Genomic DNA, 57671 nt, shown 5'->3' on the forward strand with positions numbered 1-57671 from the left:
CTATACCACATTTGCAACGTCGGACTGCAACCCGTGGGATTTCCAATCTGGATTTATGCCAACTGCTAACCGCCACCCGAAACTTCCGTTTCCATCTTGCTGGCAATACGCTTCCGCCTCCGAAAGACGACTACGGGCCAGCGCTGGTGAACAAATATCTCTTTAAAACCTAGGGTTGAAACCCTAGGCTATTAAAAAGGCCGTGGGCATGAACGATATTGGAAAAGTGGCTACAAATAACCTACCTGCCAAAGGCATCATCACTGCAACTCCTCCCATTTTAAATTTCTAATCAAGCTCTTCCTTCGGTCGTATTCTGTCATCCAGAGGCTGAAGATGAACTGTTTACCCAACCACGCCATCAATTAATGGAGACAGCAATGGCCAGAAGGGAAGGAAATTACATTATCAGAATTTATAGAATTATTTAGTTTACCTAGCATATACAGCACATTTAGTGCAGACCGCACATTCAATTGATAGCCAATGTGATAAACCTGAATTTTCCTGCATGTTTAACCTAAAACCCATATACATATGGCAAAACAAACAGGAATAATTACACTGAAAGGTCCAGTAGGAAGATTGTCTTTTTACAAGACCAGAGATGGCTATCTGGCCCGGGAAAAGGGCGGGGTAGAAAAATCCAGGATTATGAATGATCCTCGGTATGCGAGAACCCGCGAGAATATCCGGGAGTTCACCGACAATGCCAACTCCTCCAAATTACTCAGGGATGCCCTGCGTCCTGTGATCTCGAAAATTGGGGATACCCGATTGAATCTCCGAATCACTAGAGCTATGATGAAAGTGCTGAAAGCAGATCTCGTGAATGTGAGAGGAGATAGAAAGGTGAGAGAAGGGGATTGGAATCTGATGAAGGATATGGAGATGAACGCTGCATCCTCCCTCGGAAGTACCCTTTTCTTTGATATCAGTCAGAGCGATACAGCAGCAGCCTTCGAAATTGGTTTACCGGCTTATACTCCTCAGGATTTAATAGCCATTCCGGAAGGGGCAACCCACTACCGGATCACCGCAACGGGTGTGGGGCTGGATTTTGAGCAGGGAACACGGTCTTTGGTAAGTGCTTCCACTGGCTCAATTACAGTTTTGAATCCGGCATTGCCACAGACCCTCACAGTGGATAAAACCCAGTTGAGCGGAACCCACTTTGTTTTTGTGCTAAGTGTGGAATTTATCCAGCAGGTCAACAGCGTTGAGTACTCCCTGAATAATGGGGCTCATAATGCTGCCAAAATTCTGGGCGTAGCTACGGTCTAAAATGAGACTGGTACTTCACAGAAAGTACAAAGCAACAGTTACCCTTGGGAGATTATTTCTCGGGCAGAAGCAGCTCTGCTTCACCCGGGAGCCTCCCAAGGCCTGCTTTGATACTGGGAAAACCTGTCTGGAAGAAGGGGTTTATGAGTTGGAACACGGCCTAGGTCTGTGTCTTCACAGACCGAAAAGTGCAATAATAGAAGGACTCAACCGCCTCGGTTCTTGTCTCCACGAACCGATAAGTTGCATGGAAGAAGGAGTCTATGAGCTAGAAGCTATTCATTCTGAGGCAAAAGGATGGGAGGTAGGAGTTGAAGAAAAAGGAAAGATCTCCAGTTACCCAGGAGATGAAAAGCTGGAATCCTACTCCATCTATCCAGTCACCAGCTATAGAGCTGATGGTACTCCTCTGTTCACCAAACTGGCCTTCCTGCAATTGATGGAAAGGCTAGAGCTTGAATGGGAGCGGGGGGAAGTGGTAGAGTTACAGATTGTATCGGAAGGAATTCCTTATCTATTGGAATCATGTCTGGAGCAGAGCTACTCTTAAGTCTGGCCGGGGTGGTGACGATGATGCTGCTTTCGGTGATCGCTTACTTTCTAAAGCTGCTGATCGAGGATACCCGGCAGCTGAGGGATGAGTTGGCCAAGCTGAAGGAGCTCTTTATCCGATTGGAAGCCGAGCAGGCTTTGATGAAAACGGTCATGCAGCGAAGCCGCAGTCCGCCTAAGAGGAAAAGCATTTGAATAATGCGTCATTGCGAGAAGGCTGAAAGCCGACGTGGCAATCTCATTGTATTTGGCACTTCAAAGGTTGAGACTGCCGCGGCTCGTACCTCACCTCGCAGTGACGGTGCTTTGATCCAACACCCGTCATCGGTCATCGGTCATCCGACATCCGACACCGGTCTCCATAACACTTAACACTTAACATTTTAACACTTAACATTCCAACCATGAACATACTCACAGAAGTAAAACAACGCGCCACAGCGCCCACACCGCCCTTTTTTCAAAAGGTAAAAAAGGCAGGATTGATCATCGCCGCCATCGGCACTGCTGTACTCACAGCACCCGGTACGGTTCCGGCTATATTGCTGACTTATGCAGGTTATGCAATTACAGCTGGTACTGTCCTGGTCAGCATCTCCCAGCTCACTGTGGATGAGCAGAGGTTGGAAGAGAAGTTGATGGCTACGGTTCAGTAAAGTGTATTGATTTTATAATGCAAAACCCGGACAGAAATTCTGTTCGGGTTTTTTATCCTTAGGTTTTAAATGTCTATAAATATTTGATATTCATGCTTTTAAGTTTTTATTTTTAAAAAAAATATGTATATCCGCTTTCTTACTAGTAAAGAGATAATAGCAGTATAGAATTTGGTTAACTCTAGAATTGAGGCCGCTTTGGTCTTCGGTCATTGGTCTTCCGACCAGATTAGCGAAGGATCTAAGGTGACTGGCATCATTGCGGATAATCATATAAACAAAATACTCAAGTTTATCTAAGTGTCAAACAAACAGAAGCGCGTCTCAATTAAAAAGTAAAATTAACGCAAGTACTATACTTAGCACGTTGGTTTTTTGCAAAGCATCTCTGAAGGTATGTAAAGCTAAGTTGAGGTGGTTTTCTACGGTCTTTGTAGATATCCCTAATTCATCCGAAATTTCCTTATGTGAAAGACCTTTGATCCTTGAGAGTTCAAATACTTCCCTTCTGCGTTCGGGTAGGTCAAGAAGAGTCTCATCCAGCATATTTTTTAGATCCTTGTAATCCATGTCCTCTTGGACATTATTGCATGGCACGATCAAACTCATCTGATATTCCTGAGTAGCCCGGAGTTTGATCTTCTTTTTGAATTCATCAATAATTATATTTTTGCTTATCTTATAAATATAGGAGTTGAGATTTTTTTCTGAATCCAACATAGTTCTACTCAACCATAATTTGACAAATACCTCTTGGGTGATCTCTTCCGCATCTGACTCAGCTAGCCCGTACTTTCTGCAGAATAGGAAAATTTTCTTATGAAATAATTCATATATCCCGTCAAACGCTCCTTTGTCGCCTTGCTTCAAACTACATACAAGGTTCTTGATGTGCTGATCCATAAAACTTGGAATTGTCTAAAAACTTTGAAAATGAAAGGCGATATGATTGAAATTATTTTTTGAATATAAGAAAAGTAAGCTAAAAATTTTACTGAACATGATATTTAAACACTATTTTATTGCAATATGGGGGTTAGACAAGGGTAAGCATGTTTTTTTTTAAAACCCTTTGGGGGCATGCTATCTTTTTTCAGTACTACTAAAAACAAGTAAAATGAACCCGGAATTAGTAAAAAAATTCTTTGAAGGGAAATGCAGCCCAGAAGAAGTACATCAGGTGTTGATCTGGATCAATTCAGAGGATGGAGCTATGGATCTAGAGGATGAGTTAGAAAAATTCGAGGGTACAGAAAATGCAAATTCGATCAGAAGTAAAGCAATGCTGGAAAAGATCCATCAACGTATTATGGATTCTGAAAATGAATTATCTCCTAAGAGAAAAGCCAAGGTAAGAAGTCTGAAGGATCAGACTAAACCAACAACTACTTTTTTTCATAAATGGAAATTAGGAGTAGCTGCATCAATTATACTCACTATGGTTGCTTCTGCGGTTTGGTTGTTTTCGAGTCGAAGAGAAGTTCATTCAGAAGCAAATGTTCCAGCTCAAATTGAATACCTGACTAGGGTGACCCAGGCAGGGGAGAAGTTAACTCTTAAACTGAATGATGGAAGTGTGATTCAGATGAATTCAAATAGTAAAGTACGGTTTCCGAAGTCATTTTCAGAAAATAGCAGAGATGTGTACATGCAAGGGCAGGTTTTCTTTGATGTGCAGCGTGATGAAAGCAAACCATTTCTTGTGCATTCTAAAGGGCTGGTCACTAGTGTATTGGGCACTTCCTTTTCCATTCAGGAAGATTCGATTTCCCAGTTTAGTCAGGTGGCAGTGCTTATAGGAAAAGTAAAAGTTTCAAAGTCTGAAGAGGAAGGTAGGTCTGGGGAAAGCCTTGGGCTATTTCTAGAGCCTATGGATGCCGCTAGGTTTGATGGAACACAAGGGTCCTTAGAGCAGATCAAGGTAGATTATGACCAAGCATTTGCTTGGAAAGATAATGTGATAGTTTTCCGCGATGCATCATTTGATGAAGTCATCAGAAGATTGGAGAATTGGTATGGAGTGAGTTTCCAACAGAATCGAGAGTTTAAAAACCAAAAAGAATACACGGGGAACTTTGATAACCAATCTCTTGAAGACGTATTGATTGGACTTTCCTTCACGTATGATTTCCAATTTGAGATAAATAAATCAACAATAATCATTCATTAAAAAAAGTGCCTATGCAGATATGAAAAAGCTTACAAACAAAAAGACCATCGATCAAAGCTGGATTTTGCCGTGCAGCGATGACCAATGATCTAATTGATTACAGACAACAAATTATTATCTATAAACAGGATTATTATGAAGTCAAAGTTACTGAAAAAAATTGTAACCATGGGAAAATATGCCTTTCTCGGAATGGTACTTCAGTGCTTCTTTTTAAGCACTCTCTTGGCTAGCGAAAGCAGTGGTCAGACAAAAATGGAAGAAGTTTTTGTCACCATTCATCAAAAGCAATTGCCTATAAATGAAGTCTTCCAAAAAATAGAAAGTGAAACGGATTTCTTGTTTTCCTTCAGGAAACAGGATATCAAAGGTTCACACTATGCTAATGAGAAAATTGGAGAGAAAATTTCTGTTGAAAGCCTCTTACAGGAAATTTCAAAGGAATCCAACTTAAAATTTAAACAAGTCAATAATACCATTCATGTAGGTGTTAAGACCACTGAACCCCTAGTCCAAGAGCTGGTGGAAGCTGTATTGGTCACAGGTACTGTGGTAGATGAAAATCAGCTTCCTATGCCTGGAGTTACCGTCACTGTACGTGGAACTACTACTGGAACGGTCACAGATGTAGATGGTAATTTTTCCATAGACGCCCCTGCTGATGGTTCATTGATCTTTTCATTTATCGGTTATGCTAGCCAGACTATAGAGATCGGAAGTCAAAGCATCATCAATGTGACCTTAGCAGAAGACACCCAGGCGCTAGATGAGATCATAGTCGTGGGATATGGTACCCAGAAAAAAGTGAATCTAACCGGTGCTATTACAGCTGTAAAAACAGATGAAATAAATGATATTCCCGCCACGAATCTTTCCAATACTCTTGCAGGTAGAGCTCCCGGTGTAAATGTCACAGGAACTTCCGGTTTGTCAGGGGCGTCTTCTTCCATCCGTATTAGAGGGAGCTTTGGTGATCCTTTGTATGTGATAGATGGAATAGTTAGGGATAAGGATGCATTTGATGCGCTGAACGCGAATGAAGTAGATAATCTTAGTTTCTTAAAAGATGCTGCTTCAGCTTCTATTTATGGTTCACGTGCAGGAAATGGAGTTGTACTGGTCACTACCAAAAAAGGTACTGAACAAAAGATGACAGTTGGATTGCAGACTTCTTATACGATGTACAATCCTACCCAAGAGCTCCTTTCTGATAAAACTACTGCCACCGACGAATTGATCTATCAGAATAGAGTCGCGGAATTTTTAGGAACAACGCTTCCAAATGGACCTGAAGAATTCGCCTATTTTGAAAATAGAAGTTATAATGTGAATGACTTTATCTGGCAAAACCCTTCCAGTCAAAATTATATTCTAAGTGTAACAGGAGGAAATGACAAACTCACCTACTATTCTATGTTGGGCTTTCTAGGTGAAGAAGGTGCTTATAAAAGTGTGGACCATGGGAAGTTTAACCTGAGAACCAATGTCTCCGCAAAAATCACGGACAGGATCACTTTGGATCTGAATGTTGCAGCTACACAGCAGAATCATGACCGGTTTTACTGGCCTTTTACTGGCGATGATGATTATGATGTCTCAGATTTATACAGGGTAAGTTTCAACTGGCCAAAGGTATATCCTTTCTATACTGAAGCTGACGGTACACCTGCAGATTATGTAACCGACTTTCCTCTGCAGACTCCTATGGGCAGCTGGCAGGCCTGGAGTGTTATTGATCAGATCGTAGGAGACCGCTACATCAAAACCAGAAAGCGTCAGGTAAACTCAATTTTATCATTAAATATAGATTTGAGTGATGCGATAGAGGGACTTTCCACCCGAGTGGTAGGAAGTTATCTGGCAGAGGACTACATGAGAAAAAAGTATCTGACCTATCAGAAAAATTATGTGTTTACCCAGGCAGATCCTGATGGAAATAGATTTATTCCGGCTGCGCCTGATCCTAATAATATCAACATCTTTAATTTTAGCCAAAACCAGGAATTTTTGGACTACGAGCTAGAGACCGCCTGGAGTTACCAGTTTGATTGGTTTTTAAATTACAATAGAACGTTTGGTAAAAATGGGATTACAGTTATGCTCGTCTATGAGCAGGCAGAAAACGGCGCCTATGGAGCATATGCCAGAGCAGAAGATCCTGTGACAAATTACGATCAGGATTTTGTGTACTCTCAAGATGCTGAGCGTAGATATGGCAATGGCTGGGAAGAAATAGGAGCCAGACAATCATTGATCGGTAGAGCCAATTACAACTTTGATGAGAAGTACATTGCTGAGTTTTCTTTTAGATACGATGGAAACACACTATTTCCAAAAGGCAACCGCTGGGGATTCTTTCCTTCTGTTTCTGCAGCATGGAGACTGGCAGCAGAGGATTTTATGGCGGGCACTTCCAGCTGGTTGGATGATCTGAAATTAAGAATGTCTTATGGTACTACAGGTAATGACTTGGATGTAAATAACAACAGAATCAGTCCTTTTTCATTTAGAAATACGTATAGCAATGGAGGTAGTTATATTTTTGGTGATCAACTTTATACCAGCATAAGACCCGGTGCAACTCCTAATCCGAATTTGACTTGGGCAAGTTCAACCACTTATAACCTAGGGTTAGATTTTGAGTTGATCGATACCAGATTGGTAGGATCCATTGACGCATTCTATAAGCAGGAGGTAAATATATTGGGATCGAGGCTGGTGACCCTTCCCGATAATTATGGACAATCACTGGCTCCTGAGAATTATGCCGAAAGATCCTGGAAAGGAGGGGAACTTGCATTGATGTGGAGAGATCAAACTGGAAGCGGAAAACTCAAGTATTCTTTCTATGGGAATTTGGGTTATGCCCGTGATCAATGGGATAAACTGGATCAGGATCCTATTTTTCTACCTGGCGGCAACCGGGCATCTGAAACCCAAATCGGTCAGCCTAGTGGAAGAATATTTGGATTGCGTTCGCTGGGTATTATTAGAACCCAAGAGCAGTTGAATTCTCTGTTGGAGTCTGGATTGAAGCAATACGGCCGTGATCCCTATTTGGGAGGTCTATACTTTGAAGATATCAGAGGTGATGGTTTTTCTCCTGGACCTGATGGTAAAATCGATGGAAACGATTTCCAGCTACTTTCTAATAATGCTACTCCTAGGATAAATTATGGATTTGGCTTTGACCTGGATTGGAACAATTTCTCTTTGAATGCGCATTTCCAGGGAGTAGGAGTATATGACAGAATTATCAGCAATCAGGAAGGTGCAGGTATGAGACAGCATGGAGGTTCTATAAGACCATATTACCCGATATGGGCAGATGATGTATGGACCCCAGAAAACCCAGACGGTAAATATCCACGTCCTGTTGGTCAGAATTGGTATGAATCAGGAACAGGTGCTACTTCATTCTGGATCAAAAATGGCGCTTATCTAAGGTTGAAAAATCTGAATCTGGGCTACAATATCCCAAATAAAGTACTTTCCAACTTTAATATTCTAAGTGCTAAAATTTTCTTTAACGGCACCAATTTATTTGCCATATCTGAAGTAAAAGAATTCCAGGACCCTGAGCAGAGAAACTATGATTCCTTTCCTCTAATGAGATCTTTTACCCTTGGTCTTGATGTTAAATTTTAAAGAAACTTCAATGAAACGAATACTATATATACTCGGATTTATTATCATCTCCACAGGCTGTTCTGACTTTCTTGAAATAGAGGATATCAATAATTATAGCCCTGATCTGGTATGGAGTGATCCAAACTTAGCCAATGCTTACATGGCAAATTTATATTCCATGTTTGGGAACTGGAATTCTGGGGCTGACAGGTCAAGTCAGCAAATTGCCGGGATTTCCTGGTATGCAGATCGTATCACGATCTCTAACGGGGATTACAAAGACTGGAACTACGGTAGAATACGCTTGATAAATCAGGCAATCCAAGACGTAAATGCCGGCGCACTTGACCAGGAGGTTAAAGATAACATTACAGGGCAAGCACTATTTATGAGGGCTTATACCTACTTCAATATGGTGATGTACCATGGGGGAGTTCCTTATGTAAAAGTGCCTCAGGACAGGTACGAAGATGATTTGTTTGTGGCCAGGAATTCTACTGCCGAATGCTTTGATTTCCTAATTGAAGATTTAGATCAGGCAATCAGCCTGCTTCCAGAGAACATCCCTTCATCCTCAGGTGATTTTGGGAAAGTTGATGGCAGTTTCGCACTGGCTTTCAAAGCTAAAGTCTTGCTTTATAAGGCATCACCTCAATTCAATCCTTCCAGTCCATTTGATAATAGCTATTGGGAGGAAGCACAGGCTGCAAATAAAGAGGCTTACGAGACACTCAGCGCTTTTGGTTATGGCTTGGCAGATGAATATTCTGAAATTGCACTGGATGAAGGAAATAGGGAAACAGTCTTCTCGGTGATCAATAGTTATCCGAACAAAATAGCAAGTTGGGATCACGGAGTCAGACCAGGGTCGGAAAGCCGGGGACCTGCGTCGGCTTGTCCAACTTGGGAATTTATACAAGAATTTCCTATGCTGGATGGAAAACTATACGATGATCCTACAGGTGAGTATTACATGACTGATGAGGAGTTTCTCCAAAACTATTGGAAGAACAGAGACCCCAGATTTGATCAATCCATCGTATGGAATGGTAAAGTATATGAAGTATCCGGAAAAGCAGGTAAAAGACAATATACTTCCTTGGGAATTGCGCATGAGTTAGATGACTTTGGAATCAATCCAAACGCAGGTATCAATTCGACTAATTTGGATAGGTACACTGGTTTCTTCATCCTTAAAAACAGTTTATTGAATCTGACCCAACCTGAAGTGCAGCAATATGACGTGGATTACGTGTTGATGCGTTTTGCAGAGGTGATGTTGAATTACGCGGAAACTGCGAATGAAACAGGTGATATGGCAACGGCTATGAATATCCTTAAGGAAATCAGGGAAAGAGCAGGAATTCTGCCGGGTGATGACGGCAATTATGGAATCAGTGCTACTAATCGTGAGGATATGCGTGAAGCTATCTTAGCTGAAAGAAACATTGAATTTGCTTTTGAAGGCCATAGATTTTGGGACCTGAGAAGGCTTAGAATGTTGGATAGGTTAGATGGTGCTACCAAGCACGGTGTAGAAGCAATTGCTATCGATGAAGATGGTACAGAACTTTCCTTGGCTCAAGGTAGAGAATTGGCCTCTAGCTATTCACTTACTGAAGAAGACTTCAAATATCAGGTTCTACAGGTGCCGAGATCTGGTGTGCAAAGCAGTGTACTACCAGAAAATTATTATTTCTTTCCTATACAGAAAGCTGTATTGGACAGAAATAACCAATTAGAGCAGAATGTTGGCTGGGGAGGTACATTTGAACCTACTTTAGAGTAGAAGTGTCAATCATTCTATTTTCTTAGAGAAGGCTAGTTGAAACTATTCAGCCAGCCTTCTTTTTTTATGTTTTTGTTAGCTCCTGTTTTCATGCTGAGCTGTCTGGCAGGGCCGAAAAATCCTTTTAGCGCAAGTCTTAGGACCTTGTGCTTAAAAAATGTCGGTCTCCTGACTACATTCAATTATTGTTCAAGCTATTTAGAGTACAATAATTGCTTGTTTTTTCTTACTGTTTCCCTAGTTTGTGGGGTATTATCAAGACCCTTTAAGCTAGGATTTGTAATTACATATTTGATTCAATAACCTTAGTGACCTCCTAGGGTCGCACCGTCTACTTCATTTTCTAGGGAAATGGCCCTTTGCTTTTTTCACCGGTTTAAACCCTGTAGCTATACAGTCTTGGGCATTTACAGGGGCAAGGGATAAATATCCATGCCTAAGTACAAACTAAACTGACATTTTTTCATTCTAAAACTGACAAAATTTATACAAAACGACTTTGGCATTTTGCTTGATTTTAGAGTCATAGAATCGCGATTCTTTTACTTGGTATCCTGACTGTCAGAGTCTTGAATGGCCAATTGGACTGTGTAGTCAGGAGGTTTATTTGTTGAACTATTAAATTGTAAAGCAATGAACACATTAATGAAAAGAAACAGTTTAAGCCCCTCTGCTACCTTATTTGATGACTTTCCAAGCAGAGGCTTGTTTGATTGGCTGGATTCGGTTAGCATAGGAAGACCATCCGAAAGCAACGCCCTTCCCCGGGTGAATATTTCAGAAACTGGAAGTGATTTCCGCGTAGAGATGGCAGTTCCGGGCATGAAAAAGGAGGACTTCAGGGTAGAGTTGGACAATAATACCCTGGTTATTAAGGCCGAAACCTCCCAGAATCAAGAGGATAATTACGAAGAGCAACTGGGCTACACCCGCAGGGAATTCAGCTACAGCTCCTTCTCCAGATCCTTTTACCTGCCGAATACCGTGGACAGTGACAGAATAGAGGGTAAGTATGAAGACGGTATTCTCCGCTTGGTAATTCCTAAGAGAGAGGAAGCCAAGAAGAAACCCTCAAGAACTATAAATATTGGGTAATAAAATTCTGACAGTCTCTCATGACTGTCAGAATTTGTTTTCTGATGATCAAAACACTAAAAGCTTTTTTGCAAAGAGCTAGCTTATTGCCCTTTGACTGTCAGTTGTTTTGAATTTTACCTCGAAGGCAGAATTGATGCTACCCCTATGATGTGTAACCAAAAAATAGCGTAAAAATGAATAAAAATTCTTTTCTGGATTATTATAAAACCATACTCGAGAAAGTGAGTTTTGATCGCCGCTTATTTAGTAAAGAGTATAGCAAGGCCAAACAGATGCTCGGTGCATCCGAAAGCAGGGAATTGGATTACTGGCTAAAAAGCAAAGGATTAACACAACAGTTAGAGGCGGTTTCCTCTCAGAGAACCGGGGCTTGGGGATTTTCGCGGCAGCAAAAAGCGAATAATGCTAGCGCCCAAACAGAAAACAGTAGAAGTAGGCTCAGGCAATCCTCCTAAAGTAGCTTTAAGGAAGTCTTGCTAAAATGGATTTAAGTCTTCAGGTATCATGGGGAATAAGCAGATAACATTTTTTCCAAAAAAGCTTCGTTGAACCACAATTTTATTAAATTTCACAGTAGAATACTCCATTTTTACAATGTCTATCAGTGAAATGTGTAATTAAACCAGCAATGAATAAATTTTTACTATCCCTTAGCCTTATTTTCTTTTCGGCAGGTATTGCATCTGCCCAGGACGACGCTGCCGAATTGGCAAAAAAACTTGCCAATCCCATCGCATCCCTGATATCTGTTCCTTTTCAGAATAACACAGATTATGGGATCGGAGAGTTTAATGGAACGAGAAATACCATGAACATTCAGCCGGTAATTCCCATTTCCATCTCTAAGGATTGGAATATGATCACCCGAGTGGTTCTACCTGTGGTGACACAATACAGTATCACTGCCCCAGGCGAAAAGCAATCAGGTTTGGGAGATGCTGTGATGTCTGCATTCTTTTCTCCTGCGAATTCCGAGAAGTTGACTTGGGGAGTTGGCCCTGCTCTACTGATCCCGACAGGCACCAATGATTTCCTAACAACCGAAAAATTTGGAATGGGGCCAACAGCTATTGCGCTTAAGCAGGTAAATGGCTGGACTATCGGTGCCCTAGTCAATCAAATCTGGTCTGTGGCTGGAAACGCTGATCGCCCTGATGTCAGCCAGATGTTTGTGCAGCCTTTTGTAAACTATAATTGGAAATCCGGCGCAGGAATCGGTGCAAATATGGAGTGGACCCAAAACTGGGAAGCTTCTACGGCTACAGTATGGCTAAACCCAACGATTTCTGCGGTGACTAGTCTTGGAAAACAGAAAACTCAATTTGTGGTAGGGCCAAGATTAAATCTCGCGGCACCGGATGGTGGTAAGGCTGATTGGGGCTGGAGAGCCGTGGTGATTTTCCTTTTCCCGAAGTAGGTAAGCCGATAGATAATTCAATAGTAATGCTAAGCGCAGTTTCGATTTACTTCGGGGCTGCGCTTTTTGTTTTATGTGATTCCACCAATCACAGATCGTGCCCTTGGCACTCTGATAGTATAATTTGAATTCCCGTGACCAGCATTTCTTTACGCTCATTCTGCGCCGATCCTACACGCACCTTTGGTGCTAGTAAAAGATTAATAAGTTGGGTGATAAAATACCACTGGGTTTGTTATGTGGGGAGCGGTGGGAGGACGGAATAGCGGGGGTGCGGCTGTTTGCGGGTAGAAGCATTATTCCGTCTTGGGCTTTTGGTACTTTTGGGCCAAGCCAAAAGTACGATAGATAGAAAGCCTCAGAATTAAATAATATGTATATCCGCAATTGCACCAGTAAAAGGTAAAAAGCGACTTAATTTAGGTTAAACACAAGCTTTGCTGGTACTTCAGCCTGTCCCGCCACTGCGGGAGTCACCCGTCATCCCCGCCTGCCATCGGGCAGGGGTCTTCCAGCCTGATAAGCAAAGTAAAAGAGGTCACTGGCATCATTGCGAATAATCAGGTTAAATAAGATTGAATTTAATAGCGAGGTACCTAAAGCCACAGCGCTAAATATTTATGGCTTACCGCTACCCAGATTTGGTTCCACCTATTCTGGCAGATGCTACTTGTACTTATGATGCTAGTATGAATAGGTTTTTTTCTCACATTCCTCTGAATTTGTGGACACTCAAAAGGAGACTGATTACTCTGACTGAAAGCTCTCAGTTTTGGATTTGAATAGTACAAAATCTTACTGGTCTGTGTCCAATCTTCTGATTTAATTAGCCAAAAGTTCTATTTTTTGACATTAATCTCTTAATTTTTAGTCAGTACTCCGTTTTTGCTCTAATTTTATAATGAATATTAAACCAAGCTTGTTTGTCCTAATCCGAGGTTATGAAGAATTTTAAGCTAAACCAACTAGGTATTGCCCTACTTTTTTGCTCATTTGGAGTGGTTTCAAATACATTTGGCCAGGGAGCCCAAAAGATTTTTAACCCCCTTTACGAAGACTATTACGACAGTCTAAAAAACATGGACTATCCCTATGTTTTCCCTTTTCTAGGAGCGGGAGCGGCCAAGCGGGGATATGACCTACCGTATGCATGGGGAGCCAGTGCGATTTATTTCACCCAGCAACAGCAGATTTTAATAGAAAGCACTGCAGTAGGATTCGGTGGTTCAGAACTGGTAGATATCAGTCAGTTTATCAAATTTGGTCCTACTATAGCCACTACTAATGCCTATTCTTTTCGTCCCGATGTTTGGGTTTTGCCCTTTTTGAATATCTATGGAATCTTAGGTGGAGGTACTACCAGTACTCAAGTAACTCTACTCGATCCGATTAGCTTTCAGACAGAGCAAAACTTCTCGGTCAGTAGCTATGGACTTGGGGCTACCTTGACAGCAGCAGCCGGTCCGGTCTGGTTTGCCTGGGACAACAACTACAATTTTGCTGATGTGGAAGTAGTGGTAGAGCCGGTCCCGGCTTTCAACAGCAGTTTCCGGGTAGGTCATACCATCCCATCCATTTCCAATCCCCAGCGGAATTTATCCGTCTGGGCAGGGACGTTCTTTCAGGTAATCCAAAACGATACCCAAGGTTCGATTCCGGTGTCCAGTCTGGTTCCGGGTTTGGGGGATGGTGCCGCTATAGACCGACTGAATGAATGGGCGGATGATCTTCCTCCGGCTCAACGGGTGGTAGCCAAACAGATTATCGATAAAATTGAAGATGCTGCATCAGGTATAGACCCTGGCGATGCTTTGATAGAATACAGGCTCGACAAGAAAGTGGCGGCCCCTTTCAATCTGATATTTGGGGCCCAATACCAGTTTGACAAGCGGTGGATACTGAGATCAGAATTGGGGGTATTTGGAAAGAGAAGCCAGTTTTTGCTAAATCTTAACTATAGATTTCCGGGCTTTTTCAAGAAGAAGTCCTAGTATGAATAGCTTCGATAAAGGGGTGGAATAATGACATAAAAATTAGAATCTTTTTTTTCCTAAAAACTGGCCAAAGCAGTATAAGATATGGTAAAAAATAGTAATCAGGCCTCTTCGGTCACCCGTCTTCGGTTTTCAGACAAAACGTTGGCTAATGACATCAATGTTACTTATCATAAAAAGTATAATTGTTTGATCAAGTTTTGTTTGTCTTTCGGACTTTTCATGTCCCTGGTCACTGTTTCCCAGGCCCAGGTAATTATGAGTCTGATCTTTGGAGACAAGCTGAATAATGAAGATAATCTCTTTGGGATTCACCTGGATTACAGCTGGAACAACATGTCTTTGTCAGGCGCTCAGGATCCAATGGGATCTTTTAACCTCGGACTTTTTTATACCCATAAGTTTGATGAGAATTGGCATCTTAACCTTGATCTGATGGCTAAGTATCAGCGAGGTGCCGCAGGCATAGCTCCATATGACTTAGGAGATCCCAGTCTCAATATGTTTTATGCAAACTCTGAAGTGACCCGTAAGATAAATTACTTCAGTATTCCGGCTACGATGCGTTATGCGTTTCAGGGAACCTACTTTGTGGAATTGGGGCCTCAGATTTCTTTTAGACTCAAAGCACAGGATATTTTTGAAGCGGATCTGACTCAAGGGGATTTGACCTTAGAAAACGATATCAGGGAGGAAGTACAGCGCTTTGATTTCGGATTTGTGTCCGGGGTAGGGATGTATATTGGAAAAGAGAAAGTAAATGCTTTCGGAATTCGCTATCAGGGAGGATTATCTGATGCGATGAAAAATATAGCAGGTAAGCAAAATCATAGTCAGATAGCTTTATATGCCAATCTTCCTATTGGAAGAGGAAAAATGAAGGCTGACTAAGAAATGCCTATAAAAGTATAGTTTATATCTTATGTGCAACTAGTATTTTTAGTATTCAAAACTGATGTCTATGAAGTTTATTTACACAGTAATTGTTTTTATGCTCCTAGTCAATGCTTCTACTGCGCAGGAGAAGGAAGAGAAGGAGAAGCTCAGTATGAAGGTCTTCAAGGACTCTCTGGACGGAAAACTTGACATGAGTGATTTTTTGATCAATTTTCATGGGTTTATTCCCGTAGCCCAGATAGTTACGGAACCTGCACTTGGGGGTATTGGGGTAATGCTGACACCTATATTCATTCAGCCAAATAAGCATCAGGATCTGGGAGAATTTGTTCCTCCGGATATTACTGCTGCTTTTGTGGGAATTACCGGGAATAAAACCTGGGGAATAGGCGCTTTACGAATCGCTTCCCTGCCAAAACAGCATCTGAAATATAGGCTCGGTGCTGTTTATGGAGATGTCAATATGGATTTTTTCAGAAATATTCCCGTTGTAGGCGAGCAAAAGTTTCCGTTTAATTTTAATACCACAGCTGCATTTGCTTCAGTGCTTAGACAGATAGGGGAAACTCAATTATTTGTTGGTCTGGAATACCTGTATCTGCATAATAAGGTCAGGCCGGATTTTGATTTTTTGCAATTACCTGATTTCATCGATGACAAAGCGCTGGACAATAACCTCAGCAGTGTTGGGATTGCCATGGAATTTGACAAGCGGGACAATGTTTTTTCCCCTAATAAAGGATTATATGTTGTTTCAGATTTTAGAATGAATGGTGCCTGGACAGGAAGTGATTATACCTATCAAAATTGGAATATCGCTGCATTCCAATATTTCCAGTTTGCTCCTAAGTTGGTGAGTGGATTTAGGGCTGAAGGTAAATTACAGTTTGCTGATGCACCTTTCTATGTGAAACCAGGTATTAGTTTACGGGGAGTACCATTGGCCAGGTATCAGGGAGATCAGACCTTTTTGCTGGAGACAGAGCAGCGTTATGATTTTACAGATCGTTGGAGTGCGGTGGGATTTGTAGGTGCGGCCAAAGCTATTACCAAGGAGCTTTCCTTCTCGGAGGCTGATCTGGTATATAATTATGGTACAGGGTTCCGGTACTTGATCGCCAGAAAATTCGGTTTAAGAACAGGAGTAGATGTGGCTTGGTCCAATGAGGATTTTGGATGGTATATTGTATTTGGATCTGCCTGGAATAATAGGAATTAAGTCAAAATAAGTAAGTCACTTATTCAAAATAGGACGGAGTGCTGATCTGGAAAAAACCTTCAGTTTCACTAGTTATTATAATTGCATCTGGAGCTCAGCCGGTTCTGATTTTTATGTATTGCAAACTGCTATACATACTTTTTGATAAATTGGCCTTGCATAAAATCGCCGTTGTGAGAAATAAAGCTTACTTATTTGTTATTTTGATCTATGCTTCATTAGCTTGGCAGAGTTCCTTTGCTCAGACCGATACTACAGCAATAGAAAATCAACAAGAGGTCTGGCCTGAATTGAATGTCTATTATAGAATAAACGATAATTTTCGGATATTTTCTACGCTTTCGGGCACAAAAGAAAGTAGCTCTTCATACAGTGAAGGAGCATATTCCATCTACTTAGATTATTTCGGATTGAAGGCACCCATTTCCAAATTAAACTTTGTAGGTCGTGAAGAGCAATTTCGGTTCCGCCTACGTGGTGGTTATTTGTATTCGAGAACTCCTCCCACGGTGGAAGATGAGATAAAATCCCACACCATAAGATTTCAGACTTCAAATACCTTTTCGATGAGCCCAAAGTTTAGAGCTTACTACAAGGGGAAATTGGATATGGTCATTTCTAACGGCGACTTTAATGCTAGGTATATTCCTCATCTCAGGCTGGAGCGGGATTTCAAAACCGAATATTTGACATTTTCTGGATACACCTTTGTGGAAAGATATCTTGACTTTCAGGGTAGGGATCTGGATAGAACCCGGGTTGCTGCAGGAGCAAATCTCAGGGTAAGTAAAATAATCGATTTTGAGATTTATTATCTGTACCAGTTTAAAAATAAAGCTAATGTCCCCAATGTAATTGCTATAGGTTCCCGGTTGAAGTTTTACTTATCCAGAAAAGTTAAAGTTTCCGAGCCTGAAGCTGATCTTAGCCGACCCAGTATTGAGGGATCGAGTTTTTAGGACTTGGTTATGTGGGGAGTTTTTCTCGTTTTAGGAGAATAGGGCTGATGTTAACTTGAAACCTTTAAAAATGAGCTTAAAGCGCAAGAATTTCCCCCAATGTTTGATTTTGAATAGCTTTTATTTTATTTTTAGTTAGTCCTTATTTATTTATGTGAAAATATTGAGGAAGAGTTATATTTTAAGCAGGGATGATTTCAGAAATAGCTTGAGTGCAAATTCAATAGAATTATAAAAAAGATCATTTAAATAACCCTTAAACTAGACCGCTATGATTTTTTTCACTAGACTAAGAAACTCTATTTTCCTGATTCTTTGTATTACTTTCACAGCTATGGCACAGGAGGAAAAAGAAGAAACTGAGGCCGGTAAAACCTCAGTGGAGCTCTCCCAGCAGGTGATGAATCCTACCACTTTAGCTTGGCAACTCCAACTTGAGGAATTCACCATTTTTGATACGGAAGGGCAGGATGGATTTGCTCAGAATTTCCGCTTCAGGGGAATTATTCCATTGCAGAAAGGATTGTTGCTTCCTTTCCCACAATTGATCCGTGTCATCGCATTTTTCAATACAGCACCTGGAGGGCCTTCAGGCCTAGGTGACGTGACACTTAACCAGTTTTTTATCCTTAGCAAAAAGAGCTGGGGGCAATTCGGAGCTGGATGGAATGCTACCATACCTACTCGGACTTCACCGGAATTGGGGTCAGGACAATTGCAACTGGGGCCAGCAGCTACAGTCACTTTTACCGATCTTGGCAACTGGCAGATGTATTGGATCTGGGAGAATTTCTTCTCGGTGACCGGGAATGACAAATACGGTTCCAACATGTTTGCCGTCCTTCAGCCCAATATCTTTTACACTTGGCCAAATGGAGTATATGCAGGGATAGAGCCAGAATGGCAAATAGATTATAAGACAGGAAAGGTGGCCCTTCCGATGGATTTCAGGCTGGGTTATATCTGGTCTGGCAAGTTGAAATACAATGCTTATGTGGAGCCGGAATTTATGATGTACCGCTCTGAAGGCTATACCCGTAACCTCAACAATTTCGGAATCCGCTTTGGGTTCAGATGGTATTTGCCAATGTGATTTAACTGCTGATGTATGATTAAAAAAAGAACCAAAAAGTATATGCTAATGGGATTTCAGGAAATAAAGCAATCACTTGCTGCAGGTCTAAATGCTTCCTTTGAGAGATTTGATTTTAGGGACTGTTTGGTTTATTGTATTGTTATGTGGTTCGCTCTGTTTAATGTCATGGGACAGCAAGCTATTGCACAGGAGCTGGATTCGCTGCAGGATATTGGCTGGCCAAGGCAAGTAGAAAAAGATGGGGCCACCTTGCTATACTACCAGCCCCAGGTAGATGGATGGGAAGACTACAAGGTTCTAAAAGCTAGGGTTGCCTTTTCACTGACCACTAGTGAGGGCAAGCAGGCCATGGGTGTGACATCCATCAAGGCACATACCCTCGTGGACATGGATACCCGAACTGCTTTTCTACAGGATATCATCTACGAAGGGGTGAGATTTCCGGCTGCAGATGTGAGTCAGTCCAAAAATCTGGAAAAATTGTTTATTACACTTGCCCCTACCGGCGGGGAAACTTTTGGTCTGGACAGGATCATGGCAGATCTACAGCATGGAAAACCCCAAATCAAAACGGTTGAATTAAATAACAATCCTCCCAAGATATTCTCCAGTGATGAACCTGCAATCCTATTACAGGTAGATGGGGAGCCTGTTTTGGCACCTATAGAAAAGACTGACCTGGAATTTGTGGTGAATACCAACTGGGATTTATTCTATGAGAAGTCCAAAAAGAGCTATTATCTGCTGGTAGATCAGGTTTGGCTTACTTCACCTAAATTAGAAGGGCCCTGGGTAACCACTGGAAAATTGCCAAACTCCATGAAGAAACTTCCTGAAGGGGAAAACTTTGACGAGGTGAAAAAAATGGTTCCGGCGCCTAAGCCTACAGTATCACCAAAAGTTTATTATTCCGATTCTCCTGCTGAGCTTATTTTATTTGAAGGTGAGCCTAAGTATGCGGCTATAGATGGGACAGAACTTTTATATGCTGTAAACACAGAGAACGATATTTTTGTAGATAAAGGAGGAAACCTGTTTTTTGTGTTGTTTTCAGGGAGATGGTTTAGTTCCGCCTCTTTGAATGGTCCATGGGTGTATGCTGGGATTGATCTGCCTACTGATTTTTCCAATATCCCGGCAGATTCCCCCAAAGCCAATGTACTGGTATCCGTACCGGGTACAGTGGAGGCTTCCGATGCGGTGATGCTTGCTCAGATACCTACTACAGCAATTGTGAATAAAAAGGAAGCAGAAGCCAAGGTTAGCGTAAGTTATGACGGTAATCCCGAATTCAGACCTATAGCAGGCACCTCCATGTTTTACGCATCCAATACCCAGCAAAAGGTCATCAAATTGGATGATGAATACTATTTATGTTATCAGGCGGTATGGTTTGATTCAGCCGACCCAAAAGGACCTTGGAAGACTTCAGAGAAAATACCTGATGAAATTTATTCCATACCTCCAAGTTCTCCTGTCTATAATGTGACTTACGTGACCCAGACTGCCCAGAGTGACAGCACGGTGCAAAGCAATGCAGGCGGTGGCTATTTTGGGATGTTTGTGATGGGTGCAGCAGTAGGGGCAACAATCGCTTATGGTACAGGTTATTATTATCCGCCTTATCTTTTTTGGGGGCCATATCCTTACCCTATCTATAGACCCTGGCCTATGACCTATGGCGTAGCAGCAGTGTATAACCCTTGGACTGGTGGCTATGCTATGGGAAGATCAGTGTATGGACCTTATGGTGCTGCTCATTCTGCTGCCTGGTATAATCCTGCTACCGGTCGATATGGGCGCTCGGCTAGCGTTCAGGGATGGTATGGGGGAAGAACTTCGGCAAGTACTTACAATCCCTGGACTGGAACTTACGCCCATACTAATCAGGGTCACAGCCCTTATGCTCAGTGGGGGAATTCGGTGGCTGCAAGAGGAAATCAATGGGTTCAAACTGGGCATGTAAGCACTCGCGGGGGAACAGCAGCAGGCTTTAGAACTTCCGGAGGAAGACAGGGAGTGATTGCCCATGGAACAAACGGTACAGTAATTCATACCGACAATGGGGTGTTTGCGGGGCACGACGGAAATATTTACAGAAGAAATGAGGGTGGTGGCTGGAGTCAGTATAACCATGGCAATTGGAGCGATAGAAGCCAATCTATTAGCTCCCCATCGCAACAGCATGTGATGTCAGGATTGGATAGGTCTCAGATGTCCAGACAGAGGGGACAGGTACAGACTCAGCGATTCAATTCATTTCAGAGAGCAGGTGGAGGATTCAGAAGAAGATAAAAACCTGTTATAAGGTGCTGAGGCTAATAATTGTCTTATTTCATGTAAAATTTAAATTTTGTACTGTGTTGAATTCCAATTTGATACTATGATGAAAACCTGTTATTTTTAAAGGATCAGTTGAAATTTGTAAGTACAGGGATTGAAAAATAAATTACCCCAAATGATTTATAAATAAGTTTAATTTTTGATCACAAACCAAAATGAAATCGAGCAGAAATAAATCATCTCACAGTGCGATGAATATTAAAGTGCAAGATTCCATATGACCTTTAAAAAACAAATTACAAGCGTATGAAAAATCTATCTAAACAAGTAATGATGGGAGCTATGATGATGCTCTTCTCTACTCTGGGATTTGCCCAGGTCAAAAGTGACTATGATAAGGAGGCTGACTTTACAGCTTATGAAACCTATTCCTTTCAAGGATGGCAAAAAGATTCGGACAAGCAACTGAATGAGTTTGACAAGAAGAGAATTCTGGATGCACTTAAAGCTGAATTTGATTCCCGGGGACTGTCTTTGGTGGAATCAGGAGCTGATGCTGAGGTAGCCCTTTACTTGGTATTGGACCAAAAAACCTCGACTACAGCTTATACTGACTTTATGGGAGGCATGGGCTACGGACCGCGTTGGGGCTGGGGAATGGGAGTAGGAGGCATGGGTATGGCTTCGGCTACCACCACCTACAATGAAGATGACTATACCGAAGGTACCTTGGTGGTAGATATGTATGATGAGTCTGGGAAGAAATTAATCTGGCAGGGAGTGCTTACATCGGTGGTACAGGAAAAGCCGGAAAAAAGAGAAAAAACTATCCCTAAGAAGATCAAAAAGCTAATGAAGGAATACCCAGTAGATCCTATGAAATAAAAGGGAGGGGCAGTAGGGTTTGGTTTAGCATACTTGCTGCCCTTTATCCTTTTTTTGCAATTAGATTCTGCACGGTATCATTTATTCAGATTTATATGAAGAGATTAATTTTTATCAATTTAATTCTTGTGCTCAGTCTGATGAGTAATAATTGTTTTGCCCAAGAGGAGGATGAGGCAGAAGACAATGAAGAGATGGAGGTAGAAGAATCAGAAGGCAGGCATAGTATAGCCTTTGTGCTGGGGCATGCGCGAATTGGACAGGGAAGGGATGCGGATGGGAACAGGCAGTTTACAGCGGTTCCTTCTTTTGCGCTGGATTATAATTATTGGATTTCAGAAAAGTTTGCACTGGGCTTGCACACAGATTTTTTGAATGAGAATTTCTTTATAGAAACAGAAGACGAAGGGCAGTTGATTGAGCGTGAACGTCCAATTGCACCGGCTATAATGGGAACTTACAAATCTGGAGATCATTGGAGCTTTGGATTGGGTTTCGGTCGGGAATTCGCCGAGGGTGAGGATTATTTTGTGACCCGCTTTGCCATAGAATATGGTGTAGAGATCCGGAATGGCTGGGAAGTATTGGGGTCTCTCACACAGGATTTTCGGGCAAATGCCTATAATGTCACTTCGATAGGTATAGGAATTGAAAAAAGGTTTGGGAAATAGTGCTTGTAGTGATCAGCATAGCATTATTTCTTTGCTGGGGTTTTTCTAAAAATCAGAACTTGTATTCTCACCTTAAAATTCAGACTTTTAACTATCCCCTGATCTCAAAATGAGCCTTGAACTCAACTTCTTCAATTTCATTTACCTTTTCTCCTGCAGTTTTGGCTACGTTTTAGGAATTGTTCTGTTGACGTTTGGCATTCGGAAAAAGTCACCAAATATCCTGATGGGCTTGAGTTTCCTGTTTTTATCCCATGGAATCTTGTTGGCCGGACTTATTGATTCGGGCTTGATAGTTCATTTTCCTTCCCTTTACCGCACAGGGAATTTAGCGGGCTTGATTTACGCATTTCTCCCCTTTCTCTACATTCAATATACCTTGTTTGATGCCAAGTTTAAACTTTGGCATCTCGTACATTTACTTCCGGCGATTATTTATTTTGTTGATTTTCTGCCGGTTTTTATGATGGATTTCGATAGTAAAACGCAGTTGATTCTATCTGAATATCAAGATCCCTACCTTCTGGTAAGCTTCACTCAAAGTCGTTTTTTTCCGGATAATTTCCATACGGAATTCAGGACTATCTTGGTTAATTTCTATTGGGTTCTCAGTGTTGGGTTAGTTTGGAGGTATAAATCCAAAAATCCGGTTTTAGGTGAAAAAAAGGATGTGTTACGCTGGATCCAAACCTACCTGATTCTGCAGTTGATTCTCTTTGTTCCTTTTTATCTCACTTTTCAAAGCTCAGACACTGATTTGGTATTTAAAGCAGTGCATTTTGGTGCCACTTTACTTGACTTATCCACAGCCTTGTTTCTACTTTACTTCCCTAGCATTCTATATGGGGCCGGCTATAAAGAGAAGGAAGCTCAGTCGAAGGATGCAGATTCAACAGAAAGCACAAGTACAGGCTCTGAACCCATAGAAGCCCTAAAAGCTGCAGAGATTGCTATGATTCTGGAGAAGAAATTAGCTGAAAAGGTGTTTTTAAAACAGGGTTATACGGTGTACGATCTGGCCAAAGACTCAGGGATTCCACATTATTTACTAAGCCAGTTTATTAACCAGAATTTGCGGGTTTCCTTTCCTGATTACATCAATAAAGCGAGAGTTATCCACAGCTGTGAGCTTCTTGAATTAGCCCATACTGAGAATTACACCTTAGAGGCAATCGGCAAACTATCCGGATTCAGTAACCGGAATTCCTTTTCGGCTGCTTTCAAGAAGGTAACTGGGAAATCCCCATCAGTCTATCTGAAAGAGAAAGTTACCCTAGAGAAATAGGCTTTAACTTCCGTTTTTATGCTCAAATAGCCCTGATTTTTGCAAGTTCCCGCACTGATGCCTAACAGGTGATTACTTCTGTTGTTTATCTTCGTTAGCTCAATTTATGGGGTAAGCTTAGATGTTTTGGATAAAGTTAACTGAAGGTTAAATTTTAGCTCTCATTAGATTTGATTGCCTTGTCTTTGTGTTTTGTAATTGCAATTTTTAAATTATAGCATCTTTTTATTTATATTAATTCTTCAAATATTCAGATTATGAGATATCGCTTCACAGGTAAGCTGCACCAATTAGGTTTTCTGCTTTTATCAGTTTCACTTATTCTTTCCTGCGAAACCCCTGATGGTACAAGCAGCAACACGGAGGTAGTTGAAGCAGTCGGCAATGAAGAATTAGTTTTGGCTTCATGGCAAGATGGAGCAAAGGACAAAATCATAAACTGGGTAGATGCTACTACCACAGAAGGCTCGCCGGATTTTATTCCAGTAGCTGACCGGATCGCTGTTTTTGATAACGATGGCACACTCTGGTCTGAGCAGCCTATGTATTTTCAATTGGCATTTGCTATTGATGAGGTTAAAAGAATGGCTCCCGAGCATCCGGAATGGAAGAATAACGCTTCTATTGCAGCTTTGCTGAATGGAGATATGCAGGGCTTTCTTTCAGGCGGGGAAAAGGCTCTCCTGCAAACTGTGGCCATCACACACACTGGGATGTCCACACAAGAGTTTGACTCTCATGTGAAAAACTGGATAAAAACTGCCACCCATCCCAAAACAGGTAAGCACTATAACGAAATGATTTTTCAGCCTATGTTAGAACTCTTAGATTTTTTAAGGGCGAATGAGTTCAAAACGTTTATTGTTTCCGGTGGAGGTATAGACTTCATGAGGGCATGGGCAGAAGAAGCCTATGGAATTCCTCCATATCAGGTAGTGGGGTCTATGATGGGATTAACTTATGTGGATTCTACAGCTAGCCCAGAGCTCAGAAAGACTCCCGAGCTGTTTTTCAATGATGATAAAGCCGGAAAGCCTGTGGGTATTGCCCGTGCTATAGGCAAGCGTCCTGTTTTTGCAGCGGGGAATAGCGATGGAGACTATCAAATGCTGCAATATACTTCTACAGGCGATGGTGCCCGCTTCGGAATGTATATCCATCATACCGATTCGGTGAGGGAAGTGGCTTACGATAGAGAATCCCATATCGGTCAGCTAAACAAAGGCTTGGATGATGCTGCTAAATACAATTGGATGATTGTGGATATGGCAAAGGATTGGAAGGTTATCTATCCCTATGAAATGAAATAAGCCATCAGTAGCAAACTTTATTTTAAAACTATAATCACTTTTAACTTATAACTATGAAACACAAATTCTCAATTTTAAAATCAGCCATTTTGGCCCTGTTATTTTTGCCGCTTTTGGCAGGTGCGCAGGATAAGCCAAATATCGTTGTCATCTGGGGCGATGATATCGGCTATTGGAACGTGGGTGCTTATACTCACGGAATGATGGGGAGAACCCCGAATATTGATGTTATTGCCAAAGACGGTATGCTTTTCACTGACCATTACGGACAGCCTAGCTGTACTGCAGGTCGAGCAGCATTTATCATGGGACAGTTGCCGGTAAGAACTGGGATGACTACAATCGGTATTCCTGGTTCAACACAAGGAATTCAGGCAGTGGATCCTACTTTAGCACAAGTACTGAAAACTCAAGGTTATGCTACTGCCCAGTTTGGTAAAAATCACTTAGGAGATAGAAATGAGTTCCTTCCCACCATGCACGGTTTCGATGAGTGGTTTGGCAACCTCTACCACCTGAATGCGGAAGAGGAGCCGGAAGAACTGGATTATCCAGGTCAGAAAAACCCAGCTTACAAAGAGAAATTCGGTCCGCGCGGAGTTCTGCATACCTGGGCTACTGATACTGATGATCCTACAGTAGATCCTAAGTTTGGTAAAGTAGGTAAGCAGAGAATCGAGGATACGGGGCCACTTACGCGTAAGCGTATGGAGACGATCGATGCCGAAGTCACCGCAGAGACTTTGAAATACCTAGATCGAATAGAAAAAGAAGATGATGATAAGCCATTCTTCCTGTGGTATAACACTACTGCTACCCATATCTGGTCTCATAGCACCAACAAGTACATACAGGCAGCAGTGGACGAAGGCCGTGCAGAAGAAGATGTGGTTCGTGCTAAGATGATTGAGCATGATGAGTTGATTGGTAAGGTTCTTCAGAAGATAAAAGACATGGGTGAAGAAGATAACACCATCGTGATCTATTCTACTGATAATGGAAATGAATTGATGTACTGGCCTGATGGCGGGTATGCTCCCTTCCGCGGTGAAAAAGGAACTACCTGGGAAGGTGGTCTAAGAGTGCCTATGCTAGTGAAATGGCCAAGTAAAATCCCTGCTGGTACTTACTCAAATGGCATCCAAAGCCATGAGGATCTTTTCGTAACTCTTGCCGCTGCTGCAGGACTACCTAATATCAAAGAGGAGTTGTTGACTGGTAAAAATATTGGAGGCACAAACTTTAAAACTCATTTGGATGGGTATAATAACCTTGACCTTTGGACAGGAAAAACAGATAAATCAGCTCGTAGAGAATTGTTCTATTACGATGAATCTGATTTGATGGCTATTCGAGTTGATGCATGGAAAATGCACATAGGAGTGAAGCATGGTGGTAACTGGTTTGATGAGAAATCTTATCCAAGTGTTCCTTACATCGTAAACCTGTTAATGGATCCAATGGAAAAAATGACTCCTGATTCAGAAGAATGGGGGTATGCAGGCAGAAAATTCGTAGCTCAAAAACTTTGGGCGCCAACTGCAGCTGTTCCATTCATTCAAGCACATTTAAAATCACTTCTTGATTACCCACCAAGTCAAGGTGGTGAGTCCTTGAATATGAAGGCCTCTATCGAGAGAGCAATGAAAGCCATGGAGCAGCCAACTGGTGGAGTCCACTAAGTTGAGTTTCAATTAGGTGATTTAAGTAATTAATAAGCTTTTAAAAAGGCAGGCATTTTTCAATAGATGACCTGCCTTTTTTATTGACTTTCCAGATAGAAGAATGAGATGATCTTTTCTTAAAGTATGGTTTGACACTGAAATTTTGATTTGAAAACTAGTTTTACTTCTATATGTTGGAATATTTAAAGAATAAAGTTTAACTTTTGAGTACGCTTTTATAGGAATGGAAACATGTAAAATATATTTAACCTAAGAATCACTTTTAAATTCATAATCTATGAAACACAAATTCTCAATTTTCAAATCAGCTATCCTGATGCTGTTCTGTTTGCCTATGATGGCGCAGGCACAGGATAAACCCAATATCCTCGTGATTTGGGGGGATGACATTGGCTGGTCCAATGTCAGTTATATGAATAATGGTATGATGGGGTACAAAACCCCCAATATCGACCGTATTGCAAAAGAAGGAGCCATGTTTACTGATTGGTATGCACAACAGTCCTGTACAGCAGGTCGAGCTGCTTTTATCCTAGGTCAGCACCCATTTAGAACTGGTCTTTTGACCATCGGTATGCCAGGATCTGAGCAGGGCATTCAGGATAATCAGCCTACTATCGCTGAGCTTTTAAAGCCTCATGGATATGCGACTGGACAGTTTGGTAAAAATCACCTGGGAGATCAGGATAAGCATTTGCCTACTGCTCATGGATTTGACGAGTTTTTCGGGAATCTCTATCACTTAAATGCTGAAGAAGAACCAGAAGGCTATTATTATCCAAAAAATCCGGAGTTCCGCGAGAAGTATGGTCCTCGTGGTGTGATTCATAGTACAGCTGATGGCAATATTCAAGATACGGGACCCCTTACCAGTACACGGATGGAGACTGTAGATGAGGAGTTTGAGGATGCTGCTATTGCATTTATTGAAAAAGCTCATGCGGATGGGAAACCTTTCTTTGTTTGGTTAAATGCTACACGTATGCACATATGGACACACCTGAAAGAGGAAAGCCAAGGTGCTACTGGAATCAGTATCTATGCAGATGGTATGGTAGAGCACGACAAAGCGGTGGGTAGAATACTTGATAAGCTAGATGAGCTCGGTATTGCTGACAACACGATTGTCATGTGGTCAACAGATAATGGTGCTGAGAAAATCACTTGGCCTGATGGTGGTACCACTCCTTTCAAAGGGGAAAAAGGTACTACTTGGGAAGGTGGCTTCCGTGTTCCTACAGCAATCAGATGGCCTGGTGTGATCAAGCCTGGTACGGTTTACAATGATATCTTCTCTCATGAGGATATGATGCCTACTTTACTTGCCGCTGCGGGTGAGCCTAATATAAAAGAAAAAGTGCTCAACGGACATCAAGCTGCAGGCAAAACTTTCAAAGCTCACCTAGATGGCTACAACTTGCTGCCATACTTCAAAGGTGAAACACAAGAGGCTCCAAGAAAAGAGATTTTCTATTTCGATCAGGGAGGTAATTTGAATGCGATCAGGTATCAAGACTGGAAGTTGCACTTTACCATTACCGAAGGAAATATCAGTACTGCTTATAGAAAGCAACCATCATGGCCATTGGTGATTAACTTGAGAGCAGATCCCTATGAGGTTTCTCCAGAATCTGGAATGTATATAAAGTGGTATGCTGAGAATATGTGGTTGTTTGTGCCTGCTCAGGAACAAGCAGCTAAATTCCTATCTACTTTCAAAGAGTTTCCTCCTGTGAGTGGTTCCTCTCTTTCTATGGATGAAGTGATCAAACAGATGCTTACTCCAGCGAGAAATTAATTGAATTTTCTTGAAGGTTATCCGGTCTAGGCTGGATAACCTTTTTTATTACCTATCAATTTAATTTTTAAATCTATTCTTTATGACTCCGCAAGAAGCTATTCAGAAACTTAAAGCCAGAATGTCGGCATCCATTATCGGCCAGGATGAATTGGTCGAACGATTGATTTTGGTACTCCTTGCCGATGGGAATATGCTCCTGGAAGGTTTGCCGGGACTGGCAAAAACCCGGGCCATAAAATCATTGGCAAAAGAGCTTGACTGTGGACTGAGTAGAATCCAGTTTACGCCGGATCTTTTACCCTCTGATGTCACGGGCACTGAAATTTACCAGCCTGAATTGGAGGAGAAATTTGTATTCCAACAAGGCCCTATTTTCAGCAATCTGATTTTGGCAGATGAAATCAACAGAGCTCCTGCTAAAGTTCAGTCAGCTTTGCTGGAAGCCATGGAAGAGCGGCAAGTCTCAGTAGCTGGCAAAACCTATAAAATGGATCCTCTTTTTATGGTCATGGCTACGCAAAATCCTGTAGAGCAAGAAGGGACTTATCCACTTCCGGAAGCACAGATGGATAGATTTCTAATGCATGTGGTGATTAGCTATCCTGATGATGCTTCTGAGCTTGCCATTTTGAGATTGAATAGAAATGAACAGTCAGCTGGTGGGCAGGTGGAAGCTAAGGAGAAATTATCTCCAGACGCCATTTTCTCTGCGAGAAAGGAAATAGCTCAGGTCAAAATCGCTGAGAATATGGAGAAATACATAGTGGATATTATTTCCGCTACCCGTTTCCCGGAGAAATACTCCAAGGAATTGGATAGTTGGATAGACTTTGGTGCCAGCCCAAGAGGAAGTATAGCCTTGGATAGAGCCTCCAGAGCTCATGCCTGGATGAATGGAAATGAGTTTGTCACTCCTGATAACATCCGGGCAGTGGTGCATGATTGCCTGAGACATCGATTGATCCTCAGCTATGAAGCAAATGCCGATGGAATTACAGCAGACCAAGTGCTTGACGAAGTACTTAAAGCTGTCGCTGTGGTCGGGTAAATTCAATTTTGATTAATCGGGTTCTTTCCCGTCTCCCGTCTTCGGTCTTCCGTCAAGATTTCCACAAAGCCTAACTAATAATAACACAGCTTAAGGTTATGTCCTCATCAAACTCCTTTCCTAAAGACATATTCACCTCACTCAAAGAGTTGCTGGGAATGGAGCGTCATTCTCAATTTTTTTCCATGATCGCCCGAAAGCAAAAGGTCAAAAGCATTTTGGGCGGTAGGCATGAGTCCAAACTGAGAGGAAGAGGGCTCGATTTTGAGGAAGTAAGGCAATATGTGAAAGGGGATGATATCCGGAATATCGACTGGAAAGTCACCGCGAGAACGAAGCAAACACACACCCGGGTTTTCTCCGAAGAAAAAGAAAAGCCAGCATTGATCGTAGTAGATCAGTCCAAATCCATGTTTTTTGGTTCTCAGGTTCGTACCAAGGCAGTTGTAGCGGCAGAACTTGCCGCCATTGCAGCATTCCGGGTGCTCAAACAAGGCGATCGGGTTGGTGGAGTTGTCTTTGCAGACAATGGAATCGACATCGTTCAACCCAAGCGGGATAGAAGAAATATCCTTCGATTTTTGGAAAAGGTGGTCAGCAGAAACCATGAACTGGCAGAATCCACTCCGAACAATTTTGAAGATACCCTCAAAGAAGTAAGTAAGAAAATAAGAAACATCGTTACCCATGATTATCTGGTGATTGTGATTTCAGATTTTCATCGCTATTCCGAGCCGGTAACCCGTTTTATTAGCCAGATCGCCCAGCACAATGATGTGATCATGGTGAAGGTTTTTGATCCGTTGGAGCGGGATATTCCAAATACTAAGTTTGTGGCGGGAGATCAGGAAACCCAGGTGACCGTCGATGGCAAAAGCAAGAAACTCCGAGAGACCTTCCAATCGGGTTTTGATCAGGACTTTCAGAGTTTTGAGGAACAGATGAAAAAGCATAGAGTACCGCTTTTTTCACTGGACACAATTACTCCGGTGGAAGAACAGCTGAAGGAAGTTTTTAAAAGAAGTAAAAAATGATTCTTTTTCAGGCCGATACTATCCCTGCAAACACTGCAAATCCTGCTAATTTGGATTTGGGGCAAATCTATGAGCCGCCACCGGTTTCATTTACTTTTGAGACGGTGGGTTGGGCTATCCTGGGTGGTTTGCTGATGATGGGAGTTTTGGTCATTCTATTTTTTGCGATTAGAAAGTATTTGCGTAACCGCTACAGAAGAGAGGCTTTGGAAGCCTTGGCAAAATTGGAAACAGATCAAAATTCCTTTCCGCAGGTGTTGGTAATACTCAAGCGTGTGGCCATGCAGGTTTTTGGTAGAGAAAAAGTGGGGACATTATACGGTTCTTCCTGGCTTAGTTTTTTGGATAAAACTGGCAAACAAGTGGCTTTACTGAAATATGAAAAGCAAATAGAAGCGCTTATCTATCAGGACAAAATCCCCGATGATGCTGCGCGAAGAGAAATACTAGTTCAGGCTCAAAAATGGATAAAAACTCATGCCGGCTAATTTTGAAATAGCATATCTCTGGGTTTTTCTCCTTTTACCACTTCCATTTGTGGTGTATTGGATTTTGCCGTCTCTTCGGATACGCTCTGCTTCGCTTCGGCTACCTACTTATGAAAAGGCGTTGGGTTATACCGGCGAGAAACCCAGGAAATCTGCCTTTGTCAGAAGAAGAGGTGCTTTTACCTGGATCGTATTAATGCTGGTTTGGGTGTTGGTGTTGGGAGCATTATCCTCCCCTCAACTGGTGGGCGAACCTGAGATGAAAGTAAAGACCTCCCGTAATTTTCTGATTGCCGCAGATATTTCCTTCAGCATGGCCGAAAGAGACTGGGGAATCGATGGAGAGAAAGTTCGTCGCTGGGATGCTGTAAAAGCTTTGATGCACGACTTTATCCAAAAGCGGGAAGGTGATCGCATGGGCCTGATATTCTTCGGAAGTAGCGCCTACATTCAGGCTCCTTTTACCCCGGATTTACAGACTGTAAACCAGCTCCTGGAGGAAGCAGATGTGGGTATGGCCGGGCAAATGACCCATATCGGAAAGGCTATTACTAAAGGAGTAGAGCTTTTTGACAAGGATACCATAGAGACCAAGGTGATGCTCTTGCTGACCGATGGAGTGGATGCAGGGACGGAAATACTTCCACTGGACGCTGCGGATTTGGCTAAGAACGATTCCATTTTGATCTATACCATCGGTATTGGTGACCCTTCTGGTGTAGGAGTGGATTTGGATGAGCAGACCTTGCAGGAGATAGCAGAGATGACAGGAGGGCAATATTTTCAGGCAAAAGATGAACAAAGACTCCAGGAAATCTATGCTGAGGTGGATAAGCTGGAGCCTATAGAATATGAGGAAGAAGAAAACCGTCCTACCACCTTGCTGTATTATTATCCCTTGGGGGCGGCATTGGGGCTGTTGCTATTATTGATGTTCTTCCAAAGTTTGTTCCAGTTGATTCGCAATTCAAGGGATGGCAGAAAGGAGGCTTCATATGGCTGATCTTTTCCCGATAGATTGGAGTGAATTTCACTTCCTACGCCCAATATTTTTATGGGCATTTTTGCCTTTGTTATTGACTTTGCTGATTAGTTTGTTGAGCATTCGTCAGGAAGTGACCTGGAAGGGAATGATTGCTCCGCATCTTCGACCATTTGTCATCCAAAAAGGGAATGAACGGATGAAGGTTTGGATGCAGCTTATCGGGTTTGTGGCGATGAGCTTAGGCATTTTGGGGATTTCCGGCCCTACTTGGAAAAAAGTGGAAGTCCCGGGACAAAAGCTGGAGACGCCACTGGTCGTGTTGCTGGATCTGTCCCAAAGCATGCTGGCTACAGATCTTCAGCCTACCCGATTGGAGCGGGCTAAATTCAAGATTTCCGATCTGATCAAAGAAAACCCACAAGCTAGAATGGCCTTGATTGGCTTTGCCGGAACGGCGCATACTATTGTTCCGCTGACTAAGGATTATGATATTATTCTCTCTCATATTGATGGACTCCGTCCGGATGTGATGCCTTATCCAGGTTCAAATCTGGAGGATGCGCTGACGCTAGCCGACACGCTTATGTCTGTGACGGATGCGCCGGGTACAGTATTGATTTTGTCAGATGATATAGAAGATCCCGAGTTTGAATTGATCCGGAATTTTGTTCAAAACTCTGATAACAGCGTTCAGCTTTTGGCGATCAATACAGCAGGGGGAGCTGAGGTTCCAAATCTTTCTGGTCGGGGGACAATCAAGGATGAGGATGGAAATGTGATTGTATCTGCATTGAATGAGAATGTGCTGGCTCAACTGAATTCATTGGAGCAGGTCACGGTGAATCGACTCACACTGGATAATAGTGATGTGGAGCTGATCAGTAATGCAGTGAAAAAGAATCTGATTTTCACTGAAAAGCCGGAGGAAAAAGACGATGACTGGCGGGATGCAGGCTTTTTGCTAGTCATACCCATGGCTCTTTTGTTGTTGCTTTGGTTCCGAAAAGGCTGGGTGCTTTATGGCTTGCTTTTGATGGTTTTCACTTCCTGCTCAGGTGATAAAACATTCGAAGATCTTTGGTACACCAAGGATTACCAAGGACAAAGATTGAGTGATCAGGGTGATTTTGCGGCAGCAGCGGAGGAGTTTGAAGATCCTCTTCGCAAAGGTGTAGCCTACTTCAAGGCTGGTGATTATGAAGCCGCTATTCAGGAATTTCAAGCCGATACCTCTGCTTATGGCGCATATAATCTTGGACTGGCTTATTATCAAAATGGAGACTATGATGCTGCACAGGGTGCCTTTGCGGAAGCAGAGGAACTGGATCCATCCATGGATCAGGCCTCAGCCAATAAGCAAAAGATGGGAGAGCTTTCCGGAGGTGAGAAGGAAGTAAATCCAGAAGATGCTCAGGAAGCGGATCCAGATCAACAGGCAGACACCCAGCAAAACCAAAGTCCTGAAGATCTCAGTGGAGGTGGACAGGAAGCCACTAAAGAAGATATGGAGAAAGAGCGGCTATCCGAGACAGTGAATACAGATGTACGGAAAGGCAAGGAGCTGGATGAGGTGCCGGAAGATATAGAGGCGAATATGCAACAGCAAAACAGCAAGGTGCTGATGCGGAAAGTAGATGATGATCCTTCATTATTCCTAAAAAGGAAATTTGAATATCAGGTAAAAAAGGATAGTCTAAAACCAAAGTCTAATGCGCGGAATTGGTAAGATTTGGATAGGTATATTTTTTCTGCTGGCTTTCTCTTCGCTGAGAGTTCAGGCGCAAAGTCTATGGGCAGATGTGAGTGTGAACCATAACAGCACTTATTTGGGCCAGCCTGTGGAGGTTACCATTTCCGTTTACACTTCCACTTGGTTTACAACTGGTTTGGATCTTGGGAATATCAAGGTAGAAGGCGCATTTACGGTGTATTTCAGGCCGGTGACTACTTCATTTAGTAAGGATGGGAAGACTTTCGCCGGGGTCAAGCAGATTTACCATGTATTTCCCTATACGGACAAGGATATTACTTTTCCGGAATTGGATATAGAGGTAGAGTCACCGGCTCCAGGAGATTATAAAGGCAAAAAACATACAGTCAAAACGAAGCCGAAAGGAATAAAAGTTAAGCCTATTCCATCCAAGTTTTCGGATAGTGAGTGGCTCGTAGCAAATGGGCTGAGTGTGACGGAGCGTTGGTCTGGCGATAAAAATAGTATAAAAGTAGGTGATGTACTGGTAAGAACTATTTCCAGAAATGCTGCCGGTACAATTTCCGAGTTACTTCCCCCAATTGTCTGGGACAGTGTGGCGCATGTGAGTTTTTATCCATCCCGATCCGAGGTGACCAATAACAAAACGAAGACTGCCATTTCGGCTACACGCACGGAGCTTATGCGCTATTTGTTTGAAGAAGAAGGAGAAGTGACTTTACCCGAAATGGTCTTTACCTGGTATAATCCTTACAGAAATCAACTTTACAAGCGTACGCTGAAGGAAGTAAAAATTCAAGTACAACCTAATCCAGATCTTGGAGTTTTGGCAAGTGTGCGGGACTCCTTGGCATTGCAGCAAGAAGAGCTGGCTGTGGAGGAAGCCACAGAGGATCAACCTTTGATGATTTTAGGAATGTCACCGGAGAAGTTTGCGGTTGTTTTGGTAGTAGCGATTTTATTGCTGATAATTTTAGTCAAGCTTCTCCGTAGAAGTATTCATGCGTTCCAACAAAGAAGACAAGCTTATTTGATCTCAGAGGAATTCCATTTTAATGAATTCAAAAAAGCCTCTAGAAGTAATTCTCAGCATACGATAGCCGCCAAGCTATATCGCTGGCTGGACGCCTTGGAATTAGATGAGCCAAATGCAGCATTTTTTGCGAAGTGCTATGGAAGTGATGCTTTGCAAAGCCAGGTGTCCACTATGGAAGCGAGATGGAGTAGCGGAAAGCAGTTTGAAAATATGAATCTAAGCGAATGGGCTTCTGCAAGGGAAAAATACCTACACCGTGGAGTGAAGGTAGATTCTGGATGGATTAATCCTTAGTTTTCAGTGAGCAGGGAGCAGTCTCAGTTTTCAGTATTGGGAATGCCTCTTATGCTTTTTTGGTTCGGGCTGAAGCCCAACTCTATAAGATGAGTAAAGACTAAGACTTTTGAGGATATTGAACTTCTACAACTTACTGCTTACAACATTTTTTCCTTTACCCAAGAACCTCACTTCACAGCCGGTTGAATAATATAGGATCTTACCCCCATCACGATCATTAGCTGTGCGATGGCATAAGTACCCATGATCATCACACTGGCATCAGGAATGGGCTGGTAGAATTTATTCAAGGCGATGATTCCATCGGAAATAAAAAACAAGCTCGCACCTATAAATACCTGCCAAAAAGAAGCGGGGTTGCACCTTCCATAACGCTCTCTAGCCATCGTGAGCATACTTACGATCACGATGATATAGACAATCACAGGGATTTTTAAGGCTCCCAGATTGGGGTTGATCATGTAAAAAACGAATGCTGCTAGGAAATATATCGGCAGGTTGAAAAAGAAAGTTTTGATAAAGTTTACATTCAGAATTGACTCGGTAGGTTTTTGCGCGACCTTAAAACCAATGATGTAGCAGGCTTGTGCCAGAAAAAAAGCCCCAATTCCGTAAATGAAAAGCTCGTCCCACAAAAGGAGGATATCTCCAAGTAGGGAGAAAATCAAAGCCCCTAAAACAGATTTTGCCAGTAAAGTGGAGGAAATGGGTCTGGTAATTTGGTGGAAATAGCCAATTAACCCTACTAGTATCAAAGGTTTAGAGAAAAATCTAAGCTCAATTTTATGCTCTAGGATAAAAGCCATATCGACCAGAGTGGCAAACAAAAACAGGTAAAGCCAGAGTATATTTTTCTTTTTCAAGTTGATGATAATTTTGGGAATTATTCCCACGGTATAATATTCAATTGTAAGGGATCAAAATTCAGAATTTAATGTGGTTAAACAACCATTTTTCATTTTGTTGGATTTTGAGACTTTTTGAAATTTTATTCTAAAATACCAGCAGTTTTTTTAGAATAAGGATGTTGAAAAATTCTTTTTTGGATTAAAGGCAGAATTTTATTCACCTTTCTATGTTATGAAATAGTTAAAATTTGTGAAATTTGTAGAGCAAAACTTAACAGTTTATACCCCTAGTTCAAGGAGGGTCAATTTACCTTTGCAAGTAATATTTTCAAACCAGTTTATATCAAAACGTACAAATTATGAGGCAAAATTTACTTAAAAGCTTGTTTTCACTCGTATTAGTGGTAATAGCCACTATCGGTGTATCTCAGGCACAGGTGACTACGAGTTCCGTAGTTGGTCAAGTAGTTGATGCACAGGGAGAGACACTTCCTGGGGCAAATATTGTTGCAACGCACGTGCCTTCAGGTACTCGTTATGGTGCTGTCACTAACTTAGACGGCCGATTCACTATTCCAAATATGAGAATTGGTGGACCGTACACAATCCAAGTAAGCTTTATTGGATACCAATCTTCTTCCTACAGTGATGTAGTTCTCAGACTTGGTGAGCCTTATTCGCTTTCTGTTACGCTTAATGATGACAGCACTGAACTTGGTGAGGTGATCGTTTCGGCATCAAAATCTTCGGAATTTGACTCTAATAAGACTGGTACTTCTACCAGTATTTCAACAAAGCAGTTGACCGATCTTCCTCAGATCAACAGATCTGTGACTGAGTTTACTCGTTTGACTCCACAGGCAAACGGAACCTCCTTCGCCGGTCGTGACTCTCGTTACAACAACCTTCAGGTAGATGGAGCGAATTTCAACAACGGTTTTGGTTTGAGCAGCAATCCTCTTCCAGGTGGTAATTCTCAACCGATCTCTTTGGATGCGATCGAGCAAATCTCTGTTAACATTGCTCCTTTTGATGTGACGCAATCTGGTTTTACCGGCGCGGGTATCAACGCAGTAACACGTAGCGGTACCAATACATTTACCGGTTCTGCTTATTATTTTCATAAAAACCAGGACTTGCAAGGCAAGAAAATTGGTGATGTTGAGCTAGAAGCAACAGATGCTGCTACCAACAACTTCGGTTTTAGATTGGGTGGTCCAATCATCAAGAACAAATTATTTTTCTTCGTCAATGCAGAAAGAGAAACGAATACAGGGGCAAATGCATCTGGAGCTAATCTTTGGAGAGCTTCTACTGACGGTGTAGCTGATCCGGACAATAACATCGCTAGAACCACAGTAGCGGATCTTGAAGCTGTACAAAGCCACTTGATCAATCAGTGGGGATACGATCCTGGTAGATACCAAGGTTTTGCAAATGAAGCAGAGCAGTATAGCACTAAGTTTTTGGCTAGAATTGACTGGAATATCAGTGACAAGCATAAACTAGCTGTTCGATATAATCAGGTGGTTGGAATTTCCCCACAGATCACAAACGGATCTTCTGGTCCAAGACCTAGAACTCCAGGTTCAGCGCAAAGAGTTAGTCAAAACTCTATTTCTTTTGAAAACGCAGCTTACGGTTTCGAAAATACAGTAAGATCTGTTACAGCTGAACTGAACTCTTACTTCAGCCCTAAGATCTCTAATCAGTTCTTGGCAACTTACTCCAAAATCCAAGATACCAGAACTACTCCAGGTGCTGAATTCCCAATGGTTGATATTTGGGATGGTGGTGGAAGAGGTGATGGTGAATCTAACTACATGTCTTTTGGTACTGAACTATTCTCCTATAACAATGATGTGATAAATGATAACTTCTCATTTATCAACAACCTGACTTATACTGAAGGTCGCCATACCGTCACTGCGGGAGCTGCTTTTGAAATCCAGAAATTCGGTAACTCATTTGTAAGATTAGGTACATCCTATTACAGATATGCTTCTGTGGAAGACTTCCTGACTACGGGTACTCCAAATGAAGTAGCCCCAATCATGTTCGGTTTGACTTATCCTTATGAAGGCCAAGAGACTTATGCAAGAGTAAACTTCGGTTTGGCTTCTCTTTATGCACAGGACAAATTCGCGGTAAATGACCAATTGACTTTGACTTTAGGCCTAAGAGCAGAATTGCCAATTTATTTGAATGATCTTACTCCAAACGAGTCGATCAATGAGCTTACTTTATTGGATACAGAGTATCAGCCGAAAAATTACGATTCAGGAAGCTGGCCTAAATCCCGTGTGATGCTGTCTCCTCGATTTGGATTCAACTATGACGTAATGGGCGATAGAAGCCTAATTGTAAGAGGTGGTACAGGCATTTTCTCTGGTAGAGTTCCATTTGTATGGTTGACGAATATGCCAACTGGAGCTGGTGTTCTTCAAAATAACGTAGAGCCTGGTAGCTATGAAGAAATCGAAGGATGGATAGGCAATGTGACTTTCCAGCCTGAGAAATACTATTATGTAGAAAATCCTCCTGCTGGTGCTGAAAGTGTATTCATCAAAAATCCAACAGAAGGTGCTCCGAACTCTTTCGCTTTGGTTGATACAGATTTCAGAATGCCAATGGTTTGGAGATCAAGTTTGGGTGCTGATTATCAGTTGGGTGATTCTCCTTTTATGTTGACTGCTGATCTCCTTTACACCAAAGACATCAATGGTGTATTCCAGTTCGGAGCGAATAGAGCTATTTCTACTAACACAATGAATAGCGCTGGAGACAACAGAGAAGTTGTTTTGCCGGGTACCAGTGTAGCATATAACCCAGCATTGGGTGCAAATAGTGCGACTATCTTGACTAACACGGATGTGAAAGGCCATGCATTCAGCGCTACCTTAGGTCTGTCAGTTCCTGAGTACAATGGTTTCTCTGGTAGTGTGTTCTACACTTACTCTGCTGCCAAAGAAGTAAGCTCTAACTCGGGATCAAGTGCAAGTTCTGCTTGGGGAGCTTCTCCAAACATCAACTCTCCAAATGATCAGCGTCTGAATATCTCTGATTTTGCGTTGCCAAATAGGATCGTAGGTAACTTGAGCTATAAAATAGAATATACAGCCACTACTTTTGGTGTATATTACACTGGTGGAAACCAAGGAAGACTTTCTTACACGTATGGCAATGATCTAAATGGTGACGGTATCAATGCTGACCTACTATTTATTCCTGAAAACACAGCAGATTTCAACTTTGTTGATATCGTTTCTGACGGTAATGTGGTTTACACAGCACAGCAACAAAGAGATGCTTTTGATCAATATGTTGCAGAGAATGATCTAGAGGAATACAGAGGTGGATATGTGCCAAGAAATGCGATCATCCAGCCATGGTTGAGCAGATTTGATGTAAGAGTTCTACAGGATCTTTTTACTAATTATGGTGAGAAAAAACACAAGGTTCAGCTGAGTTTAGATGTGGTAAACTTTGGTAACTTATTAAATAAGGATTGGGGAATTTCTCAAAGAACAAACGGATCGCAGAACCTTCTTTCTCGCTCTGGAGCAGTTAGTGCAAATCCTAACTATGTGATGAATCAGGTTTCTGGTGAACTACCTACTTCACTATACCAAAATGTAAGTAACTTCTCTACTACCTGGAGCATGCAGATAGGTTTGAGATACATCTTCTAAGAACATAATTTCAATAGTCTAAAAGCACCTCATTCTTGGGGTGCTTTTTTTGTTTATTCTGTGCGTATTTTATTATTTTAAGGGAATAAAATTTTAAGACTATGGAGAAAAAGTTACTGTTTTTAGCATTTGTTTTCGCGATCTTCTTTGAATCCGCTGCTCAGACGGATTCACTTTTGTTGAGTAATGGCAATCTGATCGTTGGCGAAATAAAAAGTATGGATAAAGGGGTCTTGACGATTGAGACGGACTATTCGGATTCAGATTTCAAAGTCACCTGGGGTGAGATAAGAAAACTTACCTCCAAGACGAAATACCTGATTACACTTTCTAACGGCAAACGCTATAACGGTACGCTGAATAGCATTGACAGCATACAAGCTGAGATAGACACCTATGATCCGGAAAACATTATTCGAAGTATCCGAGGAAGAAAGGCTGAAACAGAGCAGCCAATCGGTGGCAAAGAGCTGGTCAATTTATCAGAAATCGTATATCTCAATGCGTTGGATGAGGGTTTCTGGAGCAGGCTTTCTGCCAATATTGATTTAGGTTGGAGCCTGACGAGAGCAAATAATCTAAGGCAGTTTAACGTGAGGTCTGGGCTTGGTTACCTTGCTGATCGGTGGAAGGCAAGCGCTTCCTACAACTCACTGAGATCTACTCAGGATGAAGTGGAGGATGTCAAGCGTACAGATGGTAGCTTTGCCTTCAACTATTTTCTACCGAAAGATTGGTTCTTGTTGTACAATTTCACTTACCTGTCCAACACCGAGCAGTTGATCAGAAGTCGGGTAGGTAACCAGATCGGTTTGGGTAAATATCTAATCCACACCAACAAAACCTATTTCGGTTTTCAGACAGGTGTCAACTTAAACTCTGAATCCTATTTCGATGATACGCCTTCCAGGAATTCCGGGGAAGCCATGATAGGTGCAGAGCTGAATCTATACGACATTGGAGATTTGACCTTGCTTACTAACTTGATGGCCTATCCAAGTTTGACCGAATCAAATCGATTCAGAACGGATTTTAAACTAGACGTGAAATACGATTTCTTGGATGATTTCTATGTGAAAGTAGGTACTACGATGAACTTTGATAATCAGCCAATTGAAGGGGCAACTAAACTCGATTATATCTTTCAGACCACAGTGGGTTGGGAGCTCTAAATTTTCATAAAATTCACTCTTTTCAAATATGCCCGATATCAGCGATGATGTCGGGCATTCTAGATTCTGATTAAACGCTTCTTTTCCAGTAGATTACAGTGGCCTCGACTTCGCTCGGCCACCGGATTTTCCCCGCCTTCCCAAAAACCAAAACTAATGGGCACCTATCGAAGTCGAGGTGAAGCTTAATGGAATTTGGCTACTGGCAGAATTGCGTATATCTGTTATATAGAATATGTATATCCGCAATTGCACCCGTAAAAGGTAAAAAGCGACTTAATGTATGTAAACACTAGCATTGCTGGTACTTCAGCCTGTCCTGCCACTGCGGGAGTCATCCGTCATCCCCGCCTGCCATCGGGCAGGGGTCTTCCAGCCTGATAAGCAAAGTAAAAGAGGTCACTGGCATCATTGCGGATAATCAGATAATAGAAAATGTAAATTCGCTTTTCTGCCAGAAAGGAGCTCAAAGCAATCTAAGATGTTTTAAACTTAAAAATTGAGGCTACTTAAGCCTGTCCCGCCAATGCGGGAGTCTTCGGTCATCCCCGCCTGCCATCGGGCAGGGGTCTTCCAGCCTGATAAGCAAAGTAAAAGAGGTCACTGGCATCATTGCGGATAATCAGATAATAGATTAAAGTATCCTATATTTTTTCCATTGGTGGTGAAGATTTACCTTTCAGTATGTTTTGTTACTTTTTAGTGCAATTACTGAGTTATTTTTGAATTCTGACAACCTTAAGAATGATCCCGAGGTTAACCTACCATGTTGTACTATAAGATATTTTCTCATTCGGTGAGTAAGGAATGGGTCGTGTTTATTCATGGTGCAGGAGGATCCTCTGCGGTATGGTTTAAGCAGTTGAAGGATTTCAGGGAAAAGTATAACCTCTTACTGATAGATCTTCGGGGGCACGGCAAGTCAGCCGACCTGCCTCAGCAGATTTATAACGAGGAATATACCTTCAAAGGAGTCACCAATGACGTCATTGAAGTGTTGGATTACCTGAGTATTCCTCCGGCTCATTTTATGGGTGTTTCTCTGGGGACTATTATAGTTCGACAGTTGGCAGAGCTGGAGCAGTGGCGAGTGAAATCACTGATTCTGGCCGGAGCAGTGACCCGATTGACCGTTCAATCCAGGATTCTCGTGACACTTGGGAGTACATTCAAACGGGTGATCCCTTACATGTGGCTTTACCGCTTGTTTGCCTTTGTGATCTTACCTCGTAAGCAGCATGCCGAATCCAGAAATTTGTTTGTCAGAGAGGCTCAAAAACTTTGTCAGAAAGAGTTTATCCGCTGGTTTCAATTGACCAAGGATATTAACCCTCTTCTGAACTATTTTAAAGAATCTGATCTGGGAATCCCCACCCTGTATGTCATGGGAGATCAGGATGTGATGTTTCTGGAGCCGGTTAAGAAAATTATTAAAACACATAAAAACTCAGTATTGAAGATTTTGAATAAATGTGGACATGTAGTGAACGTGGAAAAACCTGAAGAATTTAACAGGCTTTCACTCGCATTTCTCCAAAATCAGCCTATTTAAGTCCATTACTTTTCTACATGAAGAAGCAAACAAAAGTCATATTGATCATTGCAGTACTTGTGATTGCCGCAGCTGCATATTTCTATCCTCGATTAGATACCCGCAAGAGCAATGATACTGGAGTAGCTTCCGTGGGAGCCAGTCCTGGAGCTCCAGCTACTCTTCCTGTGAAAGTGGTGAAGCTTCAGCGCGAGACGCTCAGAAATCAGCTATCGATCACCGGTACCATCATTCCTAATGAATCGGTAGATCTCCGTTCGGAAATTTCCGGTTTGGTTACCAAAATTGCCTTCAAGGAAGGGGAGTATGTCAGCAAAGGCACACCGCTGGTGTATCTAAATGACGACGAGCTTCAGGCACAATTCCAGCGGCTGGAATACACTCAGAAACTTTTTGAAAGCCAGGAAAACAGACAGAAACAACTTTTGGCCAGAGAAGCAATTTCACAGGAGGAATATGATATCGTCCTGAACCAGTACAATACCACACTTTCGGATCTGAAACTGGTGGAAGCGCAACTTTCCAAGACAGTTATCAGGGCTCCTTTCAATGGGATTTTGGGTTTGAGACAAATCAGTGAGGGCTCGGTAATCGGGACAGCAGATGTTATTGCCAATTTCGTGAATATTGATCCGATCAAAATAGAGTTTTCCATCCCTGAGCGCTATGCAAATCAAGTTTCGGTTGGCTCCCCAATCTTTTTTACCAATGAATCTTCTCCAGAAGAAGTGCAAGGAAAAGTCTATGCCTTCGAGCCACAGATAGATGCTGCTACACGTACCCTGAAACTACGGGCAGAAAGTCCCAATAAGGAGCGGAAATATTTGCCGGGCATGTTTGTAAGGATCCGTTTTGTATTAGATGAAGTTGAAGATGCCCTGATGGTGCCTTCAGAATCTGTAATCCCTGAGCTGCAGGGTTATAAGGTTTTCGTAGTCGGTGCTGATAATAAAGCTGAGGAACGCTCGGTAGAGATCGGTACCCGTACAGAATCCCACGTGCAGATCATATCTGGTCTGAAAGAGGGTGATCTGGTGCTCACCACAGGTGTTTTGCAAGCAAGTACAGGAACTCCTGTAGAATTCACCCAAATCAACTAACATGGCTAGCTTATCCAATATAAGTGTAAACAGGCCGGTATTGGCTATCGTGATGTCTCTGGTCATCATGCTTTTTGGTGCCATTGGTATTTCCCTGTTGGGAATCCGGGAATTCCCGAGTGTGGATCCTCCAGTCATCAACGTAAGGACCACTTACGTAGGAGCGAATGCGGATGTAATCGAGGCGCAGATCACCGAGCCACTCGAAGAAGCGATTAACGGCATCCAAGGGATTAAATCATTGACCTCTACCAGTAATGATGGAGGGAGTAGCATTACGGTAGAGTTTGATGTGGGGGCTGATCTGGAAGCTGCCGCAAATGATGTACGTGACAAGGTCTCCGGCGCACAGCGAAACCTACCTCCTGATGCTGAGCCACCTGTTGTTTCCAAAGCCGATGCTGACTCGGAACCCATCGTATTCCTGAATGTGAAAAGTGACGAGAGAAGTCTTCTGGATCTCTCAGATATTGCGGAAAATATTTTCAAAGAAAGACTTCAGACCATACCGGGTGTCAGCAGGGTGCAGATCTGGGGGGAAAAAGAATATGCGATCCGACTCCGAATGGATCCGCTGAAAATGGCCTCTTATGGAGTTACTCCCTTGGATGTGCTTTCTAAAGTACAAAGTGAAAACGTGGAATTGCCTTCGGGAAAAATAGAAGGTGAGACCATCGAGCTTTCTGTGCGTACCAAAAGTAGGCTGAGTACTCCTCAGGAATTCAATGATTTGATCATCAAAGAAGATCAAAACAACATTGTCCGATTCCAGGATGTAGGAAAAGCGGAGCTGGCAGCACTCAATGAACGTAGTATCCTGAAGCGTGACGGCGTGCCTATGGTCGGCGTAGTCTTGGTTCCTCTTCCGGGATCAAACAGTATAGAGATTGCCGACGAGTTCTACAGAAGGTTGGAATTTATCGAGAAGGATCTCCCTGAGGATGTGGGGTTAGAGATTGGGTTTGACAAGACTAGTTATATCCGAAGTTCTATATCGGAGGTGAAAGAGACGATCATCACGGCCTTTGTTCTTGTTGTTGCCATTATCTTCTTATTCTTAAGGGATTGGAGAACCACCTTCATTCCTGTATTGACTATTCCTATATCCTTGATTGGGGTGTTCTTTGTGATGTACCTCATGGATTTTTCCATCAATGTACTGACACTCCTAGGTATAGTTCTCTCGATAGGGCTAGTCGTCGATGATGCTATTGTGGTATTGGAAAATATTTATTCCCGAATCGAGAAAGGGGAAAACCCTCAGGAAGCAGCTGAAAAGGGATCTGAAGAGATTTTCTTCGCAGTTATAGCCACCACAGTAGCGCTAGCTGCAGTTTTCTTGCCGGTAATATTCCTGACAGGAACTACCGGTCGTTTGTTCCGTGAATTCGGGATAGTGGTAGCTGGAGCGGTGATTATTTCCTCTTTTGTGGCCTTGACCATGACTCCTATGCTGAGTGCGAAGTTTCTGAAGAAACGGGAGAAGCATAATCGCTTTTATAATTTCACTGAGCCGGGATTTGTATGGATTAATGATAAATATGATCGTGCCCTTGGCTGGTTTATGCAGTTCCGTTGGGTTTCTTTCGTGATGATTGCGATCATGGGTTTTGGTATCTATTGGCTGTTCAACGAAATTCCTACCGAATTGGCACCTACTGAAGATAGAGGAGAAATCGTCATCCGAATGAATGGTCCAGAAGGAGCTACTTTTAGTTACATGGATCAGATAATTGATCAGATGGTAGCAGATTTTAAAGCTGACTACCCCAAAGATGAAGTAAGAGGTATGGTTTCGGTGACCTCTCCAGGTTTTGGATCTTCTAGTACCAACTCCGGTTTTGTGCGATTCATACTTTCAGATGCAGAAAATAGAGAGAAGTCCCAAGGAGAATATTTCAATGAGATAAACCAAAAACTCAAGAAATATACCGGAGTGAAGGCCTTTGCTTCCCAGGCGCAATCCATTGGAAACAGCCGTGGTGGTCTTCCGGTACAGTATGTGTTGCAGGCGCCTACATTGGATAAGCTGAAGGAGGTCATTCCTACTTTTATGGCGGAAGTTGACAAGAGTCCTATCTTTATTTTCTCCGATATCAACCTGAAATTTACCAAGCCAGAACTGGAGATCGAAATCGATAGAGCAAAAGCCAGGAATATTGGAGTATCGATTCAGGAAATCGCCAGAACATTGCAATTATCCTATTCAGGACAGCGATTTGCTTACTTTATCAAAAACGGAAAGCAGTATCAGGTAGTGGGAGAAATGCGGTTGGAAGATAGAAATGAACCTGTGAACCTGAGAATGTTATATGTACGTGCCGAAAATGGCTCCTTGGTGCAGCTAGACAACTTGGTAACGGTCACAGAAAAAAGTACGCCTCCGCAATTGTATCGTTTCAACCGTTTCGTAGCGGGCACAGTTTCGGCTAACCTTGCCGAAGGATACACAATCGGAGACGGCTTGGACGAAATGGATAGAATAGCCGCCGAAGTATTGGATGATTCCTTCACCACAGATGTGTCAGGTCCTTCTAAGGAATTCAGAGAGAGTTCAAACAGCTTGCTTTTTGCATTCCTGTTTGCCTTGATCCTAATATACCTTGTGCTATCGGCACAGTTTGAAAGCTTCCTGGATCCACTGACGATCATGTTCACGGTGCCATTGGCACTGTTTGGGGCACTGTTTACCTTGTGGTTGTTTGGTTTTACCCTGAATATTTTCAGCCAGATCGGTATTATTATGTTGATAGGTTTGGTAACTAAAAACGGGATTCTGATTGTGGAATTTGCCAACCAGCGAAAAGCCACCGGCATGTCCATCGAGGAGGCGATTTATGGAGCTGCAGTTGCCAGATTCAGACCGATTCTGATGACCAGTTTATCTACAATTTTGGGGATTTTACCAATCGCTCTGGGATTAGGTGCAGGTGCAGAAAGTAGGGTTCCAATGGGTGCGGCTGTAATCGGTGGATTGACCTTCGCTACTATTTTGACGCTTTTCGTGATCCCAGCTATTTATACTTATCTCACTTCCAAAGAAGGAAGATTAGCCAGAATTTAATGAAGAAATTTAGCCTATTGCTCTTATTGAGCATTATTGCCACAAGCCTATTTGCCCAAAGTAATGAATCTCTGGATTTGGAGAAGGCGATCACCATAGGTCTGGAGAAAAATCTGGATATCAAAATCGCCGTGGAGACGGTGGAAATTCAGGAGGGAAACGAAAGAATCGGTACGGGTGATTACCTCATGCCGATTGTGGATGCTACTTATACCAGGTCTTTCAGTACGGAAGATGTGGAGCAGGTATTTGCTACAGATCCAGAACCTCGGACTATTGACAATGCGCAGTCCAGGTCGAAGAATTTTAGCGTAGTAGGCATTTATGGATTTCGTCCGGAGAGTTTCATTGTGATGAAAAGACTGGGGGTTCTGACAGAAATATCCGAATTGGATGCCAAGATCGCTGTGGAAAACACCGTGGCAAATATTTCATCAGCTTACTATCGCTTAGTGTTGGAGTTGCAGCGATACGAGGTATTGAAGCGAACGCTGGAACTCAGTCAGGCCAGATTGGACATCGCAGAAGCTCAGTATTCTCTAGGAGGGGCAGGAAAGCGTGACTTTCTTACTGCGGAAGTGGATTACAATTCCGATCTAAGCTTGGTACTTGGACAGGAACAGGTCATCCAAAATGCCCGGGTAAATCTAAACGAATTGATGGCCTTAAATCCTGAAGAGCAATTCCTGGTCAATGATACGATCACGGTGGGAGAGCCCTTGCTTCTGCAAAATCTGGTGGAAAATGCATTCCTTGAAAACAAAACCTACCTCATTACCCAGCGTCAGGAAAATGTAGCCTTTCTGCAATTGAAGGAATTACGGGCAAGCAGACTTCCTGTTATCAATTTGAATGCAACCTACGCTACCAATACTTCCAATTCTGATGCAGGGATTCTAATCCAAAATCAGCGTTCAGGATTCAACTACGGTGGAAATATTGCCTTGAATGTATTCAACGGATTTACCCTAAATAGGAGAATCCAGAATGCCAAGGTTCAGCAGAAGATCCAAGGCTTTGCGGTAGATCAATACGAGATTCAGCTTCGCTCTGATATTCATCGGGCTTTCAATACTTATATCACCAATCGCAACTTGCTTGAGGTGGAGCAGAAGAATTATGCTGTGGCAAAAGAAAGCTCTGAAATCGCATTGGAAAGATTCAGATTGGGGATTGCTTCCTATCTTGAATTCCGGGATGCACAGGTGAATTTGCTTACTGCGGAGAACAGGTTGATCACTTCTATTTTCAACATAAAGGAGCAGGAAATCGAATTGAGACGGCTTTCGGGGAAGATTTTCTTTGACAACAGTTTTGAGGAATTGAACCTGCCCACAGAAGATTAATACTGAAATGAAGTCTGCACTTGTAGCCTTCAATTTTTTAGTTGCTTTTTTTAGCGAATGCTTTATTTTTCTTTTGGCACAGCGTTTGCCAAAAGGGCATTCGTGTAACATCCAGAGTCTGACGGCTCTAGTGAATGAAAAAAGCATTAATACTACTTTCCTCTATAGCGATCCTTCTTCTCTTCGGTGTGCAATGCACATTTATAGAGAAGAACTTTGGCTCTCTTTCCAAGAAGGAAACCTACATACTTGATCTTCCTGGCATACAAAACAGGGGTTTTATCAGAGCTGCAGTTGACAATAATTCCACAGGTTATTACATCTACCGTGGGCGCAGAATGGGCTATGAATATGAGCTACTCCGCGATCTTGCGAAGCGTCTAAATGTGCAGTTGCATTTGGTTATGGTTTCAGATATCGATCGAGCCTTTGATTACCTCAAGGAGGGAAAGGTGGATTTGATTGCGATGAATCTTGAAAAAAGTAGTGAGCGCTCGGATAATACATCTTTTTCACACCCTCTTGGTAAAATGAATACCGTGCTGGTGGGAAATGAAAACTCCGGTAAAATCACTTCCTGGGAACACCTCTCATCAGATACAATTTACGTACGGGAAGGGGCAGTGTACAAAAATCAACTATGCCATTTGAAGGATTCTCTTCAGTTAAATTATACCATCATCACTACTCCCGAGCATGAGGAAATCCTGATCGATAAAGTGGCTGAAGGTGAAATAAAATGGACGATTGCCGATCAGAATATTGCACAAGCCAATGCGACCTACTATGGTGGACTGGATATTTCTTGGAAAGTTCAGAAAGAAGGAGACGTTTCTTGGGTCGTGCGGGAAAACTCCCCAAAGCTTCTAAGCTCCTTAAATACCTGGTTGGAGGATAAGCAAAAGCGCTTTATCCCTGATCTATATGCTAAATACTTCTTAACTCCAAAAAACAGTTATTTCAGAAGTAATAGCCCATTTTCTTCGCTGGCAGGAAATCAGATTTCTGTTTACGATGAGATCATCAAAGATGGTGCAGAGCAGTTAGGTTGGGATTGGCGATTACTTGCTTCCTTGGTTTACAAAGAATCCAGGTTTGATACCGTTGCGACTTCCTATGCCGGAGCAAAAGGATTGCTGCAATTAATGCCGGTAACCCTAGAGCGATTTGGAGTGGAAAACCCTAATGATCCTTCAGAATCTTTAATGGGTGGAGTTCGGTATTTGAGGTACTTGGATAAGTTCTGGATGGAAAGAGTGCCCGATACTTCTGAGCGTCTGAAATTCGTATTGGCTTCCTATAACATAGGCCATGGTCATGTGGAAGATGCCTGGAGATTGACTTTGAAATATGGTAAAAACACCCAGTCTTGGGCTTCCGTTTCAGAGTTTTTAGAGCTAAAAAGCGATCCCGATTATTACCGGGATCCTATTGTCAAAAGTGGCTTCGCCAAAGGGCATTTGGCTGTGAACTATGTCAAAGACGTGATGAGTGTGTTCGAATCTTATAAAGCGCTCGTAGAACCTTAAGTTCCTTCGAGAAGCTATCCCGCCGTGATCTGTGTCACACAGACCATTCTAAAATTGAATTCAGTAAGTGACTAGAGGTGGGTTAAGCTCCCTCGTGCAGCTCAAACATCGCTTCCACTTCCACTGGAATATTATCCGGTAGGGTTCCCATGCCCACAGCGGATCGTACTCCGATCCCATTTTCCTCTCCCCAAACGGCTGCAAATAATTCACTACAGCCATTGATCACATATGGGTGACGCTCAAAAGTAGAGACACAATTTACCATTCCCAGCACTTTGATCACACGCTTCACCCGATTCAGCGAGCCTAGATTTGCTTTGATAGTAGCGAGCATGGCTAGGCCAACCTGTCTAGCCGCTAGTTTTCCTTCTTCTATATCAAGGTCTTGCCCTATTCTTCCCATGATGAGGCTACCGTCATCCTGCACAGTGCCATGGCCTGAGAGGTACAAATATTTACCGTCAATAAGACAAGGTTTATAAACGCCGAGTGGTTTGGGCGCTGGAGGTAGGTTAAGTCCGAGTTTGGAGAAATTGCTTTCTGGAGATTCCATAGTTGGTGATTTTTTGAAATTAAAATTTTTGATTATCCGCAATCTTGCCAGTCACCTTTGATTATCCGCTTATCTGGTCGGAAGACCGATGACCGAAGACTCCCGCATTGGCGGGACAGGCTGAAGTGGCCTCAATCCTTAAGTTTAATATACCCTATATTGCTTTTGCCTCCTTTCTTGCAGAAAAGCGGATATAAATATTAAAATTATATGAAATCGAGCATGAACCAAAACGACACACAAAGGTATAATTGTAACGCATGCGAAGATTCCATATGGCCTTTGAAAATTAATTATAATCATATGAAAATATCGAGTATCAGCACTCCGACTAAGCCCGAAACCGCAACAATGGTTTCCATCACCGACCAGGACTTGATCGTATCCTTGATGCTTACGTTGAAAAACTCCTTGTACATCCAGAATCCTGCATCGTTGAAATGCGAAAACATCAGACTTCCTGCGCCTATGGACAATACCAAAAGGTTAGGATCCACATTCATGGTGGTGACCAAAGGAGCAATAATCCCGGCTGTAGTCAGCCCAGCTACAGTTGCTGAGCCTACACAAACCCGGATAATAGCGGTAATGATCCAAGCCAAAATAAGTGGATGAATATCCCAGCTCTGCAACCCTTCTGCGATCACTAAACTAACGCCAGTATCAGTGAAGATTTGTTTCAATGCTCCAGCCCCAGCTACGATCAATAGAATCATGGCAATGTCCTTGGTTGCTACGGTATAGAGATCCATGATTTGTTTCATGGAGAAATTACGTTTTATACCCAGAGTATAGGTGGCTATCAGCACAGAGACCAACATCACCATGCCGGGATCTGCTACGAAAGCAACTAGGGGCGCTAAGCTGCTTTCTGGGGAAATATTCAGATTCAGAGCGGTGGTCGCAACCAAAAGGAATACCGGGAGAAGTGCAGTAAAGAAGCTGTTTGCAGTAGAAGGAAGTTCGGATTCAGGCTTGGTTTCTGCTTGGAAAGTCTTCAGAGGCTCTGCTTTCATATTCTTCAGTGTTCTGGCGAAAATCGGCCCTGCGAGCCCAATAGTAGGAATCGCTATCATAAATCCGTACAGGAGAGTCAAGCCCATATTGGCATCAAACTGAGCCACCAAAGCAGCGGGTGATGGATGCGGGGGCAAAAAACCATGTGTCACCGAAAGTGCCGCCAAAAGCGGGATGCCTACATAGACAGCTGAGATTTTATATTGATAAGCAACAGTAAAAGCCAAAGGAACTAGTAGCACAAATCCTACATTATAGAATAAGGGAATTCCCACGACCAAACCCGTGATGGACATGGCCCAGGTGATGTGCTTTTGCCCGAAAACCTTCATCAGGAAACCCGCGATGCGCTGGGCAGCACCCGATTCCGCCACCAACTTGCCGAGCATAGCACCCATCACGATCACGATCACCAAATCTCCAAGCAAGCCGCCCATGCCCCGCTGCACCGATCCTGCTATCTGATCTGCAGGCAGCCCCAGCAAAAAACCCGCAGCGATAGAAGCGATCAAAAAGGCCAAAAAAGGATTAAGCTTAGCCCAGACAATCAGTAGCACAAGGATCGCTATACTGAGCAATACAAGAAGAATGGTCATAAGAAAAGGTTGGGTTTAGCTGGCTAAGATAAAAAACATTGGCGGATTAGGGTTTTGCGAAAGGAGTTTGTTGTGAAAAAGGATTGAATAGTCTTCAGTCGCAGTGATCAGTCTCAGAAGTTGGTAATAAATAATTTGTATGGAAATCTAAACCCCACTTTCGCTTTTGAATGTAGCTATCCGACTATCTCTTAATCCATCGAGTTTGAATTGATGTGTCTGTATTTGAAAAAGTAATAATGTAAACACCAGGGTTCATTTCTTGCAGTTTGTCGGATAATCTGACCTCGCTAAAGCTAAATGATGAAATCAATGCTCCCTGTGTCGAATTAATCGAGACTTGAGTATATTCAGACTTAAAGGTTTCAGGTAAGCTTACCCAGATTTTTCCCATTGAATGTGGGTTTGGATAGATAGTAAGTTGATCTGCTAAAGATGGAAGCTTCCCCTCAAGTCTTACAACTTCGCTCCATGATTCCTGGCCAAAGAAATCAACCACTCTGATTTGATAGTAAGACGTTAGGGATTGTGAATAGTTTTCGTCTTTGAATGAGTAAAAAGTTGGAGTTTCAGAATTTCCTTGGCTTGGGATTTCCCCGATTTTCAGCCAGTTTTCCAACCCGTTTTCCGAAGTGTAGATTTCAAACTTTTCATTGTCCTTTTCACTTGCCACTGACCAGGTGATCTGACGACTATTCCCTTTGACTTGGGCAGAAACAGAAAGCCAGGTCACCGGAAGAATGCTCAGGGTTCTGAAACTTCCTACGGTGAAGTTTTTATCAGAAAGATCGTCAAAGGTTAGACTTCGTATTGCCCAAAGGTTGTCCGTGTCTGAGCTTTCTATATGTGTCCCGGGTGCGGCATAACCAGTACAAACCAACCTAAGATCTTCCGGTTCATCAACGATTAAGTTTTTAGCTGAAATTCTCAATTCCAGCGGGTTTGAACTTGAATTTAGTCCAGAAAAATTAAAGTAGCTGAATAGTCTGTATAGAATTGGAGTTGCGTCTGAATCGCTGAATCCGGGATTGAAATCAGCGCCATTATATTCTGTATAGTCGATTGTAAGATCTCCTCCTGCATTTGTACCCAGCATCTGAACCTTTCTTATACCGCCATGGTACCGATCACCAAATGGGAAAGTAGCGTTAGAAGCCTCAAAGCTAGTGGGAGCGTTGGCATAAGTAAAGGAAGTGAGATTCTCCCAAGAACCTCCTTGATAATCCAAAGTGCCGTCGCTTGAGGTATTTATAGTTAGGGTGTTGTTCTGGAAATTCAGTTTACCGTCCTGCATGCTGAGGTTTCGAAGGACGGTGAGGTTTTGATCAAAGGCAACTTCACCCCCGGATTTGTTTACAGTCAGATCTTGTGGGTTTAATGCAAAGCCGGAAATAATTTGATCTTCGGCTCCTTCAAAAGTCAGGTGGGTATTATTCATCTGAAATTGACCAGTTCCGGATTGAGTGATATTTCCCGTTACTGAAATCGCAGGAGGGAGAGTGACATTTTGGGAGCCCTGGATTTCTAAGTCATGGAATTTTAGTGGCAATACAGAACTAGCGAAAGATTTAGAAATGAAATTCTGTGTTCCTGAGTTTTTATTGAAGGTCACTTTGCCATTAAGTTGAAAATTTGCAGCTTCGATTTGAGGGGATGTGCCTTCTAGGATTAATTCTCCACCGGATTGGAGATCGAAAAGCGCGGCACTAAGGGAAGCTGATCTGAATAAAATATCACTGTCACAATCAGAAACAAGTTTTGCCCCTGGTTCAATATGGAATTCCCCATAGTCACCTGATCCATAAATAGTAGTTTCAGTGTTGAATGAGAAAGTAGGACACTTACTGGGAGCCGAATTATTATCTATTTTTTGATAAACAGATCCCGATTTTATAGTAAAACTTAAAGCTTTGAAAGCTTCTTCTATGATTAATTCTACACTTGGGCCAGGATCAAAAACTACCGAGTACCTACTTCTATCAGATTGACCCGTCCATGTATCAAGTTTAATAATGGCTCTGGAATTTCCCTTGAAAGTCAGCGTACTAGTTATTGAGTTTCCTATCCAATTAATGCTGTTCCAAGCTCTATTAGGTATTCCTGGGGCAGCTCCATCAAACCCTTGTAAACTGCCGTAAATATCTAGATTATTTCCGTTTAGGTTTAATTTTTCGCCAGCACTTGCCTGGGCGTTGATAAATACACTCTTCGCTTCCTCATCTCCAGTCAGTGTCACTAAGTGCCCTACATCTATGTAAATATCATTTGTCTGTCCAGGCTTTATGGATGCTGCTGACCAGACAGTCCCATCAAATATTTCCCAAATATTGATATTTCCATAATTACCTGATGCAACGCTGCGGTATGCTCCAATTTCCTGTCCTAAGGAAGCGTTTAAGACTAGGCACCAAAATGCAACTGCCAAGAATATAAGGTATATTCGGCTGTGAAAAAGAGCCCTACAGGCCAACGTTTTGCCCCGTGTTTTCATGCGAAAAAATATTCATTAAAAAAACGTCTATTAATTTAGGGAAATGAATTATAAAAAAATAGTAATTAGTTTGATTTTTTTGCTGACTGTCAGTGGTTTATCTTCTTTGAGCGCCCAGCAGTACCAGATCAGCCTTCTAACCTGCGATCCTGGAGAGATGATTTATACCTCCTTTGGGCATAGCGGAATCCGCGTGCTGGATCTGAGTACGGGCAGAGATGTGGTCTATAATTATGGGACTTTTGACTTTGGCGCGCCTAATTTTGTGCTGAATTTTGCCGGGGGCAGACTGGATTACTACCTCTCGGTTTCGACTTTTGATCGCTTTATCGCAGAATACGATTACTTCCAGCGTAGCGTTCGGGAGCAGGTTTTAAATCTGAATGAACAGCAGAAGTTGGACTTGATTAGCTTCCTGGAAACGAACTACCTGCCTGAGAACCGGGCTTATCGATACGACTTTTTCTTTGACAACTGTGCAACACGCGTGCGTGATGCGATTGGGTCGGTATTGGGAGATCAGCTGGTCTGGAATGATGAAGTGCAGGAGCCTGTGGACAAGACCTTTCGGGAATTGATTGATGAGATGGTGTATTTTATGTCCTGGTCAGATTTGGGAATTGACTTGGCACTGGGTTCTCGCTTGGATAGAGATGCCACTCCGCAGGAAGAGCAGTTTCTGCCCAAATATGTCGAAGCATCTTTTTCCCGTGCAGAGATACAAGGCGATGGGCCTACCCGTCCGCTGGTAGGGAAAAGCAGGGTAATTCTTGATTTTGAAAAACCTGAGGGATCTTTTGGAGCGATAAACCCTTATTGGATTTTCTGGGTAGTGGCGCTTATTTTCACAGCGATCACATTCATAGGATTCAAGAAGAAAAAGCTGTTTCTAGGATTTGATATTGTGTTTTTTGGCATTTTGGGAATCATAGGTTTGGTGATAGCTGCGCTTTGGATTGGTTCAGAGATTCCCTCTACGAAGTATAACTGGAACATACTCTGGGCATTTCCGGGGCATCTGGTTTTAGCCTTCGTTTTTTTCAAAAAAACACTCCAACCTTGGGTATTGAGATACTTGCTCTTTGCTTTGATTATGGCTGATATAGCAGTAGTTTTTTGGATTATGGGCTGGCAATCTTTTCATCCAAGTCTGATTCCCTTGCTTTTGGTGCTGATCCTGAGAACGAACTATTTGTATTATAACATCGGGAAATTTAGGCCTGTCAAAAAGTAATATGTAGATCCGCTTTTCTAGCAGCAAGGAGGCAAAAGCAATTTAGGATATGTTAAACTTATTAATTGAAGCCGCTTCGGTCTTCGGTCATCGGTCTTCCGACCTGCTAAGGAAGAATCTAAGGTGACTGGCATCATTGCTGATAATCTTATAAAGTAATTTTCTCTTTCCCTCCAAACTTTTGCATAGGGAATTGGTGTTGGGTATTTTCGGACGAAGCTTATGGAATTCAAACTTACCTCAGATTATCAGCCTACCGGAGATCAGCCCAAGGCAATAGCTGAACTCACCAAGGGTATCAATAATGGAGAACAGGCCCAGGTCTTACTGGGTGTGACGGGTTCTGGTAAAACTTTTACCGTGGCCAATCTGATCCAACAAACCCAGAAACCCACGCTGGTCTTGAGTCATAATAAGACGCTTGCTGCCCAGCTTTACGGTGAGTTCAAGCAGTTTTTCCCTGAAAATGCCGTCGAGTATTTTATTTCATACTACGATTATTATCAGCCGGAGGCATTTATCCCGACTTCGGGAACTTATATAGAAAAGGATCTCTCCATCAATGAGGAGATCGAAAAGCTAAGACTAAGTGCTTCTTCGGCTTTGCTTACCGGACGTAGGGATGTGATCGTTGTGGCTTCGGTTTCCTGCATCTATGGTATAGGGAATCCTGATGAGTTTGGAAAAAATGTCATCAAGCTTCAGGAAGGCGACCGGATTCCTAGAAATCAGTTGCTCTTTAAGCTGGTGGATATTTTATATAGCAGAACCCAGCATGACTTAACTCGGGGGACTTTCCGGGTGAAAGGAGACACGGTAGATATTTTTGTTGCTTATGCTGACTGGGGATACCGGATTTTCTTTTGGGGAGATGAGATAGAGGCGATTCAGCGTTTTGATCCAGCAACTGGCAAAAAGCTCAATGATGAAAAAATCATTTCCATATTTCCCGCAAACCTGTTTGTAACTGGAAAAGACACCTTGCAAACGGCTATTCATGAGATCCAATATGATATGGTGGATCAGGTGAATTTCTTCGAAAGAGAGGGTAAATTCATGGAAGCAAAACGACTTCAAGAGCGAACCGAATTTGACCTAGAAATGATGCGGGAACTGGGCTATTGCTCAGGTGTCGAAAACTACTCCAGGTATTTTGATAGACGAGCTCCAGGGGCTAGGCCTTTCTGCTTGCTGGATTATTTCCCGGATGATTTTCTACTTGTGGTGGATGAAAGCCACGTCACCTTACCCCAAGTTCGCGCTATGTGGGGTGGAGATAGATCCCGTAAAATCAATTTGGTTGACTTTGGTTTTAGGCTTCCTTCTGCTTTGGACAACCGTCCTTTGAAGTTTGAAGAGTTTCAGGATCTGACGAATCAGGTGATTTATGTTTCGGCTACCCCTGCGGATTATGAGTTGTCACTGACGGAAGGTGTGGTGGTGGAGCAAATCATTCGTCCTACTGGATTGTTGGATCCTACGATCGAAGTGAGACCAAGCCAGAATCAAATCGATGATTTGCTGGAGGAAATAGACCAGACGATCAAAAGTGGTGCGAGAACCTTGGTGACCACGCTGACCAAACGGATGGCGGAGGAGCTTCAAAAGTTTTTGGAAAGAGCTGGTGTGAAATCACGCTATATCCACTCGGAAGTAAAAACCTTAGATAGGGTAGAGATATTGAGGGAATTGAGGTTGGGGATTTTCGATGTACTTGTGGGTGTGAACCTGCTAAGAGAGGGATTGGATTTGCCGGAGGTATCCTTGGTGGCAATATTGGATGCGGATAAGGAAGGTTTCCTCAGAAATGAGCGAAGTTTGGTGCAGACTATAGGTCGTGCGGCACGAAACTCAGAAGGGCGTGTGATTATGTATGCGGATAAAATCACGGACTCCATGCAGTCCGCGATTGATGAAACCAAGCGGAGACGTGCCTTGCAGATCGAGTATAATACTGCAAATGGTATTACTCCGACTACGATCTTAAAGTCACATGACAAGATTATGGGGCAGACCAAGGTGGCAGACTCGAAGAAAAATGCCAAGTTCTATGCGGAGCCTATGCCTGGCGAGGAAAGTATGGCTGCAGATCCTGTGGTGCAATATCTAAGTAAGGATAAGTTGGAGAAATTGATAGCTCAGACCCAGAAGTTAATGGAGAAAGCTGCTAAGGAACTTAACTTTATGGAAGCTG

Annotated in this window: 42 protein-coding genes (1 of these 42 only partly in view); 37 read left to right on the top strand and 5 right to left on the bottom strand. The window is 42.5% G+C overall.

Translation table 11 applies throughout. The features are described 5' to 3' along the window. Nucleotides 1-537: 537 nt before the first annotated feature. The 4 genes from BM386_RS14410 to BM386_RS14425 all read left to right on the top strand — a co-directional run bounded on the left by BM386_RS14410 (nucleotide 538) and on the right by BM386_RS14425 (nucleotide 2492). Nucleotides 538-1284, top strand: a complete 747-nt coding sequence (locus BM386_RS14410; protein ID WP_091695591.1) for a hypothetical protein — start codon at nucleotides 538-540, stop codon at nucleotides 1282-1284. A 1-nt stretch (nucleotide 1285) separates the two neighbouring features. Next, nucleotides 1286-1834: a hypothetical protein gene (locus BM386_RS14415; protein WP_091695593.1), complete on the top strand. Its 549-nt coding sequence runs from the start codon at nucleotides 1286-1288 to the stop codon at nucleotides 1832-1834. Continuing rightward, complete coding sequence (locus tag BM386_RS14420; protein WP_091695595.1) at nucleotides 1810-2031, top strand: hypothetical protein; 222 nt, start codon at nucleotides 1810-1812, stop codon at nucleotides 2029-2031. The genes BM386_RS14415 and BM386_RS14420 overlap by 25 nt, the downstream gene beginning before the upstream one ends. A 209-nt stretch (nucleotides 2032-2240) precedes the next feature. Then, on the top strand, nucleotides 2241-2492 hold the full coding sequence (locus BM386_RS14425; RefSeq protein ID WP_091695597.1) for a hypothetical protein: 252 nt from the start codon (nucleotides 2241-2243) through the stop codon (nucleotides 2490-2492). Nucleotides 2493-2816: 324 nt separating this feature from the next. On the opposite strand, the gene BM386_RS14430 is transcribed toward BM386_RS14425, so the two are convergent. Then, nucleotides 2817-3395 carry an RNA polymerase sigma-70 factor gene (locus BM386_RS14430; protein ID WP_091695598.1) on the bottom strand — a complete coding sequence of 193 codons (579 nt, stop codon included), beginning with the start codon at nucleotides 3393-3395 and terminating at the stop codon, nucleotides 2817-2819. A gap of 214 nt (nucleotides 3396-3609) precedes the next feature. Between BM386_RS14430 and BM386_RS14435 the strand changes: the two genes are divergently transcribed. The 24 genes from BM386_RS14435 (at nucleotide 3610) to BM386_RS14550 (ending at nucleotide 35277) form a co-directional block, all read left to right on the top strand. Continuing rightward, nucleotides 3610-4662 carry a FecR family protein gene (locus BM386_RS14435; protein ID WP_091695600.1) on the top strand — a complete coding sequence of 351 codons (1053 nt, stop codon included), beginning with the start codon at nucleotides 3610-3612 and terminating at the stop codon, nucleotides 4660-4662. Between the two features lie 135 nt (nucleotides 4663-4797). Continuing rightward, the gene (locus tag BM386_RS14440; protein ID WP_091695602.1) at nucleotides 4798-8310 is read left to right on the top strand and encodes a SusC/RagA family TonB-linked outer membrane protein; all 3513 of its coding nucleotides are present in this window, start codon (nucleotides 4798-4800) and stop codon (nucleotides 8308-8310) included. A 10-nt stretch (nucleotides 8311-8320) separates the two neighbouring features. Further along, a complete protein-coding gene (locus BM386_RS14445; RefSeq protein WP_091696126.1) occupies nucleotides 8321-10081 on the top strand; it encodes a RagB/SusD family nutrient uptake outer membrane protein in 1761 nt (586 codons plus the stop codon). Between the two features lie 633 nt (nucleotides 10082-10714). Then, entirely contained in the window at nucleotides 10715-11176 is a 462-nt protein-coding gene (locus BM386_RS14450) for an Hsp20/alpha crystallin family protein (protein ID WP_091695603.1), read from the top strand. 176 nt (nucleotides 11177-11352) lie between these two features. Continuing rightward, the gene (locus BM386_RS14455) at nucleotides 11353-11634 is read left to right on the top strand and encodes a hypothetical protein (protein ID WP_091695605.1); all 282 of its coding nucleotides are present in this window, start codon (nucleotides 11353-11355) and stop codon (nucleotides 11632-11634) included. Between the two features lie 173 nt (nucleotides 11635-11807). After that, nucleotides 11808-12596, top strand: coding sequence for a hypothetical protein (locus BM386_RS14460; RefSeq protein ID WP_091695607.1), 789 nt, complete (start codon nucleotides 11808-11810; stop codon nucleotides 12594-12596). Nucleotides 12597-13537: 941 nt separating this feature from the next. After that, a complete protein-coding gene (locus tag BM386_RS14465) occupies nucleotides 13538-14587 on the top strand; it encodes a hypothetical protein (protein WP_091695609.1) in 1050 nt (349 codons plus the stop codon). An 87-nt stretch (nucleotides 14588-14674) separates the two neighbouring features. After that, nucleotides 14675-15481: an outer membrane beta-barrel protein gene (locus BM386_RS14470; protein WP_091695610.1), complete on the top strand. Its 807-nt coding sequence runs from the start codon at nucleotides 14675-14677 to the stop codon at nucleotides 15479-15481. 70 nt (nucleotides 15482-15551) lie between these two features. Beyond that, nucleotides 15552-16706, top strand: coding sequence for a BamA/TamA family outer membrane protein (locus tag BM386_RS14475; protein WP_091695612.1), 1155 nt, complete (start codon nucleotides 15552-15554; stop codon nucleotides 16704-16706). A gap of 38 nt (nucleotides 16707-16744) precedes the next feature. After that, nucleotides 16745-17665 carry a DUF2490 domain-containing protein gene (locus tag BM386_RS14480; RefSeq protein WP_091695613.1) on the top strand — a complete coding sequence of 307 codons (921 nt, stop codon included), beginning with the start codon at nucleotides 16745-16747 and terminating at the stop codon, nucleotides 17663-17665. A 271-nt stretch (nucleotides 17666-17936) separates the two neighbouring features. Further along, entirely contained in the window at nucleotides 17937-18758 is an 822-nt protein-coding gene (locus tag BM386_RS14485; RefSeq protein WP_091695615.1) for a hypothetical protein, read from the top strand. A gap of 15 nt (nucleotides 18759-18773) precedes the next feature. Next, nucleotides 18774-21056 carry a hypothetical protein gene (locus tag BM386_RS14490; RefSeq protein WP_091695617.1) on the top strand — a complete coding sequence of 761 codons (2283 nt, stop codon included), beginning with the start codon at nucleotides 18774-18776 and terminating at the stop codon, nucleotides 21054-21056. 294 nt (nucleotides 21057-21350) lie between these two features. After that, entirely contained in the window at nucleotides 21351-21929 is a 579-nt protein-coding gene (locus BM386_RS14495; RefSeq protein WP_091695619.1) for a DUF4136 domain-containing protein, read from the top strand. Between the two features lie 95 nt (nucleotides 21930-22024). Further along, nucleotides 22025-22600: a hypothetical protein gene (locus tag BM386_RS14500; RefSeq protein WP_139235929.1), complete on the top strand. Its 576-nt coding sequence runs from the start codon at nucleotides 22025-22027 to the stop codon at nucleotides 22598-22600. A gap of 109 nt (nucleotides 22601-22709) precedes the next feature. Continuing rightward, nucleotides 22710-23885 (top strand): helix-turn-helix domain-containing protein, encoded by a 1176-nt coding sequence (locus tag BM386_RS14505; protein WP_091695622.1) that lies wholly within the window; start codon nucleotides 22710-22712, stop codon nucleotides 23883-23885. A gap of 257 nt (nucleotides 23886-24142) precedes the next feature. Then, nucleotides 24143-25195, top strand: coding sequence for an HAD family hydrolase (locus BM386_RS14510; protein ID WP_091695623.1), 1053 nt, complete (start codon nucleotides 24143-24145; stop codon nucleotides 25193-25195). Between the two features lie 53 nt (nucleotides 25196-25248). Further along, entirely contained in the window at nucleotides 25249-26877 is a 1629-nt protein-coding gene (locus BM386_RS14515) for an arylsulfatase (protein ID WP_091695625.1), read from the top strand. Between the two features lie 280 nt (nucleotides 26878-27157). After that, nucleotides 27158-28678, top strand: coding sequence for an arylsulfatase (locus tag BM386_RS14520; RefSeq protein ID WP_091695627.1), 1521 nt, complete (start codon nucleotides 27158-27160; stop codon nucleotides 28676-28678). Between the two features lie 82 nt (nucleotides 28679-28760). Further along, the gene (locus tag BM386_RS14525) at nucleotides 28761-29729 is read left to right on the top strand and encodes an AAA family ATPase (protein ID WP_091695628.1); all 969 of its coding nucleotides are present in this window, start codon (nucleotides 28761-28763) and stop codon (nucleotides 29727-29729) included. A 98-nt stretch (nucleotides 29730-29827) separates the two neighbouring features. Next, nucleotides 29828-30763 carry a DUF58 domain-containing protein gene (locus tag BM386_RS14530; RefSeq protein WP_091695630.1) on the top strand — a complete coding sequence of 312 codons (936 nt, stop codon included), beginning with the start codon at nucleotides 29828-29830 and terminating at the stop codon, nucleotides 30761-30763. Continuing rightward, entirely contained in the window at nucleotides 30760-31251 is a 492-nt protein-coding gene (locus tag BM386_RS14535; protein ID WP_091695631.1) for a DUF4381 domain-containing protein, read from the top strand. Before BM386_RS14530 ends, BM386_RS14535 begins: the two co-directional genes overlap by 4 nt. Continuing rightward, nucleotides 31241-32254, top strand: coding sequence for a VWA domain-containing protein (locus tag BM386_RS14540; protein ID WP_091695633.1), 1014 nt, complete (start codon nucleotides 31241-31243; stop codon nucleotides 32252-32254). Before BM386_RS14535 ends, BM386_RS14540 begins: the two co-directional genes overlap by 11 nt. Next, on the top strand, nucleotides 32226-33962 hold the full coding sequence (locus BM386_RS14545) for a VWA domain-containing protein (RefSeq protein WP_244545536.1): 1737 nt from the start codon (nucleotides 32226-32228) through the stop codon (nucleotides 33960-33962). Before BM386_RS14540 ends, BM386_RS14545 begins: the two co-directional genes overlap by 29 nt. Next, nucleotides 33946-35277: a BatD family protein gene (locus BM386_RS14550; RefSeq protein WP_091695636.1), complete on the top strand. Its 1332-nt coding sequence runs from the start codon at nucleotides 33946-33948 to the stop codon at nucleotides 35275-35277. Before BM386_RS14545 ends, BM386_RS14550 begins: the two co-directional genes overlap by 17 nt. 170 nt (nucleotides 35278-35447) lie before the next feature. On the opposite strand, the gene BM386_RS14555 is transcribed toward BM386_RS14550, so the two are convergent. Then, nucleotides 35448-36143 carry a lysoplasmalogenase gene (locus BM386_RS14555; protein WP_091696127.1) on the bottom strand — a complete coding sequence of 232 codons (696 nt, stop codon included), beginning with the start codon at nucleotides 36141-36143 and terminating at the stop codon, nucleotides 35448-35450. Between the two features lie 344 nt (nucleotides 36144-36487). Here BM386_RS14555 and BM386_RS14560 point away from each other — a divergent pair, with 344 nt between their 5' ends. From BM386_RS14560 to BM386_RS14590, 7 genes are all read left to right on the top strand, one after another. Then, on the top strand, nucleotides 36488-39820 hold the full coding sequence (locus BM386_RS14560) for a TonB-dependent receptor (RefSeq protein WP_091695638.1): 3333 nt from the start codon (nucleotides 36488-36490) through the stop codon (nucleotides 39818-39820). Nucleotides 39821-39921: 101 nt separating this feature from the next. Further along, the gene (locus BM386_RS14565) at nucleotides 39922-40992 is read left to right on the top strand and encodes a DUF481 domain-containing protein (protein WP_091695640.1); all 1071 of its coding nucleotides are present in this window, start codon (nucleotides 39922-39924) and stop codon (nucleotides 40990-40992) included. 766 nt (nucleotides 40993-41758) lie between these two features. Further along, entirely contained in the window at nucleotides 41759-42544 is a 786-nt protein-coding gene (locus BM386_RS14570; protein ID WP_091695641.1) for an alpha/beta fold hydrolase, read from the top strand. A gap of 17 nt (nucleotides 42545-42561) precedes the next feature. Further along, a complete protein-coding gene (locus BM386_RS14575; RefSeq protein WP_091695643.1) occupies nucleotides 42562-43644 on the top strand; it encodes an efflux RND transporter periplasmic adaptor subunit in 1083 nt (360 codons plus the stop codon). 1 nt (nucleotide 43645) lies between these two features. Further along, entirely contained in the window at nucleotides 43646-46708 is a 3063-nt protein-coding gene (locus tag BM386_RS14580) for an efflux RND transporter permease subunit (RefSeq protein WP_091695644.1), read from the top strand. Further along, the gene (locus BM386_RS14585) at nucleotides 46708-48054 is read left to right on the top strand and encodes a TolC family protein (RefSeq protein ID WP_091695646.1); all 1347 of its coding nucleotides are present in this window, start codon (nucleotides 46708-46710) and stop codon (nucleotides 48052-48054) included. The genes BM386_RS14580 and BM386_RS14585 overlap by 1 nt, the downstream gene beginning before the upstream one ends. Before the next feature lie 134 nt (nucleotides 48055-48188). Then, nucleotides 48189-49583, top strand: a complete 1395-nt coding sequence (locus BM386_RS14590) for an MltF family protein (protein ID WP_091695648.1) — start codon at nucleotides 48189-48191, stop codon at nucleotides 49581-49583. An 82-nt stretch (nucleotides 49584-49665) separates the two neighbouring features. Here BM386_RS14590 and BM386_RS14595 read toward each other — a convergent pair whose 3' ends face one another. The 3 genes from BM386_RS14595 to BM386_RS14605 all read right to left on the bottom strand — a co-directional run bounded on the left by BM386_RS14595 (nucleotide 49666) and on the right by BM386_RS14605 (nucleotide 54177). Next, the gene (locus tag BM386_RS14595) at nucleotides 49666-50139 is read right to left on the bottom strand and encodes a RidA family protein (RefSeq protein WP_091695649.1); all 474 of its coding nucleotides are present in this window, start codon (nucleotides 50137-50139) and stop codon (nucleotides 49666-49668) included. 299 nt (nucleotides 50140-50438) lie between these two features. Further along, nucleotides 50439-51752: a GntT/GntP/DsdX family permease gene (locus BM386_RS14600; protein ID WP_091695651.1), complete on the bottom strand. Its 1314-nt coding sequence runs from the start codon at nucleotides 51750-51752 to the stop codon at nucleotides 50439-50441. Between the two features lie 184 nt (nucleotides 51753-51936). Beyond that, nucleotides 51937-54177: a T9SS type A sorting domain-containing protein gene (locus tag BM386_RS14605; RefSeq protein ID WP_170857106.1), complete on the bottom strand. Its 2241-nt coding sequence runs from the start codon at nucleotides 54175-54177 to the stop codon at nucleotides 51937-51939. 109 nt (nucleotides 54178-54286) lie between these two features. Here BM386_RS14605 and BM386_RS14610 point away from each other — a divergent pair, with 109 nt between their 5' ends. Further along, nucleotides 54287-55477, top strand: a complete 1191-nt coding sequence (locus tag BM386_RS14610; protein ID WP_091695654.1) for a lipoprotein N-acyltransferase Lnb domain-containing protein — start codon at nucleotides 54287-54289, stop codon at nucleotides 55475-55477. 222 nt (nucleotides 55478-55699) lie between these two features. Further along, nucleotides 55700-57671, top strand: partial view of an excinuclease ABC subunit UvrB gene (gene uvrB / locus BM386_RS14615; RefSeq protein ID WP_091695656.1) — the 5' portion only. Its footprint extends 71 nt past the window's final position; the window shows 1972 of its 2043 coding nt (coding positions 1-1972); the start codon lies at nucleotides 55700-55702; its stop codon lies beyond the right edge, outside the window.

This window comes from Algoriphagus locisalis (assembly GCF_900116615.1).
Classification (GTDB): Bacteria; Bacteroidota; Bacteroidia; order Cytophagales; family Cyclobacteriaceae; genus Algoriphagus; species Algoriphagus locisalis.

What these genes read in the sequence shown, in the direction of transcription:
- BM386_RS14410 (WP_091695591.1), top strand. Translation starts at nt 538, where the DNA reads ATGGCAAAACAAACAGGAATAATTACACTGAAAGGTCCAGTAGGAAGA.
- BM386_RS14415 (WP_091695593.1), top strand. Translation starts at nt 1,286, where the DNA reads ATGAGACTGGTACTTCACAGAAAGTACAAAGCAACAGTTACCCTTGGG.
- BM386_RS14420 (WP_091695595.1), top strand. Translation starts at nt 1,810, where the DNA reads ATGTCTGGAGCAGAGCTACTCTTAAGTCTGGCCGGGGTGGTGACGATG.
- BM386_RS14425 (WP_091695597.1), top strand. Translation starts at nt 2,241, where the DNA reads ATGAACATACTCACAGAAGTAAAACAACGCGCCACAGCGCCCACACCG.
- BM386_RS14430 (WP_091695598.1), bottom strand. Translation starts at nt 3,395, where the DNA reads ATGGATCAGCACATCAAGAACCTTGTATGTAGTTTGAAGCAAGGCGAC.
- BM386_RS14435 (WP_091695600.1), top strand. Translation starts at nt 3,610, where the DNA reads ATGAACCCGGAATTAGTAAAAAAATTCTTTGAAGGGAAATGCAGCCCA.
- BM386_RS14440 (WP_091695602.1), top strand. Translation starts at nt 4,798, where the DNA reads ATGAAGTCAAAGTTACTGAAAAAAATTGTAACCATGGGAAAATATGCC.
- BM386_RS14445 (WP_091696126.1), top strand. Translation starts at nt 8,321, where the DNA reads ATGAAACGAATACTATATATACTCGGATTTATTATCATCTCCACAGGC.
- BM386_RS14450 (WP_091695603.1), top strand. Translation starts at nt 10,715, where the DNA reads ATGAACACATTAATGAAAAGAAACAGTTTAAGCCCCTCTGCTACCTTA.
- BM386_RS14455 (WP_091695605.1), top strand. Translation starts at nt 11,353, where the DNA reads ATGAATAAAAATTCTTTTCTGGATTATTATAAAACCATACTCGAGAAA.
- BM386_RS14460 (WP_091695607.1), top strand. Translation starts at nt 11,808, where the DNA reads ATGAATAAATTTTTACTATCCCTTAGCCTTATTTTCTTTTCGGCAGGT.
- BM386_RS14465 (WP_091695609.1), top strand. Translation starts at nt 13,538, where the DNA reads ATGAAGAATTTTAAGCTAAACCAACTAGGTATTGCCCTACTTTTTTGC.
- BM386_RS14470 (WP_091695610.1), top strand. Translation starts at nt 14,675, where the DNA reads ATGGTAAAAAATAGTAATCAGGCCTCTTCGGTCACCCGTCTTCGGTTT.
- BM386_RS14475 (WP_091695612.1), top strand. Translation starts at nt 15,552, where the DNA reads ATGAAGTTTATTTACACAGTAATTGTTTTTATGCTCCTAGTCAATGCT.
- BM386_RS14485 (WP_091695615.1), top strand. Translation starts at nt 17,937, where the DNA reads ATGATTTTTTTCACTAGACTAAGAAACTCTATTTTCCTGATTCTTTGT.
- BM386_RS14490 (WP_091695617.1), top strand. Translation starts at nt 18,774, where the DNA reads ATGATTAAAAAAAGAACCAAAAAGTATATGCTAATGGGATTTCAGGAA.
- BM386_RS14495 (WP_091695619.1), top strand. Translation starts at nt 21,351, where the DNA reads ATGAAAAATCTATCTAAACAAGTAATGATGGGAGCTATGATGATGCTC.
- BM386_RS14500 (WP_139235929.1), top strand. Translation starts at nt 22,025, where the DNA reads ATGAAGAGATTAATTTTTATCAATTTAATTCTTGTGCTCAGTCTGATG.
- BM386_RS14505 (WP_091695622.1), top strand. Translation starts at nt 22,710, where the DNA reads ATGAGCCTTGAACTCAACTTCTTCAATTTCATTTACCTTTTCTCCTGC.
- BM386_RS14510 (WP_091695623.1), top strand. Translation starts at nt 24,143, where the DNA reads ATGAGATATCGCTTCACAGGTAAGCTGCACCAATTAGGTTTTCTGCTT.
- BM386_RS14515 (WP_091695625.1), top strand. Translation starts at nt 25,249, where the DNA reads ATGAAACACAAATTCTCAATTTTAAAATCAGCCATTTTGGCCCTGTTA.
- BM386_RS14520 (WP_091695627.1), top strand. Translation starts at nt 27,158, where the DNA reads ATGAAACACAAATTCTCAATTTTCAAATCAGCTATCCTGATGCTGTTC.
- BM386_RS14525 (WP_091695628.1), top strand. Translation starts at nt 28,761, where the DNA reads ATGACTCCGCAAGAAGCTATTCAGAAACTTAAAGCCAGAATGTCGGCA.
- BM386_RS14530 (WP_091695630.1), top strand. Translation starts at nt 29,828, where the DNA reads ATGTCCTCATCAAACTCCTTTCCTAAAGACATATTCACCTCACTCAAA.
- BM386_RS14535 (WP_091695631.1), top strand. Translation starts at nt 30,760, where the DNA reads ATGATTCTTTTTCAGGCCGATACTATCCCTGCAAACACTGCAAATCCT.
- BM386_RS14540 (WP_091695633.1), top strand. Translation starts at nt 31,241, where the DNA reads ATGCCGGCTAATTTTGAAATAGCATATCTCTGGGTTTTTCTCCTTTTA.
- BM386_RS14545 (WP_244545536.1), top strand. Translation starts at nt 32,226, where the DNA reads ATGGCAGAAAGGAGGCTTCATATGGCTGATCTTTTCCCGATAGATTGG.
- BM386_RS14550 (WP_091695636.1), top strand. Translation starts at nt 33,946, where the DNA reads ATGCGCGGAATTGGTAAGATTTGGATAGGTATATTTTTTCTGCTGGCT.
- BM386_RS14560 (WP_091695638.1), top strand. Translation starts at nt 36,488, where the DNA reads ATGAGGCAAAATTTACTTAAAAGCTTGTTTTCACTCGTATTAGTGGTA.
- BM386_RS14565 (WP_091695640.1), top strand. Translation starts at nt 39,922, where the DNA reads ATGGAGAAAAAGTTACTGTTTTTAGCATTTGTTTTCGCGATCTTCTTT.
- BM386_RS14570 (WP_091695641.1), top strand. Translation starts at nt 41,759, where the DNA reads ATGTTGTACTATAAGATATTTTCTCATTCGGTGAGTAAGGAATGGGTC.
- BM386_RS14575 (WP_091695643.1), top strand. Translation starts at nt 42,562, where the DNA reads ATGAAGAAGCAAACAAAAGTCATATTGATCATTGCAGTACTTGTGATT.
- BM386_RS14580 (WP_091695644.1), top strand. Translation starts at nt 43,646, where the DNA reads ATGGCTAGCTTATCCAATATAAGTGTAAACAGGCCGGTATTGGCTATC.
- BM386_RS14585 (WP_091695646.1), top strand. Translation starts at nt 46,708, where the DNA reads ATGAAGAAATTTAGCCTATTGCTCTTATTGAGCATTATTGCCACAAGC.
- BM386_RS14590 (WP_091695648.1), top strand. Translation starts at nt 48,189, where the DNA reads ATGAAAAAAGCATTAATACTACTTTCCTCTATAGCGATCCTTCTTCTC.
- BM386_RS14595 (WP_091695649.1), bottom strand. Translation starts at nt 50,139, where the DNA reads ATGGAATCTCCAGAAAGCAATTTCTCCAAACTCGGACTTAACCTACCT.
- BM386_RS14600 (WP_091695651.1), bottom strand. Translation starts at nt 51,752, where the DNA reads ATGACCATTCTTCTTGTATTGCTCAGTATAGCGATCCTTGTGCTACTG.
- BM386_RS14610 (WP_091695654.1), top strand. Translation starts at nt 54,287, where the DNA reads ATGAATTATAAAAAAATAGTAATTAGTTTGATTTTTTTGCTGACTGTC.